This window comes from Streptomyces vulcanius, assembly GCF_042653945.1.
In the GTDB taxonomy this organism is placed as follows: domain Bacteria; phylum Actinomycetota; class Actinomycetes; order Streptomycetales; family Streptomycetaceae; genus Streptomyces; species Streptomyces mangrovi.
On record NZ_JBHSFK010000058.1, the window covers coordinates 1 to 54,027 of the forward strand.

At 71.4% G+C, this 54,027-nt stretch carries 58 protein-coding genes and 1 pseudogene (1 of these 59 only partly in view); 29 read left to right on the plus strand and 30 right to left on the minus strand.

Going from position 1 to position 54,027, the window contains the following annotated elements; all coding sequences use genetic code 11:
• Both ACFPIH_RS50480 and ACFPIH_RS50485 read left to right on the plus strand, forming a co-directional pair.
• Positions 1–114, plus strand: a pseudogene (locus ACFPIH_RS50480) (IS5/IS1182 family transposase); the annotation flags it as partial.
• A 239-nt stretch (positions 115–353) separates the two neighbouring features.
• Positions 354–1,082: a 5-formyltetrahydrofolate cyclo-ligase gene (locus ACFPIH_RS50485; protein ID WP_381186441.1), complete on the plus strand. Its 729-nt coding sequence runs from the start codon at positions 354–356 to the stop codon at positions 1,080–1,082.
• Positions 1,083–1,504: 422 nt separating this feature from the next.
• Here the strand turns inward: ACFPIH_RS50485 and ACFPIH_RS50490 are convergent, their stop codons facing one another.
• The 3 genes from ACFPIH_RS50490 to ACFPIH_RS50500 all read right to left on the minus strand — a co-directional run bounded on the left by ACFPIH_RS50490 (position 1,505) and on the right by ACFPIH_RS50500 (position 3,506).
• On the minus strand, positions 1,505–2,470 hold the full coding sequence (locus ACFPIH_RS50490; RefSeq protein WP_381186438.1) for a pirin family protein: 966 nt from the start codon (positions 2,468–2,470) through the stop codon (positions 1,505–1,507).
• Positions 2,471–2,545: 75 nt separating this feature from the next.
• Positions 2,546–3,034, minus strand: coding sequence for a hypothetical protein (locus tag ACFPIH_RS50495; RefSeq protein ID WP_381186435.1), 489 nt, complete (start codon positions 3,032–3,034; stop codon positions 2,546–2,548).
• A 1-nt stretch (position 3,035) separates the two neighbouring features.
• Entirely contained in the window at positions 3,036–3,506 is a 471-nt protein-coding gene (locus ACFPIH_RS50500; RefSeq protein WP_381186432.1) for an ATP-binding protein, read from the minus strand.
• A gap of 178 nt (positions 3,507–3,684) precedes the next feature.
• Here ACFPIH_RS50500 and ACFPIH_RS50505 point away from each other — a divergent pair, with 178 nt between their 5' ends.
• Both ACFPIH_RS50505 and ACFPIH_RS50510 read left to right on the plus strand, forming a co-directional pair.
• Positions 3,685–3,906, plus strand: coding sequence for a DUF397 domain-containing protein (locus tag ACFPIH_RS50505; RefSeq protein ID WP_381186429.1), 222 nt, complete (start codon positions 3,685–3,687; stop codon positions 3,904–3,906).
• A gap of 109 nt (positions 3,907–4,015) precedes the next feature.
• Positions 4,016–4,930: a helix-turn-helix domain-containing protein gene (locus ACFPIH_RS50510; protein ID WP_381186426.1), complete on the plus strand. Its 915-nt coding sequence runs from the start codon at positions 4,016–4,018 to the stop codon at positions 4,928–4,930.
• A gap of 7 nt (positions 4,931–4,937) precedes the next feature.
• On the opposite strand, the gene ACFPIH_RS50515 is transcribed toward ACFPIH_RS50510, so the two are convergent.
• Positions 4,938–5,765 (minus strand): SAM-dependent methyltransferase, encoded by an 828-nt coding sequence (locus tag ACFPIH_RS50515; protein WP_381186423.1) that lies wholly within the window; start codon positions 5,763–5,765, stop codon positions 4,938–4,940.
• Between the two features lie 180 nt (positions 5,766–5,945).
• Between ACFPIH_RS50515 and ACFPIH_RS50520 the strand changes: the two genes are divergently transcribed.
• The 3 genes from ACFPIH_RS50520 (at position 5,946) to ACFPIH_RS50530 (ending at position 8,063) form a co-directional block, all read left to right on the plus strand.
• Positions 5,946–6,638 (plus strand): helix-turn-helix transcriptional regulator, encoded by a 693-nt coding sequence (locus ACFPIH_RS50520; protein ID WP_381186420.1) that lies wholly within the window; start codon positions 5,946–5,948, stop codon positions 6,636–6,638.
• A complete protein-coding gene (locus ACFPIH_RS50525; protein ID WP_381186417.1) occupies positions 6,635–7,612 on the plus strand; it encodes a threo-3-hydroxy-L-aspartate ammonia-lyase in 978 nt (325 codons plus the stop codon). The genes ACFPIH_RS50520 and ACFPIH_RS50525 overlap by 4 nt, the downstream gene beginning before the upstream one ends.
• A gap of 85 nt (positions 7,613–7,697) precedes the next feature.
• Positions 7,698–8,063, plus strand: a complete 366-nt coding sequence (locus ACFPIH_RS50530) for a cupin domain-containing protein (RefSeq protein ID WP_381186414.1) — start codon at positions 7,698–7,700, stop codon at positions 8,061–8,063.
• Between the two features lie 29 nt (positions 8,064–8,092).
• Here the strand turns inward: ACFPIH_RS50530 and ACFPIH_RS50535 are convergent, their stop codons facing one another.
• Both ACFPIH_RS50535 and ACFPIH_RS50540 read right to left on the minus strand, forming a co-directional pair.
• The gene (locus tag ACFPIH_RS50535; protein WP_381186411.1) at positions 8,093–9,451 is read right to left on the minus strand and encodes a vWA domain-containing protein; all 1,359 of its coding nucleotides are present in this window, start codon (positions 9,449–9,451) and stop codon (positions 8,093–8,095) included.
• On the minus strand, positions 9,448–10,305 hold the full coding sequence (locus ACFPIH_RS50540; protein WP_381186408.1) for an AAA family ATPase: 858 nt from the start codon (positions 10,303–10,305) through the stop codon (positions 9,448–9,450). The genes ACFPIH_RS50535 and ACFPIH_RS50540 overlap by 4 nt, the downstream gene beginning before the upstream one ends.
• Positions 10,306–10,417: 112 nt before the next feature.
• Here ACFPIH_RS50540 and ACFPIH_RS50545 point away from each other — a divergent pair, with 112 nt between their 5' ends.
• Positions 10,418–10,990 (plus strand): hypothetical protein, encoded by a 573-nt coding sequence (locus ACFPIH_RS50545; RefSeq protein WP_381186405.1) that lies wholly within the window; start codon positions 10,418–10,420, stop codon positions 10,988–10,990.
• On the opposite strand, the gene ACFPIH_RS50550 is transcribed toward ACFPIH_RS50545, so the two are convergent.
• The 6 genes from ACFPIH_RS50550 to rhaI form a co-directional block, all read right to left on the minus strand.
• Positions 10,981–11,622 (minus strand): LutC/YkgG family protein, encoded by a 642-nt coding sequence (locus ACFPIH_RS50550; RefSeq protein ID WP_381186402.1) that lies wholly within the window; start codon positions 11,620–11,622, stop codon positions 10,981–10,983. The two genes, ACFPIH_RS50545 and ACFPIH_RS50550, sit on opposite strands and share 10 nt — an antisense overlap.
• Positions 11,619–13,097, minus strand: coding sequence for a LutB/LldF family L-lactate oxidation iron-sulfur protein (locus ACFPIH_RS50555; protein ID WP_381186400.1), 1,479 nt, complete (start codon positions 13,095–13,097; stop codon positions 11,619–11,621). The genes ACFPIH_RS50550 and ACFPIH_RS50555 overlap by 4 nt, the downstream gene beginning before the upstream one ends.
• A gap of 28 nt (positions 13,098–13,125) precedes the next feature.
• A complete protein-coding gene (locus tag ACFPIH_RS50560) occupies positions 13,126–13,881 on the minus strand; it encodes a (Fe-S)-binding protein (protein WP_381186397.1) in 756 nt (251 codons plus the stop codon).
• A 72-nt stretch (positions 13,882–13,953) separates the two neighbouring features.
• A complete protein-coding gene (locus ACFPIH_RS50565) occupies positions 13,954–15,390 on the minus strand; it encodes a rhamnulokinase (RefSeq protein WP_381186453.1) in 1,437 nt (478 codons plus the stop codon).
• Positions 15,391–15,395: 5 nt separating this feature from the next.
• The gene (locus ACFPIH_RS50570) at positions 15,396–17,435 is read right to left on the minus strand and encodes a bifunctional aldolase/short-chain dehydrogenase (RefSeq protein ID WP_381186394.1); all 2,040 of its coding nucleotides are present in this window, start codon (positions 17,433–17,435) and stop codon (positions 15,396–15,398) included.
• Positions 17,436–17,576: 141 nt separating this feature from the next.
• Complete coding sequence (rhaI, locus tag ACFPIH_RS50575; protein WP_381186391.1) at positions 17,577–18,737, minus strand: L-rhamnose isomerase; 1,161 nt, start codon at positions 18,735–18,737, stop codon at positions 17,577–17,579.
• A 272-nt stretch (positions 18,738–19,009) separates the two neighbouring features.
• On the opposite strand from rhaI, the gene ACFPIH_RS50580 reads away from it, so the two are divergent.
• The 10 genes from ACFPIH_RS50580 to ACFPIH_RS50625 all read left to right on the plus strand — a co-directional run bounded on the left by ACFPIH_RS50580 (position 19,010) and on the right by ACFPIH_RS50625 (position 29,689).
• Positions 19,010–20,527 (plus strand): sugar ABC transporter ATP-binding protein, encoded by a 1,518-nt coding sequence (locus ACFPIH_RS50580; protein WP_381186388.1) that lies wholly within the window; start codon positions 19,010–19,012, stop codon positions 20,525–20,527.
• Positions 20,524–21,594, plus strand: a complete 1,071-nt coding sequence (locus ACFPIH_RS50585; RefSeq protein WP_381186386.1) for an ABC transporter permease — start codon at positions 20,524–20,526, stop codon at positions 21,592–21,594. Before ACFPIH_RS50580 ends, ACFPIH_RS50585 begins: the two co-directional genes overlap by 4 nt.
• The gene (locus tag ACFPIH_RS50590; RefSeq protein WP_381186383.1) at positions 21,587–22,570 is read left to right on the plus strand and encodes an ABC transporter permease; all 984 of its coding nucleotides are present in this window, start codon (positions 21,587–21,589) and stop codon (positions 22,568–22,570) included. Before ACFPIH_RS50585 ends, ACFPIH_RS50590 begins: the two co-directional genes overlap by 8 nt.
• A gap of 94 nt (positions 22,571–22,664) precedes the next feature.
• Positions 22,665–23,750 carry a rhamnose ABC transporter substrate-binding protein gene (gene rhaS, locus ACFPIH_RS50595; RefSeq protein ID WP_381186380.1) on the plus strand — a complete coding sequence of 362 codons (1,086 nt, stop codon included), beginning with the start codon at positions 22,665–22,667 and terminating at the stop codon, positions 23,748–23,750.
• A gap of 17 nt (positions 23,751–23,767) precedes the next feature.
• Positions 23,768–24,088 (plus strand): L-rhamnose mutarotase, encoded by a 321-nt coding sequence (locus tag ACFPIH_RS50600; RefSeq protein ID WP_381186377.1) that lies wholly within the window; start codon positions 23,768–23,770, stop codon positions 24,086–24,088.
• 16 nt (positions 24,089–24,104) lie between these two features.
• Complete coding sequence (locus tag ACFPIH_RS50605) at positions 24,105–25,529, plus strand: BNR repeat-containing protein (RefSeq protein WP_381186374.1); 1,425 nt, start codon at positions 24,105–24,107, stop codon at positions 25,527–25,529.
• 88 nt (positions 25,530–25,617) lie between these two features.
• Complete coding sequence (locus tag ACFPIH_RS50610; RefSeq protein WP_381186370.1) at positions 25,618–26,640, plus strand: LacI family DNA-binding transcriptional regulator; 1,023 nt, start codon at positions 25,618–25,620, stop codon at positions 26,638–26,640.
• A gap of 104 nt (positions 26,641–26,744) precedes the next feature.
• On the plus strand, positions 26,745–28,046 hold the full coding sequence (locus ACFPIH_RS50615) for an alpha/beta fold hydrolase (protein WP_381186367.1): 1,302 nt from the start codon (positions 26,745–26,747) through the stop codon (positions 28,044–28,046).
• Positions 28,047–28,104: 58 nt separating this feature from the next.
• Positions 28,105–28,848, plus strand: a complete 744-nt coding sequence (locus tag ACFPIH_RS50620) for a PIG-L deacetylase family protein (RefSeq protein WP_381186364.1) — start codon at positions 28,105–28,107, stop codon at positions 28,846–28,848.
• 31 nt (positions 28,849–28,879) lie between these two features.
• Positions 28,880–29,689, plus strand: coding sequence for a pentapeptide repeat-containing protein (locus tag ACFPIH_RS50625; protein ID WP_381186361.1), 810 nt, complete (start codon positions 28,880–28,882; stop codon positions 29,687–29,689).
• On the opposite strand, the gene ACFPIH_RS50630 is transcribed toward ACFPIH_RS50625, so the two are convergent.
• The gene (locus tag ACFPIH_RS50630; protein ID WP_381186358.1) at positions 29,651–31,171 is read right to left on the minus strand and encodes a cytochrome P450; all 1,521 of its coding nucleotides are present in this window, start codon (positions 31,169–31,171) and stop codon (positions 29,651–29,653) included. The genes ACFPIH_RS50625 and ACFPIH_RS50630 overlap by 39 nt on opposite strands.
• A gap of 90 nt (positions 31,172–31,261) precedes the next feature.
• Here ACFPIH_RS50630 and ACFPIH_RS50635 point away from each other — a divergent pair, with 90 nt between their 5' ends.
• Positions 31,262–31,870, plus strand: a complete 609-nt coding sequence (locus tag ACFPIH_RS50635) for a TetR/AcrR family transcriptional regulator (RefSeq protein ID WP_381186355.1) — start codon at positions 31,262–31,264, stop codon at positions 31,868–31,870.
• Between the two features lie 151 nt (positions 31,871–32,021).
• On the plus strand, positions 32,022–32,750 hold the full coding sequence (locus ACFPIH_RS50640) for a DUF2470 domain-containing protein (RefSeq protein ID WP_381186450.1): 729 nt from the start codon (positions 32,022–32,024) through the stop codon (positions 32,748–32,750).
• On the opposite strand, the gene ACFPIH_RS50645 is transcribed toward ACFPIH_RS50640, so the two are convergent.
• From ACFPIH_RS50645 to ACFPIH_RS50660, 4 genes are all read right to left on the minus strand, one after another.
• Positions 32,718–33,941 carry a lactonase family protein gene (locus tag ACFPIH_RS50645; protein WP_381186447.1) on the minus strand — a complete coding sequence of 408 codons (1,224 nt, stop codon included), beginning with the start codon at positions 33,939–33,941 and terminating at the stop codon, positions 32,718–32,720. The genes ACFPIH_RS50640 and ACFPIH_RS50645 overlap by 33 nt on opposite strands.
• 80 nt (positions 33,942–34,021) lie before the next feature.
• Positions 34,022–35,086 (minus strand): hypothetical protein, encoded by a 1,065-nt coding sequence (locus ACFPIH_RS50650; protein WP_381186352.1) that lies wholly within the window; start codon positions 35,084–35,086, stop codon positions 34,022–34,024.
• 46 nt (positions 35,087–35,132) lie between these two features.
• Positions 35,133–36,377: an FUSC family protein gene (locus ACFPIH_RS50655; protein WP_381186349.1), complete on the minus strand. Its 1,245-nt coding sequence runs from the start codon at positions 36,375–36,377 to the stop codon at positions 35,133–35,135.
• A gap of 83 nt (positions 36,378–36,460) precedes the next feature.
• On the minus strand, positions 36,461–36,955 hold the full coding sequence (locus tag ACFPIH_RS50660; RefSeq protein WP_381186346.1) for an FBP domain-containing protein: 495 nt from the start codon (positions 36,953–36,955) through the stop codon (positions 36,461–36,463).
• A gap of 95 nt (positions 36,956–37,050) precedes the next feature.
• Between ACFPIH_RS50660 and ACFPIH_RS50665 the strand changes: the two genes are divergently transcribed.
• Positions 37,051–37,983, plus strand: coding sequence for a DUF3626 domain-containing protein (locus ACFPIH_RS50665; RefSeq protein WP_381186343.1), 933 nt, complete (start codon positions 37,051–37,053; stop codon positions 37,981–37,983).
• A 176-nt stretch (positions 37,984–38,159) separates the two neighbouring features.
• Here the strand turns inward: ACFPIH_RS50665 and ACFPIH_RS50670 are convergent, their stop codons facing one another.
• Positions 38,160–38,771, minus strand: a complete 612-nt coding sequence (locus ACFPIH_RS50670) for an HD domain-containing protein (RefSeq protein ID WP_381186340.1) — start codon at positions 38,769–38,771, stop codon at positions 38,160–38,162.
• A gap of 107 nt (positions 38,772–38,878) precedes the next feature.
• On the opposite strand from ACFPIH_RS50670, the gene ACFPIH_RS50675 reads away from it, so the two are divergent.
• Positions 38,879–39,109 carry a hypothetical protein gene (locus tag ACFPIH_RS50675; protein WP_381186337.1) on the plus strand — a complete coding sequence of 77 codons (231 nt, stop codon included), beginning with the start codon at positions 38,879–38,881 and terminating at the stop codon, positions 39,107–39,109.
• A 15-nt stretch (positions 39,110–39,124) separates the two neighbouring features.
• On the opposite strand, the gene ACFPIH_RS50680 is transcribed toward ACFPIH_RS50675, so the two are convergent.
• Both ACFPIH_RS50680 and ACFPIH_RS50685 read right to left on the minus strand, forming a co-directional pair.
• Positions 39,125–40,096: an SDR family NAD(P)-dependent oxidoreductase gene (locus tag ACFPIH_RS50680; protein WP_381186335.1), complete on the minus strand. Its 972-nt coding sequence runs from the start codon at positions 40,094–40,096 to the stop codon at positions 39,125–39,127.
• A gap of 34 nt (positions 40,097–40,130) precedes the next feature.
• A complete protein-coding gene (locus tag ACFPIH_RS50685) occupies positions 40,131–41,216 on the minus strand; it encodes a PHP domain-containing protein (RefSeq protein ID WP_381186444.1) in 1,086 nt (361 codons plus the stop codon).
• A 124-nt stretch (positions 41,217–41,340) separates the two neighbouring features.
• On the opposite strand from ACFPIH_RS50685, the gene ACFPIH_RS50690 reads away from it, so the two are divergent.
• Positions 41,341–41,577, plus strand: a complete 237-nt coding sequence (locus ACFPIH_RS50690) for a hypothetical protein (RefSeq protein ID WP_381186332.1) — start codon at positions 41,341–41,343, stop codon at positions 41,575–41,577.
• On the opposite strand, the gene ACFPIH_RS50695 is transcribed toward ACFPIH_RS50690, so the two are convergent.
• The 3 genes from ACFPIH_RS50695 to ACFPIH_RS50705 form a co-directional block, all read right to left on the minus strand.
• Positions 41,574–42,275: a VanZ family protein gene (locus ACFPIH_RS50695; RefSeq protein ID WP_417801388.1), complete on the minus strand. Its 702-nt coding sequence runs from the start codon at positions 42,273–42,275 to the stop codon at positions 41,574–41,576. The two genes, ACFPIH_RS50690 and ACFPIH_RS50695, sit on opposite strands and share 4 nt — an antisense overlap.
• Before the next feature lie 102 nt (positions 42,276–42,377).
• Positions 42,378–43,040, minus strand: coding sequence for a DUF4230 domain-containing protein (locus ACFPIH_RS50700; RefSeq protein WP_381186327.1), 663 nt, complete (start codon positions 43,038–43,040; stop codon positions 42,378–42,380).
• Between the two features lie 91 nt (positions 43,041–43,131).
• Positions 43,132–43,428: a response regulator transcription factor gene (locus tag ACFPIH_RS50705; RefSeq protein ID WP_381186325.1), complete on the minus strand. Its 297-nt coding sequence runs from the start codon at positions 43,426–43,428 to the stop codon at positions 43,132–43,134.
• A gap of 72 nt (positions 43,429–43,500) precedes the next feature.
• Between ACFPIH_RS50705 and ACFPIH_RS50710 the strand changes: the two genes are divergently transcribed.
• A complete protein-coding gene (locus ACFPIH_RS50710; RefSeq protein WP_381186322.1) occupies positions 43,501–44,469 on the plus strand; it encodes a ribose-phosphate diphosphokinase in 969 nt (322 codons plus the stop codon).
• Here ACFPIH_RS50710 and ACFPIH_RS50715 read toward each other — a convergent pair.
• On the minus strand, positions 44,464–44,844 hold the full coding sequence (locus tag ACFPIH_RS50715) for an anti-sigma factor antagonist (protein ID WP_381186319.1): 381 nt from the start codon (positions 44,842–44,844) through the stop codon (positions 44,464–44,466). The genes ACFPIH_RS50710 and ACFPIH_RS50715 overlap by 6 nt on opposite strands.
• A 181-nt stretch (positions 44,845–45,025) precedes the next feature.
• Positions 45,026–45,490, minus strand: coding sequence for a MarR family winged helix-turn-helix transcriptional regulator (locus ACFPIH_RS50720; RefSeq protein WP_381186316.1), 465 nt, complete (start codon positions 45,488–45,490; stop codon positions 45,026–45,028).
• A gap of 104 nt (positions 45,491–45,594) precedes the next feature.
• Here ACFPIH_RS50720 and ACFPIH_RS50725 point away from each other — a divergent pair, with 104 nt between their 5' ends.
• From ACFPIH_RS50725 to ACFPIH_RS50735, 3 genes are all read left to right on the plus strand, one after another.
• Entirely contained in the window at positions 45,595–47,049 is a 1,455-nt protein-coding gene (locus ACFPIH_RS50725) for an aldehyde dehydrogenase family protein (RefSeq protein WP_381186314.1), read from the plus strand.
• Positions 47,050–47,079: 30 nt separating this feature from the next.
• Positions 47,080–48,186: an NAD(P)-dependent alcohol dehydrogenase gene (locus ACFPIH_RS50730; protein ID WP_381186311.1), complete on the plus strand. Its 1,107-nt coding sequence runs from the start codon at positions 47,080–47,082 to the stop codon at positions 48,184–48,186.
• A 66-nt stretch (positions 48,187–48,252) separates the two neighbouring features.
• A complete protein-coding gene (locus tag ACFPIH_RS50735) occupies positions 48,253–49,107 on the plus strand; it encodes a hypothetical protein (protein WP_381186308.1) in 855 nt (284 codons plus the stop codon).
• 10 nt (positions 49,108–49,117) lie between these two features.
• Here ACFPIH_RS50735 and ACFPIH_RS50740 read toward each other — a convergent pair whose 3' ends face one another.
• From ACFPIH_RS50740 to ACFPIH_RS50750, 3 genes are all read right to left on the minus strand, one after another.
• Entirely contained in the window at positions 49,118–49,681 is a 564-nt protein-coding gene (locus ACFPIH_RS50740; protein WP_381186305.1) for a TetR/AcrR family transcriptional regulator, read from the minus strand.
• The gene (locus tag ACFPIH_RS50745) at positions 49,678–50,040 is read right to left on the minus strand and encodes a DUF1304 domain-containing protein (protein ID WP_381186302.1); all 363 of its coding nucleotides are present in this window, start codon (positions 50,038–50,040) and stop codon (positions 49,678–49,680) included. The genes ACFPIH_RS50740 and ACFPIH_RS50745 overlap by 4 nt, the downstream gene beginning before the upstream one ends.
• Positions 50,041–50,131: 91 nt before the next feature.
• Positions 50,132–50,428: a DUF4235 domain-containing protein gene (locus ACFPIH_RS50750; protein WP_381186299.1), complete on the minus strand. Its 297-nt coding sequence runs from the start codon at positions 50,426–50,428 to the stop codon at positions 50,132–50,134.
• Positions 50,429–50,563: 135 nt separating this feature from the next.
• On the opposite strand from ACFPIH_RS50750, the gene ACFPIH_RS50755 reads away from it, so the two are divergent.
• Positions 50,564–51,541: a cation diffusion facilitator family transporter gene (locus ACFPIH_RS50755; RefSeq protein ID WP_381186297.1), complete on the plus strand. Its 978-nt coding sequence runs from the start codon at positions 50,564–50,566 to the stop codon at positions 51,539–51,541.
• Between the two features lie 86 nt (positions 51,542–51,627).
• On the opposite strand, the gene ACFPIH_RS50760 is transcribed toward ACFPIH_RS50755, so the two are convergent.
• Positions 51,628–52,074 (minus strand): nitroreductase family deazaflavin-dependent oxidoreductase, encoded by a 447-nt coding sequence (locus ACFPIH_RS50760; protein WP_381186294.1) that lies wholly within the window; start codon positions 52,072–52,074, stop codon positions 51,628–51,630.
• Positions 52,075–52,161: 87 nt separating this feature from the next.
• Positions 52,162–52,785 (minus strand): LysE family transporter, encoded by a 624-nt coding sequence (locus ACFPIH_RS50765; RefSeq protein WP_381186290.1) that lies wholly within the window; start codon positions 52,783–52,785, stop codon positions 52,162–52,164.
• A gap of 277 nt (positions 52,786–53,062) precedes the next feature.
• On the opposite strand from ACFPIH_RS50765, the gene ACFPIH_RS50770 reads away from it, so the two are divergent.
• On the plus strand, positions 53,063–54,027 hold the 5' portion of the coding sequence (locus ACFPIH_RS50770) for a cytochrome P450 (RefSeq protein WP_381186287.1). Its footprint extends 259 nt past the window's final position; the window shows 965 of its 1,224 coding nt (coding positions 1–965); the start codon lies at positions 53,063–53,065; its stop codon lies beyond the right edge, outside the window.

The window sequence follows — 54,027 nt, forward strand, 5'->3', positions numbered from 1 at the left end:
TTCAACCGCCTCAAGGGCTTTCGTGGCATCGCCACCAGATACGACAAGACCGCCACCTCTTACGAGGCAGCGGTCAGTCTCGCGTCATTCCTGCTCTGGGCAAGATCCGTTTGAAGACGGACCCTAGTACTCCAGTCTGGTTTCGCGATCTTGCAGCGGACCCGGCTGGGAACGGGTACGGCCACCGCGTGATCATCGGGGGTTGTGTGGACGCCTCTTCGGCCGAGTTGAGCCACGGGCCACCGCCTGTGCCTATGTGCTCGGGCTGCTGTCGAGTGTCGAGCCGAGCGTCGCCGACGTCCATGACAGGCTGTTTGCTCTGATGGCGACGGCGTAAGTGTAAGGAGACCTGGGTGCACGCGAAGCACGACGACCCCAAGCAACTCGTACGGACCCAGGTCTGGGACGCTCTCGATGCTGCGGGCGCGGTGTACGACGAAACCGCCCATGGGCGCATCCCCAATTTCAGGGGTTCCGAGGCAGCTGCAGAGCTGCTCGCGGAGCTGGACGCGTGGAGGAGTGCCGAGGTCATCAAGGCGGTCCCGGACAAGGCTCAATTGCCAGTGAGGGCTCGCGCTCTGGCCGAGGGGAAGCTCGTCTACATGGCTGTGCCCAAGTTGGCCACGGCCAAGCCGTTCTATCTCCTGGATCCCGAAGCGCTTGACGTGCCATTTGTCGACGCTGCATCAAGCCGAGTCGCTTCCGAGATCGCGCCGACTGTTGAAGTCGACGCTCTACGCCCGGTGGACGTTGTGGTCCTCGGCAGCGTCGCGGTAAATCGCACCGGCGTGCGGATCGGGAAGGGTGCCGGGTACTCCGACATCGAGTTCGCCTTGCTCGCGGAGGCCGGCCTTGTCGGCCCCCAGACTCTTGTCGTCACGACAGTGCATCGCCTCCAAGTGGTTGACGACCCTATGCCTTCCTCCGAGCACGACGTGAATGTCGACCTCATTGTGACGCCAGAGGAGATCATCTCCTGCAGTACTCCACATCGGCCGTCCGGCATCATCTGGGACCGCCTTGAGCCGTCCAAGATTGCTGCCATCCCTGCGCTTCGTGCCCGGCAGGAGTGCGCAGATTAGTGGACTGTCCGTAGTGGGAGTTGGTCGCATAGGGGCGGGCTGCTTCTCCGCTGCATCTGAACCTGTTGGGTTCCTACAGTTACCCGAGTGACGGGCACGCGACGACTGCCCGCGTGAACCGATCGTCTTCGGAAGGCAGCTCCGGCTGATCACTCAATGCAGTCAATTGGTCCCTGAGTCTTACTCCCGGAGGCGAACCCATCGCTTCGCCTGGCCCTGACGTGCCGTCAGCAAAGTCAGCATCGGGTCAGCATCCGTCCTGCCAAGGCTGCCCGCAGATGCCCACACCTTGGAAACGCGGACTGCCTCGGAGGCGCCTGAGCGGCGGCATTCGAGGGCCTGCGCAACCAGAGATCATCATTGCAGGGCAGGCGGTGGGATGCTCTCGAACTCCCGGCGTCGGAGAACCAGCCCTTCCCAGGTCAGCGCACCCTTCCCCGCGGCTTCAGCGGCACCGGCGGCAGTTCCGGGGCGGGCAGCGGAGCCCCGTCGTAGCCCCGCACCTCGCCGAAACGGTTGCCCTTCATCCAGTCCTCGCGGGCCTGCACGATCTCCTCCTGGGACCGGCCGACGAAGTTCCACCACATGATCAGCTCCTCCTCGAACGGCTCGCCGCCGAGCAGCATCAGCCCCGCGTCGGACTCGGCGCGCAGCGGCAGTTCGGTCCGGCCGCAGCCGAGGTAGAGCATCGAACCCGGCAGCACCGGCACACCGTCGACGTGCACCTCCCCGGACATCGCCAGCACGCCGTACTCGAAGTCGGGCACGAGCGGCAGCCGTACGTCGGCCCCCTGCCCCAGCGCGAGGTCCGCGCCCACGATCGGGCTGTACGCCGTACCGGGCGAGACGGCGCCGTCGAGGTCGCCGAGGATCACGGTCGCGGTCAGGCCGGGAGCGGTGACCGTGGGCAGGCCGGCGTGGTGTTCGAAGCGGGGTTCGGTGTGGCGGTGGGCGTCGGGCAGGGCGACCCAGAGCTGGGCGCCGTGCAGGAGCCGGGCGTGGGACCTGGGGCTCTCCTCGGAGTGGCTGATCGCGCGCCCCGAGGTCATCAGGCCGAGTTCACGGGGCCGGATGGTCTGCAGGCTGCCCGTCGAGTCGCGGTGCAGCACCTCGCCCTCGTGCAGCCAGCTGACGGTCTGCAGCCCCATGTGCGGGTGCGGCGGCACCTGCATGCCCGGCTCGTCGGCGATGTCGTCGGGACCGTAGTGGTCGACGAAGGCCCAGGCGCCGATCATGCGCCGGCCGAGGTTCGGCAGCAGTCGGCGTACCTCGGTCGACTCGCCGAGCCGCACCTGCCGGGGGCTCAGCAGCTCGCGGACGGGTTCGGGGACGACGAATCCACGGCCGCCGCAGACACTCGGTACGGGCGCACGGTCAAGGTTGCTCATGCGGCCAACCTAGCGCTCGTGCGCGGGGGTCCGCAGAACCGCGGTGGCGATTCCGGGCCCCGGGCTCAGTGGGCCTCAGTCGTCGAGGGCCGCCGAGAGTTCCGCGCCGGCCTGGACGAGTGCGGCGTCCCGCTCGCAGAGCAGGTCACGCAGTACCGCGCGCTGGGCGCGGACGGCGCGCCGGGCCTCGCGCTCCCAGGCCACGTGGTCGCCGGGATGGCTCAGCAGCTTGGGGTAGGCGGCGGCCGTGGTCTCCCACTGGCGCGCGTCGGCGATGCTCTTCAGCAGACGCAGGATCTCCACCCGGCAGGTGACCTGGGGGAGCCGGACGAGTTCCCAGAGGAAGGGGACCGTGGCCGCCGTCGCCTGGTCGACGACGAAGCCGTACCGGCAGATACGGCGGCGCAGTTGGCCCAGCGCGCGCCCCGCGGTGTCGGCGTCGCCCCGGGCGACGGCGGTGAGCAGCGAGGGGATGGCCGCGGCGGACCCGGTGGTGTCCTGGATCTCGGGCCACGGCACATGTCCCAGGTCGTCGAGGAGTGCGGTGCGGACTATGTCAGTCATCTCAGCAGGGGGTGCGGGTCGGCAGCATGGCCCAGACGGTCTTGCCCACGGGGGAGCGGCGGGTCCAGCCCCAGTGCTCCGAGAGGGCTTCGACGATGTGCAGCCCGCGGCCGTGCTCCTGGAGGCCGTCTCCGAGGAGATCGTCTCCGGGCCGCAGGTAGACGGGCAGGGCGTCGCTCGGGTCGGTGACGGCGCACATCACGTGACGGCGGCGCAGGGTGAGTCTGAGCCGTACGTCGAAGTGCTCCGTCGAGGGGTACGGGAGTCCGTGCAGGACGGCGTTGGCGGCGAGTTCGGTGACGACGGTGGCCGTGTCGTCCGCGCAGTGGCCCAGGGACCAGCCGCCGAGGGTGCGGAGGGTGAAGTCCCGGGCCTCGGTGAAGCCCTTCCGGCTGCCCCTGAGGTGCAGCGCGGCAGTTGTGGACGAGTCGCGGACGGACTCGCGGCTCCGGAACTGCGCAGGTGATGACATGGTGCATCTCCCTGAGGCGAGGTCAGGACGGGCCGCCGGAACGGCACTTGACGGCATGGCTATTATCCACGCTGACGATGTCCGCGTGCAATTTCACGGGAAATTGCGCGTACGAGCGAGGAGAGTTGCCGTGTCGTCAGTACCGGAGCCGTCAGTACAGCCGTCAGTACAAGAGCCTGTGTCGAACGGAGTGCGGGCGAGTTCGCTGCACGTCCGCTGGGCCAAGAGCAGTCACAGCAACGCCGAGGGCAACTGCGTCGAGGTCGCCCCGCTGGACGGGGGCGGGGTCGCGCTGCGCAACTCCCGGGACCCCGACGGACCGGCGCTGGTCTACACGCCGGCCGAGATCGCGGCGTTCCTCGCCGGGGCGAAGGACGGGGAGTTCGACCACCTGCTCTGAGCAGCGCGTTGTGAACGGCGCGCGGTTCAATTCCCGTGCTCCATACGGTCGGAGGCCGTCGGATGCGATACTGGCGTCTGTCGTCCGCCGGTCCATGGGGAGTCACAGGATGTCTGCCGAGTCGCCTCGAGTCTCCCGCCTCGAACCGTATCTGAACCGGGCAGAGCCCGCCCCGACCTTGCTGAAAATGCTGGTCGGCGTTCAACTCGCGGGTATGCGGGAGGACGCCGGGATGGCCCAGGACCAGGCCGCGCGGGCCCTCGGGTTCAGCCCGGCGAAGCTGTCGCGCATAGAGGCGGGCAAAGGCCGTCGTCCGCCCACGGAGGGCGACATCCGCGCCCTCCTGACCCTCTACGAGGCGGACGAGCACGAGTCGTCCGTGCTGCTCCGGCTGCTGCGGCAGGCGGGGGAGCCGGGCTGGTGGCAGCGGTACGACAAGCGGCTGATGCCCGAGTGGTTCGACCGGCTGGTCGGACTGCAGGAGGCGGCCACCGCCATCCGTACCTTCGAGATCCAGTACGTGCCGGGCCTGTTGCAGACCCCCGCCTACACGCGTGCCGTGGTGGAGCGGGGGCTGCCCTCGGCGTCATCGCGGGAGGTGGAGCGCCGCGTGGAGCTGCGGACGCGGCGCACCGAACTGCTCGGCCGGGCCGACGCCCCACGGGTGTGGGCGATCCTCGACGAGTCGGTGCTGCTGCGCGTCCTGGGCAGCCGTGAGGTAATGCGCGACCAGCTCCGTCACCTGGTGCACATCGCGCGGCTGCCCCATGTCACCGTCCAGGTCGTCCCGTTGGACGTCACCCACGCCTCCGCGCCGTCCATACCGGTCACCTATCTGCGGTTCGCCGGCGCCGATCTGCCCGACATCGTGTACCTGGAGCAGATCAGGAGCGCCACCTTCCTGGAGGACCGGGACGAGACGGAGGAGTACCGGGTGGCCCTGGACCGGCTCGCCGACGAGGCCCTTCAGCCACGCGAGTCCCTGGCCCTGCTGGCGGACACGGCGGAGAGCCGCTACGCCTGACGGGCCGTCATCCGACTCGGCCCAGCCGGCCCACACCGCCGAACTCGATCCACTCCTGGGTGAGTTGGCGGTGTACCACCTCGGTGTCGGGGCGCCAGGTGGAGACCTCCACCAGTCCCGGCTCGAGGATCTCCAGCCCCTCGAACCACTGCGCGACGTCCTTCTCCTGTCGCACCCGGCCCCAATGGCCCTGCGTGGCCTGGTCCATGAAGTTCGTGACGAACTCCCGGACCTCGGCGTCCTCGCTGACCAGCTGACACATCACCAGACAGCTGCCGGGGGCGAGTCGTTCGCTCACCCGGCGGATCACATCGAGCGGGCCGTCGGTGTCACTGTCCGGGATGCAGTGGAAGACCGAGTTGAACAGCACGGCCACCGGCTGCGAGAAGTCGATCAGGCGCTCGGTGTCCGGGTGGGCGAAGATCGCCTCGGTCTCGCGCAGGTCGGCGTGGATGACCGTGGTGCGCTCGTCCTGCTCCAGCAGGGCGCGGCCGTGCACGAGGACCATCGGGTCGTTGTCCACGTAGACGACGTGAGCCGTCGGATCGACGCGCTGGGCGACCTGGTGGACGTTGTTCTGGGTGGGCAGGCCGGAGCCGTGGTCCAGGAACTGCCGGATGCCGTGGTCCTGCGTCAGCGTCTGCACCACCCGCTGCAGGAAACGGCGGTTGTTCAGCGCCAGGGCGCGGGTGCTCGGCACCACCTTGTCGAGTTCGGCGCAGGCGGTCCGGTCCGCCGCGTAGTTGTCCTTGCCGCCCAGATAGTGGTCGTACATGCGCGCTGCCGTCGGAACCGCGGCGTCGATCTTCGTGGACAGCGGCTTGCCAGGCTGCATCTCTTCCCCCAGTCCCCGCCGCGCCCCGGTCCGGCGCGGCCCACATCACATCCCAACCCATCCTAGGGAAAGGCCAATTGGCCACACCACCCCCTTGATCGACGGTTCCCCTGAAGGTGTCCGCGCTCCGGGCCTTCTTGGACTCCTGGTCCAGTGTCTGGACGTGTGGTCTAATCGAGTATGGATTCCAGGGAAGCCGAGCGGGACGCGATCCTGCGGGCGCTCGCCCCCGTCGTCGAAGGGATCGCGGCGACGTTCGGGCCGGTGTGCGAGGTGGTGCTGCACGACTACCGGCGGCCGGAGCGGTCGGTCCTCGCCGTCGCCGGAGCGGTCACCGGGCGGACGGTCGGCGGGGCGATGAGTGAGATCGGCATGCGCGTTCTGGCCAGGGGCGACGACGCCGAGGACGAGCTGAACTACGTCACCCGGACCGGCACCGGCAAGCTGTTGAAGTCGTCCACGATGGTGCTGCGCGACTCCGCGGGCGAGGTGTTCGGCGCCCTGTGCGTCAACGTGGACATCACCGCGATCGACCGGGCGCACAGTCTGCTCGGCGCCCTCGCCGGGATCGCCGTACCCGCCGCCGACGTACCGGTGACCACCTTCGGCGACGACATCGACTCCGTCGTCGACGCCCTCCTCGACGCACATCTGCGCCACCAGGACCAGACCTGGGCCGGACTCGACCGGACCAGGCGGCTCGCGATCTTCCGCGGCCTGGACGAGCGGGGCGTGTTCGCCGTGCGCCGGGCGATCGAACAGGTCGCCGCCCGGCTCGGCATCTCCCGCGCCTCCGCCTACAGCTACCTCTCCCAGGCGCGGGCCGGCGCCAGGGACACCACCACCGACTCTTCCGAGGGAGCCCACCCGTGACCACCGCACCCGCGCCGATCACCCTCGACGACGTACAGGACGCCGCCGCCCGTCTGAAGGGCGTCGCCCACCGCACCCCCGTGCTGCGCTCGCGCACCCTCGACGCGGCCGTCGGCGCCGAGATCCACCTCAAGTGCGAGAACTTCCAGCGCGTCGGCGCCTTCAAGTTCCGCGGCGCCTACAACGCGGTCTCCCGGCTGACCCCCGGACAGCTGGCCCGGGGCGTCGCCGCCTACTCCTCCGGCAACCACGCCCAGGCGGTCGCCCTGGCCGCACGGGAACTGGGCGCGACAGCGGTGATCGTCATGCCCGAGGACGCCCCCCGCTCCAAGCGGGCCGCCACCGAGGGCTACGGCGCCGAGATCGTCACCTACGACCGCTACGCCGGTGACCGGGTGGCCATCGCCGAGGCGCTGGCCGCCGAGCGGGGCCTGACCCTGATCCCGCCCTACGAGCACCCGCACGTCATGGCGGGACAGGGCACGGCCACCCTCGAACTCCTCGAAGAAGCAGGCGAGTTGGATGCGCTCCTTGCGCCCGTCGGCGGTGGCGGGCTGATCGCCGGGAGCGCCACGGCGGCCAAGGGACTGCACCCCGGCATCCGGATCGTCGGCGTCGAGCCGGAGACCGGGGACGACACCAAACGGTCCCTGGAGGCCGGCCGGCGCGTCGAGATCCCGGTGCCGCGCACCATCGCCGACGGCCAGGCCCTGCACACGCCCGGCGAGCTGACGTTCTCGGTCAACCAGCGGCTCGTCGACGAGATCGCCCTGGTCTCCGACGACGAGATCCGCGCGGCCATGCGGTTCGCCTTCGAACGACTGAAGATCGTCGTGGAGCCCAGCGGCGCCACCCCGCTGGCCGCGCTGCTCGCCGGACGGGTGCCGTCCCTGCCCCGGCGCGTGGGAGTGATCGTCTCCGGCGGCAACATCGACGCCCGCCGCTTCGCCGAACTCTGCGGCGGCGGCGCCTGAGACCCCGAATGGCGGCTCCCCGTGCTCCGGCGGAGGATGGAACAGGTGGGGCGTTGGCCCCACCCGTCCAGAAGGAGGGCGCGTCATGATGGAAGTGAAGACGCTCGACAAGCCGGACGAGCGGCGTGATTTCCCCCGCGGACACCTCGAGGCCGTCCATATGACGGGGCTCGACTTCGCCATAGGGACCTTCGAGCCGGGCTGGCGGTGGTCCGAGTCCGTGGCACCGATCGCCGGCACCGAGAGCTGCTTGGTCCACCACAACGGTTATGTCGTCTCCGGCCGGATGCACATCCGCATGGACGACGGCGGCGAGGCCGAACTGGGCCCCGGCGACGTCTTCGTCGTCCCGCCCGGGCACGACGCCTGGACCGTGGGCGACGAACAGTGCGTGGTGCACGACTTCGCCGGTGCGATGGCCAAGGACTACGCGAAGGCCAAGAAGGGTTAGGAGATTCCAGGGAGTTCGGAAGAGTTCTGTCAGACGGGCAGCAACCGGCCGACCAGCAGGCCGAGTTGGTGGGCGTTGCGGCACTCGTGCATCGCGACCAGCTCGGCGTAGTCCGGCGCTGCCGAGTCGCCCGTGCCCCACTGGGAGCGCGGCTCCGGGTTCAACCAGTAGACGCGCCGGGCCCGTTCGGCGATCTCACGGACGGCCGAAGGGTTCGGATCGCTCATGTTCGTGCGCGCGTCGCCCAGCACGAACACCGTCGTCCGAGGGCCCACGGCGGCGCCGTACCGCTCCGCGAACTCGCCCAGCGCGGTGCCGTAGTCACTGCTGCCGTGATACGCCGTCAGCCGCGCCTCGGCCCGGATCCGGGCGCCAAGGCCCTCCGGGTCCGCCGCGCCGTGTTCGAGCAGCCCGGTCACCTCGTCGATCCGGTTGACGAAGGCGAACACCCGCACCTTGCTGAACTGGTCGTGCAGCGCCTGCACCAGCAGCATCGTGAAGTCGGAGAAGCCTGACACCGAGCCCGACACATCGCACAGCAGCACCAGTTCGGGCCGGGCCGGGCGCCGGCGGCGCAGCACGGGCCGCATCGGCACCCCGCCCGTGGAGAGCGAACCGCGCAGGGTGCGCCGCAGATCGATCGTGCCGCGCGCGGCACGCCGTCGGCGCGCTGCCAGCCGGGTGGCGAGTTTACGGGCCAACGGCTGCACCGTGCGCCGGAGTTCGGCCAGCCGGTCGCGCCCCGCGTAGAGGAAGTCGACCCGGTCCGCGGTCGGCGCCACCGCCCGCCGCGCGATCTCGTCCCGCCCCCGCAGCTCCGCCACCCGGCGCCGCGCCTCCACCGCCACCAGCGTGCGGAACTCCTCGATGCGCCGCCGGATCTCGTCCTCCAGCAGCCGGTCCGCGAACCCCGCCCCCGAACCACCGCCACTCCGCCGGATCTCGTCCCGCACCCGCGCCAACAGCGTCTGCGGACGCAGCCGTTCCAGCGTCTGGTACGACGACCAGCCGTCCGACCCCGGTGAACTCCCGTACCCGCCCAGGCTGTCCACGGCCTCGATCGCCAACCGCGCCAGCAGCGCACGGTCGTCGGCGGCCAGCGCCTGGGCGAGCCGTTCGCGCAGCGAGTCCCGGTCGCCCGGTTCACCCGGCGGCGCGCCGACGCCGTACGGGAAGTACAGGTCGAAGACGGTGTCGAACAGCCGCCGCTGGTCCGTGCTGTGCAGCAGCGTCGCCGCGAGCCCCTCGCGCAGCAGCCCCCGGTCCGCGAGCCCGAGCACCGCCACCGCCTCGGCCGCGTCCACCGTCTCGCCGGTGCCGATCCGCACGCCGTGGGCGCGCAGCGCGGCGACGAAGGACGTCAGCCGCTCGGCCGCGTCCGCGCTCACACGGCGTCCAGGTCGAGCTTGGCACCGGCCTTCACGACGTCGTCCTGGTGCTTGAGGATCACGCCCAGGGTGTCCCGTACGACACTCTCGTCGAGGGTGGCGGCACCCAGCGCGAGCAGGGTGCGCGCCCAGTCGATGGTCTCGGCGACCGAGGGCACCTTGCGCAGGTCCATCGCCCGCAGCGCGCCCACCACCCGGACCACCGAGTCGGCAAGGGCGGCGTCCAGTCCGGGAACCTTCAGCCGGACGATCCGCCGCTCCGACTCGGCGTCGGGGAAGCCGATGTGGAGGAAGAGACAGCGGCGGCGCAGCGCCTCCGACAGCTCACGGCTCGCGTTCGAGGTGAGGACCACGAAGGGGCGGCGGGTCGCGGTGATCGTGCCCAGCTCGGGGACGGTCACCTGGAAGTCGCTCAGCACTTCGAGCAGCAGGCCCTCCACCTCGACGTCGGCCTTGTCGGTCTCGTCGATCAGCAGGACCGTGGGCTCGTCGCCGCGGATCGCGGTCAGCAGCGGACGCGGGAGCAGGAACTCCTCGCTGAAGATGTCCGTGCGGGTCTCGTCCCAGGACTCGCCGCGCCCGGCGCTGATCCGCAGCAGCTGCTTGGCGTGGTTCCACTCGTACAGCGCCCGGGACTCGTCGACCCCCTCGTAGCACTGCAGCCGCACAAGCCGGGCCTGCGTCATCTGCGCCACGGCCTTGGCGAGCTCCGTCTTGCCGACCCCGGCGGGCCCCTCCACGAGCAGCGGCTTGCCCAGCCGGCCGGCGAGGAAGACGCTGGTGGCGACGGCCGGCGAGGCCAGATAGCCGGTCTCGGCGAGACGCGTGGAGACATCGTCGACGGATGTGAACAACGGGGCCTCCGGAAGTCGATCGCGGCCGGACAGATCCGATCACCGAGCACATATCTAAGCGCTTGTTCAGCGCCTTGTCGATGTTGTCAGTGGCGCCGGGTACCTTGCGCTCATGGGCGTGTATCTCGTGAGTGTGGCTGCGCAGGACTGGTCGGTGGCGGGGGAGGACGGCTACGGAGACGTCGCCTCCGCCCTGAACACGGAGCTGGAGCGGCGCGGGCTGCCGCCGTACACACCGAAAACCCCCGAGGATCCGGGATGGTTCGAGGAGAAGATGAGCCCGCCGATGGACGGCTTCGCCGCGCTGTGCCGGGCGCGGCTGAGCCCCGAGGAGGAGCACACCCTGCTCAGCTGGTCGCTCCTGGTCCCGTTCGCGCTGGAGGAGGGCATCGAGCTGCCCGTCGGCTCCGCGTACACCGACGAGACGCTGGTCGTCGGGGCGCCCTGCGTCCTCGCCCTCGCCGAACGGCTCGCCGGGACCCTCGGCCTGCCGCTGGACCTGATACCGGCGGCCTTCGGCAACCTCGAACTGACCCTGTGGTTCCTGGAGGGCGAGGCGGAGCAGGCCGCGGCGGCCCGGCCGGGCCCCTGGGCCGACGACCTGACCACCGCGTTCTACACGGCCGTGTACCTGCGCGCCGCCCAGTACTCCCTGCGGTACGGCCGCGCGCTGACCTACTCCTGAACCGGCTCCACCAGGATCACCTCGAGGGTGCGCGGACCGTGCACCCCCTCCACCCGGTCCAGCTCGATGTCGCTGGTCGCGGAGGGGCCCGAGATCCAGGTCAACGGGCGGCCGGGATCGATCCGTTCGAGCGCCTGGGGGACGGACGACACGACCTGGTCCGGCACCCGCACCACACAGATGTGGTGGTCGGGGACCAGGGTGATCCGGCGCCGGCCCTGGTCCGGCCCGCCGTCCAGCACGATCGTCCCCGTCTCCGCGATCGCCACCGCGCACGCGGTGACCACGCTGTCGACACGGTCGAGTTCGTGCGCGGTGCTCCCGGCGAGATCCTCGACCCGCTCCGCGTCGGTCTCCGAGAGCCAGCGCGGATCCAGCCCCGACGGCGCGACCACCGAACCCGACCCCCGCTCGGCGAGCAACCGGCCCACCACGGAGGCCAGTTCGGCCTCCCCGCACCGGTGCACCAGCGCCCGGTAGTCCGCCAGGTTCTCCGCGAGCAGATCCACCGTCGCCTCGACCCCGCGGTCACCGTGCACCCGCAGATACGCGCGCTCGACCGGCGCGTCCTCACCCCGTACATCGGCCAGTGCGCGCCGCACCCGGCCCAGGATCAGCTCCCTGCTGCTCACTTCGTCCCGCCCTTCCCGCCCTGCGTACGCTGCCACCAGTCGCGGAACGGCTCGGCGGGGACGGCGGGCAGGTCTCGTGTGCCGCTCCAGGCCCGGCCCGGTCCGGGCAGGGTACGGGGGTGCACACGGCGCGTCCGGGACGCCAGCCGCTGCCCCGTGCGCAGAGCGCCGGGGTGCGCGAACGCCCAGCGTGCCGCGCGCATCGCCGCCCGCTCGGCGGCGTGTCCCTTGGCGGGCTTCAGCACCACCCTGTTGCCCTCCCGGACCACCGGCCCGCCCTCGACGACCCGTTCCCGCAGATGCACCAGCACCTCCGGGATGTCGATGGCGACCGGGCACACCTCGTAGCAGGCGCCGCACAGCGACGACGCGTACGGCAGGGAGGCGTCGATCTCGCTGGCGGTGCCCCGGAGCTGGGGGCTGAGGATCGCGCCGATCGGCCCGGGGTAGACGGAGCCGTAGGCGTGCCCGCCGGCCCGCTCGTAGACGGGGCAGACGTTCAGACAGGCCGAGCAGCGGATGCAGCGCAGGGCCTGCCGGCCGACCTCGTCGGCGAGGGTGTCGGAGCGCCCGTTGTCGAGGAGCACCAGATGGAAGGTCGACGGCCCGTCGCCGTCCGTCGTGCCGGTCCACGTCGACGTGTACGGGTTCATGCGCTCGGCCGTCGAGGAGCGCGGCAGCGTCTGCAGGAACACCTCCAGGTCCCGCCAGGTCGGCACGATCTTCTCGATCCCGACGACCGAGATCAGCGTCTCGGGGAGCGTGAGGCACATCCGCCCGTTCCCCTCGGACTCGACGACGACCAGGGTGCCGGTCTCGGCGACCATGAAGTTGGCACCGGAGACGCCGACCTTGGCCCGCAGGAACTTCTCGCGCAGATGCAGCCGGGCCGCCTCGGCCAGCTCGGCGGGCTTGTCGGTGAGACCTTCTGGGGCCGGACGCCCCCACTCGCTCATCTCGCTCGCGAAGATGTCCCGGATCTCACCCCGGTTGCGGTGGATGGCCGGGACGAGGATGTGGGAGGGCCGGTCGTCGCCCAACTGCACGATCAGCTCGGCGAGATCGGTCTCGTACGCCCGGATCCCCTCGGCCTCCAGAGCCTCGTTGAGCCCGATCTCCTGCGTGGCCATGGACTTGACCTTGACGACCTCCGACTCGCCGGTCGCCTTGACCAGGTAGGTCACGATCCGGTTGGCCTCGTCGGCGTCGGCTGCCCAGTGGACGGTGCCGCCCGCCGCCACGACCGCCTCCTCCAACTGCACCAGATAGCGGTCGAGATGACGGAGCGTAAGGTCCTTGATCTGCTTCCCGGCCTCCCGCAGCTCCGCCCAGTCGTCGAGTTCGGCGACCGCCTTCGCCCGCTTCGTACGGATCGTGTGGGTGGCGTGGCGGAGGTTGCCGCGCAGGATCGGATTGTTGACCGCTTCGTGCGCGGCCTCGGGGAAGGACGGCATTCCTACGAATGTGCCGCTCATGCGTCGCCCTCCCGCCCACTGTGCCCGCTCATGCCGCCGGTTCCTCCTCCGTGCTCGCCAGGATCTCCGCGATGTGCACCGGCCGCAGGCCCGCCTTGAGCCGGGTCATGGTCCCGCCGATGTGCATCAGACAGGAGTTGTCGGCGGCGCACAGCACCTCGGCGCCCGTCGACTCGGCGTTGCGCACCTTGTCCGTGCCCATCGCCGCGGAGACGTCCGCGTTCTTCAGTGCGAAGGTCCCGCCGAAGCCGCAGCACTCGTCCGCACCCGGCAGCTCCACCAGCTCCAGCCCCTTGACCGCCCGCAGCAGCCGCAGGGGCCGGTCCCCGAGCCCCAGCCCGCGCAGCCCGTGACAGGTCGGGTGGTAGGTGACGGTGTGCGGGTAGTACGCGCCGACGTCCGTCACCCCCAGCACATCCACCAGGAACTCGGTCAGCTCGTACGTCTTGGGCACCACCGGCGCCAGGGTCGCGGCGAGGGTGTCCCCGCGCCCCTCGGCCCGGGCCCGCTCACCCATCCGCGGATACAGCTCGCGCACCATCGCCCCGCACGACCCGGAGGGCGTGACGATCGCCTCGTACTCCCCGAAGACATCGGAGAAATGCCGGGCGAGCGGCTCGGCCTCATGACGGTAGCCGGTGTTGTAGTGCGCCTGCCCGCAGCAGGTCTGCGCCATCGGGAAGTCGACCTCGACACCCAGCTTGGTCAGGAGTTTCACCACGGCACGGCCGGTATCGGGATAGAGCGTGTCGTTGACACAGGTCAGGAACAGGGCGACACGCATCGCGGCTCCTAGTGATCGGTCATCGGATGAGTGCAGCGTAGTCGGGGCGGAGTCGCACGGGGAGCCCCCGGCTCACCGCGTGGCGATCCGGGCCTCCGCCTCCCGCCAGCGGCCGGTGCCGCCCTGCGGTTCGTAGCGGGTCAGGGGCTGCGTCCGGGCGAGCAGCCGGCGCATGGCGGCACGGTCGCCGACCATCCCGTGCGCCCGGGCCTGTACGAGGACGTTGCCGAGTGCGGCGGCCTCGGTCGGCCCGGCCACCACGGGCAGCCCGCAGGCGTCGGCGGTGAGCTGGCACAGCAACGCGTTGCGGGTGCCGCCCCCGACGACATGGACGACGTCGACGGGATGGTCCGCGAGCCGCTGGGCCTCCTCGACCGCCCGCCGGTGGGCCAGCGCCAGGGAGTCGAGGATGCAGCGCGTGATCTCGGCGGGCGTCCGCGGCACCGGCTGCCCCGAAGCGCGGCACGCCTCGGCGATCCGCTCCGGCATCCGCCCCGGTGCGAGGAACGCGGCGTCCCCCGCGTCCACGACCGACCGCAGCGCCGGTACGGCCGCCGCCTCCCGCAGCAGCCCGCCCAACTCCGGTTCGCCCCAGGCCCGTACGCACTCCTGGAGCAGCCAGAGCCCCATGATGTTGCGCAGATAGCGGACCGTGCCGTCCAGGCCCAGCTCGTTGGTGAAGTTGGCGGCGCGGCTGTCCTCGGTCAGCACGGGCGCCTCCAGCTCCAGCCCGGCGAGGGACCAGGTGCCGGTACAGATGTAGGCGAACCGCTCCCCGGTGGCCGGGACGGCGGCCACGGCGGAGGCGGTGTCGTGCGAGCCGACGGCCGTCACCGGCACCGGTCCCGTGAGCCCGGTCTCCTCCAGCACCCCGGGCCTGAGCACCCCGGCCGGATCGCCGGGCTGCCGCAGCGGCGCGAACAGGCCGAGGTCGATCCCGAGCCGGTCGGCGACGTCGTACGACCACTCGCGCGTCCGGGGATCGACGAGCTGGGTGGTGGAGGCGTTGGTCAGCTCGGTGCCCTGCTCCCCGGTCAGCCAGTACGACAGCAGGTCGGGGATGAGCAACAGCCGCTCGGCATTCGCCAGTTGGCTTGTCCCACGCGCCGCCGTCAACTGGTACAGGGTGTTGAAGGGCGCGTACTGCAGCCCGGTCGCCGCGTACAGCTCGGCGGCCGGCACGGTCGCCCACACCTTCTCCGCGACCCCGTCCGTACGGGCGTCGCGGTAGTGCACGGGGTTGCCCAGCAGGACCCCGTCGCCGTCCAGCAGCCCGTAGTCCACGGCCCAGCTGTCGATACCGACGGAGTCGACCTGCCCGGCCGCCCGCAGCCCGTCCAGGACACCGGCGTACAGCGACAGCACATCCCAGCGCAGCCCCTCCGGCACCCGCACCGGCCGGTTCACGAACCGGTGCGCCTCCGCCAGCTCCAGCGAGTGAGGGCTCACCCGCCCGACCATCACCCGCCCGCTGGAGGCGCCGAGGTCGACAGCGGCGTACGACCGCACGGCGGTCACCGGAGGAACGCGGCCGCCACACCCGCGTCGACGGGGATGTGCAGCCCGGTGGTGTGGGTCAGCTCCCCGCCGGTCAGCGCGAACACGGCGTTCGCGACATGCTCGGGCAGGACCTCCCGCTTGAGGATGGTCCGCTGCGCGTAGAACTCGCCCAGCTTCGCCTCCTCCACCCCGTACACGGCGGCCCGCTGAGCCCCCCACCCCCCGGCGAAGATGCCCGACCCGCGCACGACCCCGTCCGGGTTGACGCCGTTGACGCGGATCCCGTGCTCGCCCAGCTCGGCGGCGAGCAGCCGCACCTGGTGGGCCTGGTCGGCCTTGGTGGCGGAGTAGGCGATGTTGTTCGGCCCGGCGAAGACGGCGTTCTTCGAGGCGATGTAGACGATGTCCCCGCCCAGCCCCTGCGCGGTCATCACCCGGGCGGCCTCGCGGGAGACGAGGAAGGATCCCCGGGCCATGATGTCGTGCTGGAGGTCCCAGTCCTTGGCGGAGGTCTCAAGGAGCGGCTTGGAGATCGAGATCCCGGCGTTGTTGACGACGAGGTCGACCCCGCCGAAGGCGAGCACCGCGGCACGGAAGGCGTCGGCGATCTGCTCCTCGGAGGTCACGTCGACGGTGACGGCGACGGCCTTGTCCGCCCCGCCCAGCTCCTCCGCGACAGCCTGGGCGTTGTCGGCGTCGAGATCGGCGACGACGACACACGCGCCCTCGGCGACCAGCCGCCCGGCGATGGCCTTCCCGATCCCGCTGCCGGCCCCGGTCACCAGCGCCACCCGTGTGGCCAGCGCCTTCGGCCTGGGCATCCGCTGGAGCTTGGCCTCCTCCAGCGCCCAGTACTCGATGCGGAACTTCTCCGACTCCTCGATCGGCGCGTACGACGACACCGACTCCGCGCCCCGCATGACGTTGACGGCGTTGACGTAGAACTCGCCGGCGACCCGGGCGGTCTGCTTGTCCTTGCCGAAGGAGAACATGCCGACCCCGGGGACGAGGACGATGGCCGGGTCGGCGCCGCGCATGGCGGGGGAGTCGGGCTCGGCGTGCCGCTGGTAGTAGGCGGCATACTCCTCGCGGTAGCCGGCGTGCAGCTCCTTCAGCCGCGCGACCGCGTCCTCCAGGGGGGCGCTCGGCGGCAGGTCGAGCACGAGGGGCCGTACCTTGGTGCGCAGGAAGTGGTCCGGACACGACGTACCGAGCGCGGCGAGGCGCGGGTGCTCGGCGCGGGCGAGGAAGTCGAGGACGACGTCGGAGTCGTCGAAGTGCCCGACCTGCGGCCGGTCCTGGGAGGCGACGGCGCGTACGTACGGCGCGAGCGCGGCGGCCCGCTCCCGCCGCTCACCCTCGGGCAGCGCGCCGTACCCGTCGATGACGGACCCGAACGGCTCGGCCCTGCCCTTCTCCGCCAGGAACGCCTCCGCCGTGCGGATGATGTGGAGGGAGTTGCGCTCGCACTCCTCGGCGCTGTCGCCCCAGGCGGTGATGCCGTGTCCGCCGAGGATCACGCCGATGGCCTGCGGGTTGGCGGCCTTGACGGCGGCGATGTCCAGCCCCAGCTGGAACCCGGGCCTGCGCCAGGGCACCCAGGCCACGGTGTCCCCGAAGCACTCGGCGGTCAGCTTCTCCCCGTCGGCGGCGCAGGCGAGCGCGATCCCGGAGTCGGGGTGCAGATGATCCACGTGGGCGGCGTCGACGAGGCCGTGCATGGCGGTGTCGATGGACGGCGCCGCCCCGCCCTTGCCGTGCAGGCAGTAGTCGAACGCGGCGACCATCTCGTCCTCACGCCCGACCCCCGGATAGACCTCGACAAGCCCCCGCAGCCGGTCCAGCCGCAACACGGCAAGCCCCGCCTCGGTGAGCGTCCCGAGATCCCCACCGGACCCCTTCACCCACATCAACTCGACATCCCCACCGGTGACGGGATCGACATCGGTGCCCTTGGCCGAGGCATTGCCACCGGCGTAGTTGGTGTTACGAGGATCAGCGCCAAGCCGACGGGACCGGGCAAGCAGAGCGGCGGCTTCGGGATGGGTGGACATGGAGATTCCTTACTTTTCGAACACGGGTGAGTGGAGCGCCCCAAAGGGGCGCGGGGCTGCATCGATATGCGGCTCCGCCGCGTGGGCGCGACCAGCCACAACCGGCCCGCACCCCGCAATGAAACAGATCCAGGCAGACGCTCACGCGCCCCAACCGGCCTGCTCCCCTCCAACCCGCTCGGCAACGATCTTCTCGGCCCACCCGGACCGCCGATAAGCCCCCATAGGATCCGGGTCCAGCCCCATCTCCTCCCGCACCTCACGAAGAAGCGGACGCACGTCCGAGTTGTACGCGTCCATCAGCACCGCATTCGCTTCGAGCACATCCCCGGACGCCTGTGCCGCGGCCAGCGCCGAGCGATCCACCAGCAAAGACTTGGCCGTGGCCTCCTGCACATTCATCACGGACCGGATGATCGCCGGAATCTTCGCCTCGATGTTGTGGCACTGGTCCAGCATGAACGCCACCTCGGAGGTGAACCCACCCCCGCGCACCACCTCGTACATGATCCGGAACAACTGGAACGGATCGGCGGAGCCCACCATGAGGTCGTCGTCGGCGTAGAACCGCGAGTTGAAGTCGAACGCCCCGAGCTTCCCCTCCCGCAGCAGCGTGGCGACGATGAACTCGATGTTGGTCCCCGGCGCGTGATGCCCGGTGTCCACCACGACCTGCGCCTTGTCGCCGAGCTTGAGGCAGTGGGCGTAGGCGGTCCCCCAGTCCGGCACATCGGTCGTGTAGAAGGCCGGCTCGAACAGCTTGTACTCCAGCAGCATCCGCTGCCCGTCCCCGAGCCGTGCGTACACCTCGGCCAGCCCCTCCGCCAGCCGGTCCTGCCGCTCGCGGATGTCGTCCTGACCGGGATAGTTCGTACCGTCGGCGAACCACAGCTTGAGGTCGGCGGAGCCCGTCGCGTCCATGATGTCGATGCACTCCAGCAGATGATCGACGGCCTTCCTGCGCACCGCCGCGTCGGGGTGACAGATGCTCCCCAACCGGTACGCGTCGTCCTGGAAGGTGTTGGAGTTGATCGCCCCGAGCCGCACACCCCGGTCCTCGGCGTGCTTCGCGAGTGCGGAGTAGTCCTCCACCTTGTCCCACGGGATGTGCAGCGCCACGGTCGGGGCCACGCCGGTGACCGCGTGCACCTGCGCCGCGTCGTCGAGCTTCTCCTGCGGGGTGCGCGGGACGCCCTCCTGGGCGAACACCTTGAAGCGGGTCCCCGAGTTCCCGTACGCCCACGACGGCGTCTCGACGGCCTGGGTCTTCAGCGCGGCTTTCACCGCGGCGAGGTCGGTCACTTCGGGCTCCTGTGACATCGGTCCGGAACAGCTGCCGGATGAAACGATTCAGAACGGGAAGCTATGAGGCTGCCGAAGCAGTGTCAACCCCTTCGTCCAGGGCTGTTGTCCGTGACCGCCGCGTGACCTTCGGCTATCGAAAACTTTTCGAGACGGACCCATTGACGTGACATGCCCTGCGTGCCTAACGTCCCGGCAATCCAGTTGAAACCTTTCACGACGCCGTGACAGCCCCTCAGGGCCTCGTTCCGGGCGTTGTTGAGGAGCCACTCATGACCCACCCGTCCGACGCGGGTCCGCCCCCGGTGCTGGCGCTGCGGGACGTCGTCAAGTCCTTCGGCGCCGTGCGTGCGCTGCGGGGCGTCTCCATGGAGCTGTTCCCCGGTGAGGTGCACGCGCTCGCCGGGGAGAACGGCGCGGGCAAGTCGACCCTGATCAAGGCGCTCGCCGGGGTGCACCGACCGGATGCCGGTCAGGTGCTGCTCGACGGCGAGCCCGTCGTCTTCCACGGACCCGGCGACGCCCGCGACGCCGGCATCGCCGTGATCTACCAGGAACCGACTCTCTTCCCCGACCTTTCGATCGCGGAGAACATCTTCATGGGCCGCCGGCCCCGGCGCTCTCTGGGCCGGATCGACCACAGGGCCACCCGTGCGGCCACCGCCGCGCTGATGGCGCGTCTGGGTGTCGATCTCGACCCCGACCGTCCGGCGCGCGGGCTGTCCATCGCCGACCAGCAGATCGTCGAGATCGCCAAGGCGCTCTCCTTCGACGCCCGTGTCCTGATCATGGACGAGCCCACCGCGGCCCTCACCGGCAGCGAGGTCGCCCGTCTCTTCGGAGTCGTGCGCACCCTGCGTGACCAGGGCGCGGCCGTGCTGTTCATCTCCCACCGCCTGGAGGAGATCTTCGAGATCTGCCGGCGGGTGACGACCCTGCGCGACGGCGCCTGGATCGCCAGCGAGCCGATCGAGGGCATGACCGAGGACGACCTGGTCCGGCGGATGGTCGGCCGCGACCTCGACGAGCTCTACCCCAAGCAGGACGTCACCCCCGGCGAGGTGGCCCTCAGCGTGCGCCGCCTGACCCGGGAGGGCGTCTTCACCGACGTCTCCTTCGAGGTCCGGCGCGGCGAGATCGTCGGCCTGGCCGGACTCGTCGGCGCCGGACGCACCGAGGTCGCCCGGGCGGTGTTCGGCATCGACCGCTGGGACGCCGGCGAGGTCACGGTCGACGGCCGTCCGCTCACCAACGGCGCACCCTCCACCGCGATGGCCGCCGGCCTCGCCCTGGTCCCGGAGGACCGGCGCGCCCAGGGCCTGGTGATGGACATGTCCATCGAACGCAACATCGGCCTGACCGGCCTGCGTACGACCGTGAGGGCCGGGCTGATGGACCGGGGCGCCGAGCGCAGCCGCTCGCTGGACTGGGCGGTGAAGCTCCAGGTGAAGTACGCCCGGCTCGCCGACACCGTCAACACGCTGTCCGGCGGCAACCAGCAGAAGGTCGTCCTGGCCAAGTGGCTCGCGACGAGCCCCAAGGTGCTGATCGTGGACGAGCCCACGCGCGGAATCGACGTCGGGACCAAGGCCGAGGTGCACCGGCTGCTGAGCGAGCTGGCCGCCGACGGCGTCGCCGTCCTGATGATCTCTTCCGATCTGCCCGAGATCCTCGGCATGGCCGACCGCGTGCTGGTGATGCACGAGGGCCGGCTGGCCGCGGAGATCTCCCGCACCGACGCCACCGAGGAGACCGTGATGGCCGCAGCCACCGGGAGGGCCGCCGCATGACGGTGACCACTCCCGACAAGGCCCCCGTCGCCGAGGCATCCAAGTCCGGTGGCACCCGCCTCGTCGACCGGGTGTTCAGGATGCGGGAACTCGCCATCCTGGCCGTGTTCCTGGTGATGATCGCCGTCACCCAGGCCGGCAACAGCGAGTTCCTGTCCGAGCAGGGCATCAAGGACCTGCTGCTGAACGCGACGATCCTGGTGCTGGTCGCCACCGGCCAGTCCCTGGTGGTGATCACGAGGAACGTCGACCTCTCGGTCGGCTCCACCCTCGGCATCAGCGCCTTCGCCGCCGGCACCTATCTGCACGGCGGCGGCAACCCGGTGATCGCGATCGTCCTGGCGGTACTGCTGGGCATCGGCTTCGGCCTGCTGAACGGTCTGCTCGTCAGCCTCGGCCAGGTGCCCGCCCTCGTCGTCACCCTCGGCACCCTCTACATCATCCGCGGCATCGACTCGATCTGGGTCGGCTCCCGCCAGATCACCGCGGCCGACCTGCCCGACTCCTTCGTGGACTTCGGCTCCGGCGGCCTCTCCGCGGTGCCGTATCTCGCGCTGATCGCGCTCGTCGTACTGGTCGCGACGGCCTACTACCTCAAGCACTACGGCAGCGGGCGCGAACTGTACGCGCTGGGCTCCAACCCCGAGGCCGCACGGCTCGCCGGTATCCCGGTGCGCAAGCGGATCCTCGCCGCGTACACCTTCTGCGGCGGCCTCGCCGGCCTCGCCGGGGCGATGTACCTCGCCCGGTTCGGCAACGTCGACTCCGGGACCGGCAACGGCTACGAACTCACCGTCGTCAGCGCGGTCGTGGTCGGTGGTGTCGTCTTCACCGGCGGCTCCGGCAGCGTCTACGGCGCCGCCCTCGGCGCACTGCTGCTGACCTCCATCAACAGCGTCCTGCCCGCCCTCGGCGTCAGCTCGGTGTGGGTGCTCGCCATCAACGGCGTCCTGCTCCTGCTCGCCATCGCCGTCGACCGGGTCGTGGCACTGCGGGTGGCGACCGCCCTGAAGAAGAAGTCGGCCTCCGCACGGCCGGCCGTAGCGAAGGGGGAGGCCCGTGCCTGAGTCCGGATTCCTCGCGCATCGCGCGATCCGCTGGGACACCGTCGTCGGGGCCCTGCTGATCGTCCTGCTCCTGCTGTCCTTCTCCTTCGTGGACGGCTTCGGGAACTCGCTCAATCTGTCGTTCCTGATCGGCAACACCCTGCCCATCGCGCTGATCGCGCTGCCGATGACGCTGCTGGTGGTCTCCGGGGAGATCGACCTGTCCGTCGCCTCCACGGCGGGCCTGTCCGGCTCGGTGATGGGCGCCCTGTGGAACCAGGGCATGACCATCGAGGCGATCATCCCGATCTGTCTGCTGCTCGGCGTGGTGTGCGGGCTGGTCAACGGCCTGCTCGTGACCCGCCTCGGGCTGCCGTCCCTCGCCGTCACCATCGGCACCCTGGCCGCCTACCGGGGCATCGCACAGATCGTGCTCGGCTCCGACGCGGTCACCGACTTCCCCACCCAGTACCTCGACTTCGCCTCGGGACGCATCGGCGACAGCTTCCTCCCGCAGGCGTTCCTGCCCTTCCTCGTCCTGCTCGCCATCGCGGTCGTCGTCCTGCACGCCACCCCGTTCGGCCGCTCGCTGTTCGCGACCGGCGCCAGCGAGGAGGCGGCACGGTTCTCCGGCGTCCGCGTCAAGCGGCAGAAACTGATCCTCTTCACGGTGACCGGCCTGCTGGCCTCCCTCACCGGGATCTTCTGGGCCCTGCACTACGCCAGCGCCCGCTACGACAACGCCACCGGGCTCGAACTCTCCGTCGTCGCCGCCGTGTTGCTCGGCGGGATCGACTTCGACGGCGGCAAGGGCACGCTGGGTGGCGCCATCGCCGGGGTGTTTCTGCTCGGGGCGCTGCAGAACGTGATGAGTCTGCTGAACGTCTCCGCGCAGTCGCAGATCGTTGTGACCGGTGTGTTGCTGGTCGTCTCGGTGCTTGGGCCTCGGGTCGCTCGTCAGGTTTCCGTTGCCCGGGCGGCACGCGCCGCTGGATAGGCCAGATCGAAGCTGCGGGTCCGTTATGGCTGGTCCCGCAGTTCCCCGCGCCCCTTGGGGCGCTTCACCTGAACCTCTCTCGAGAAGGACTGCCATGTCCAAGTCGTCGCTCCGTCGTGCCTGTGTGGCACTGGCCGCTGTTTCCTCCCTTGCCCTCGCCGCCACCGCGTGTGGCGGTACCACCAAGGAGGACGTGAAGAACGAGAGCACCGGGTCGGCCGTCTCCTCCGGGAAGGCCGATCCGAACGCCGAGTTGAAGAAGGGACTCACCGTCGGCTTCCTGCCCAAGGCGGTCAACAACCCCTACTTCACGTCCGCCGACAAGGGCGGCGAGACGGCCGTCAAGGAGCTGGGGTCCAGCTACAAGGAGGTCGGGCCGTCCAGCGCGACCGACACCGCCGGGCAGGTGTCGTACGTCAACACCCTCACCCAGCAGCAGGTGAACGCGATGGCCGTGTCCGCACAGGACCCGGGCGCGCTGTGCACGGCGCTGAAGCAGGCCATGAGCAACGGCATCAAGGTCGTCACCTACGACTCCGACACCAACGTCGGCTGCCGCAACGCCTTCGTGTCGCAGGCCTCGGCCGAGGACCTGGGCCGTACCGAGGTGCAGCTGCTGGCCGAGCAGATCGGCTACAAGGGCGAGATCGCGATCCTGTCCGCCGCGCAGACCGCGACCAACCAGAACACCTGGATCGAGTTCATGAAGGACGAACTCAAGAACCCGAAGTACAAGGACGTCAAGCTGGTCAAGGTCGCCTACGGCAATGACGACGCCCAGCAGTCCTTCCAGCAGACCCAGGGCCTGCTCCAGCAGTACCCGAACCTGAAGGGGATCATCTCCCCGACCACCGTCGGCATCAAGGCCGCCGCCCAGTACCTGTCCGGCTCCAAGTACAAGGGCAAGGTCAAGCTGACCGGCCTCGGCACCCCCAACGACATGCGTACGTACGTCAAGAACGGCACCGTCGAGGCGTTCGAGCTGTGGGACCCGGCGAAGCTGGGCGAGCTGGCCGCCCGTACCGCGGTCGCGATGGTGTCGGGACAGATCACCGGCAAGGAGGGCGAGACCTTCACGGCCGGCGACATGGGCTCGTACACCATCGGCAAGGACGGCGTGATCAGCCTCGGCAAGCCCACCGTCTTCAACGCCAAGAACATCGACCAGTTCAACTTCTAGCACGGGAGCGGTACTTCATGCAGCGCGTGTGCTTCCTGCTCAAGGTCCGCCAGGACCGCCTCGCCGAGTACCGCGAACGACACGCCGCCGTGTGGCCCGAGATGCTCGAAGCGCTCTCGGCCACCGGCTGGCACAACTACTCCCTCTTCCTCCGGGACGACGGGCTGCTCGTCGGCTACCTGGAGACCGAGGACTTCGACGCCGCCCTCGCCGGCATGGAGGCCACGGACGTCAACGCCCGCTGGCAGGCGGAGATGTCCCCCTACTTCGAGTCCCTCGACGGGGCCCGCCCCGACGAAACGATGAAACCGCTCACCGAAGTGTTCCACCTCGCCTGACGACGGAGTCCTCGAGATGAACAGACGTACGCTGCTCGGCGCGGCCCTCGCCGGTGCCGTGGTGACCCCCACCCTGGCCGCAGGCACCGCACGCGCCGCCGACCCCGGCCCCTCGGTCACCCGCACCGGCACCACACAACTCGACGCCACAGCCGTCTTCTTCGTCTCCTACGACGGCCTGGTCAACAACAACTCGTTCCAGAAGAACGGCCTGTTGACCTACAAGGGCTACCAGTACGCCGCCTGGTACACCTCCACCGGATATGCCGTGGTGGCCAGACGGGTGCTGGGCGGGGCCACCTGGTCGACCGTCACCCTCACCCACAAACTCAAGGCGAGCGACTCCCACAACGTCATCTCCATGGGCGTCTCCAGGACCGACGGCCGGCTCCACCTCAACATGGACTCCCACAGCGACGGCTTCTTCTACGTGAAGTCGGTCGCCGGACTCCTCGACAGCCCGGCGGCGACCTCCTGGACGTCCGCCGTCTTCGGGGCCGTACAGACCACACTTGACGGACTGTCACTCACCTCGCAGTTCACCTACCCCCAGTTCGTCTCCACGCCGGAGGGCAGGCTCCAGCTGAGCTACCGGGTCGGGATCTCCGGCAACGGGCGCAACGCCCTTGCCGAGTACGACGGTTCGGCGTGGACCGCGCTGGGGGAGTGGTCCAGCTCCACCGGGACGTACACCAGCGAGCACGGCTCCTCGACCGTCCGCAACATGTACCTCCACGGCATCGACTACGACGTCAACGGCCGGCTGCACTCCTTCTTCACCTGGCGTGAGCAGAACGGCGCCGTGATGTGCTCCAGCGGCGGGATCACCAACCACGACACCGGTTACGTCTACTCCGACGACCGGGGCCGGACCTGGCGCAACAACGCGGGCACGCTCGTCGGCACGACCGGCACCTCCGACACGGTCGCCGTCACCGACTCCGGACTCGTCGTCGACTCCCTCAACCCCGACCACTCGCTGATGAACCAGGAGAGCCAGTCCACCGACGCGGCCGGCCGCCCGCACGCGATCATCAGCTACGTCCCCGGCCGCTTCGGCCAGTGCACCACGAACTACGTCAGCGACCGCACCGCCAACGGCCGAGCCTTCCACGTCCGCAGGAACTCCTCCGGCACCTGGCAGAAGACGGAGATCCCCGTCGTCCTCGGCTCCAGCCAGCGCACCAAGCTGATCCTGGACAAGTACGACAACGCCTACGCGATCTTCCCCTTCGGGCGGATCGCCGGCGCGTCGAAGGCCTCCGGGTACACCGACTGGACGGTGCTCTTCGACGGGAGCGGGCTGAACGCCTTCGGGGAGGTCGTCATCGACGAGCTGCGGGTCAAGGCCGACAACACGCTGTCGTTCATGTACCAGGAGAAGTCGAACGGGACGACCCCCTCGGCGCTCCACGTCGTCGACTTCGCGCTGCCCGCATGACCCGTACCACCCGCACGGCCCGGGCGCGGCGTGACGGTAATGTGAAGGCCGTCCCGCCGTGCCCCGTTCACCTGGAGGTTCCCGCCTGATGGCCCATTCGGTGGGTATCAAGGACGTCGCCCGTGCCGCCGGAGTCTCCGTCGGCACGGTGTCCAACGTCATCAACCGCCCGGACACCGTCGCCACGGAGACCCGGGCCCGGGTGCTGTCCGCGATAGACCGGCTCGGCTACGTCCGCAGCGAGTCCGCGCGCCAGCTGCGCGCCGGCCGCTCCCGGATCATGGGGCTGCTCGTCCTCGACATGGGCAACCCCTTCTTCGTGGACGTCGCGCGCGGCGCCGAGCGGGCCGCCCGGGACGCCGGGCTCGGCGTGATGGTCTGCAACAGCGCCGAGAGCTCCGGCGAGGAGGCCGAGTACCTCTCCCTCTTCGCCGAACAGCGGGTGCGGGGCGTGCTGCTCACCCCGGCCGACGCCACCGGCCGCAACATCGAGTCCTTCCGCCGCCACGGCATCCCGTTCGTGCTGGTCGACCGGGTCTCCGAGGGCACCACCGAGTGCTCGGTCTCCGTGGACGACGTCGCGGGCGGGGCGCTCGCCGTACGGCATCTGATCGACGCCGGACACCGCTCCATCGCGTACGTCAGCGGGCCGCCCGGCTTCACCCAGGTCCGCGACCGCCGCACCGGCGCTCTCAACGCGCTCGCCGAGGCGGGCCTGGGCCCGGAACACCTGCGCGAACTGCCCACCGAGCGGCTCGACGTCGCCGCGGGGCGGGACGCCGGCGCCCGCCTCCTCGGCCTGGCCGACCGCCCGACCGCCGTGTTCTGCGCCAACGACCTGCTCGCCCTCGGCGTCCTCCAGGCCATGTACGCGGCCGGTGTCGGAGTGCCGGACGACCTGGCCATCGTCGGCTACGACGACATCGAGTTCGCCGCCGCCGCGGCCGTCCCCCTCACCTCGGTCCGCCAGCCCGCCGTCACCATGGGCGCCCTGGCCGCCGAGCTGCTCCTCGAGGAGACGGAGGAGGGCGGGTCCCGCCCGCACGAGCACCGGCGTGTGGTGCTCCAGCCCGAACTGGTGGTGCGCCGCTCCAGTCTCTCCGCGCGCTGAGCCGCCGTTCAGTAACCGTTCATGATCCCCCGGGCTCCGCTGCCGCCCGGGCATGTGCTGAACTGGGTCGCGGCCCGTACATCGAGCGTCCCAGGAGACCCCTGTTGTCCCTCAGCTACCGCCAGCCCGGCGTCGTACTCACCGACCGCCGCTTCACCGTGCCCCTCGACCACACCGACCCGGCGGGGGAGACGATCGGCGTCTACGCCCGTGAGGTCGTCGCGAGCGAGAAGGCGGGGCAGGGTCTGCCCTGGCTGCTCTTCCTCCAGGGCGGCCCCGGATTCGGCGCCCACCGCTTCGTCGGCAGACCGGCCTGGCTGGGGCGCGCGCTCCAGGAGTTCCGTGTCCTGCTCCTCGACCAGCGCGGCACCGGCCACTCCACGCCCGCCAACCGCCAGACGCTCCCGCTGCGCGGCGGCCCGGCCGAACAGGCCGACTACCTCACGCACTTCCGCGCCGACTCCATCGTCCGGGACTGCGAGCTGATCCGCCGCGAGGTCACCGGCGGCGCCCCCTGGACCGTCCTCGGCCAGAGCTTCGGCGGCTTCTGCGCGGTCAGCTATCTCTCCACCGCCCCCGAGGGCCTGGCCGCCGCCCTGATCACCGGCGGACTGCCGTCCCTCGACGCCCACGCAGACGACGTCTACCGCGCCGCCTACCCGCGCATGGAGCGCAAGGCCGCCGCGCACTACGCCCGCTACCCGCAGGACGTCGAACGGGCCCGTGCGATCGCCGACCATCTGCTCCAGCACGAGGTCACCCTCCCGGGCGGTTACCGGCTCACCGTCGAGGCCTTCCAGACCGTCGGCATCATGCTCGGCTCCGGCGACGGCAGCCACCGGCTGCACCACCTCCTCGAACACGCCTTCGTCCCCACCACGGACGGCCCCCGGCTCTCCGACGCCTTCCAGGAGGAGATCCGGGGCCTGCTGTCGTTCGCCGGCCACCCCCTGTACGCCGTCCTCCACGAGGCGACCTACGGCCAGGACGCCCGGCCCACCGCCTGGGCGGCCGAGCGGGTGCGTGCCGAGTTCCCGCAGTTCGACGCGGGCAAGACCCTCGCGGGCGACGGACCGCTGCCGCTCACAGGCGAAACGATCCACCCCTGGATGTTCGACACCGACCCCGCGCTGCGGCCCCTGCGCGAGACCGCCCACCTGCTCGCCGACCGCACCGACTGGACGCCCCTGTACGACCCCGCGCGCCTCGCCGCCAACGAGGTCCCGGTCGCCGCCGCCGTCTACCACGACGACCTCTACGTCGACACCGCGCACTCCCTGCGCACCGCGCGAGCCGTCCGGGGCCTGCGCACCTGGGTCACCGACGAGTTCGAACACGACGGCGTCCGGGCCGGCGGGCCCCGCGTCCTGGACCGGCTGCTCGCCCTCGCCCGCGATGAGGTGTGACGACGCGTGAAGACGCGTGACGCGGTGTGATGTCAGTGTCACGGATTAGTCTTCAGGCATGACCGAGCCGACGATCTCCCAGCTCCGGCCCATGCCGGAGGACTGGCAGCGTGCCCTCGCCGTGGTGGCCCACCCCGACGACCTGGAGTACGGCTGCTCGGCGGCGGTCGCCGCCTGGACCGACGCCGGCCGCGAGGTCTCCTATGTCCTGGCGACCCGCGGCGAGGCGGGCATCGACACCGTCCCGCCCGCCGAGTGCGGCCCGCTGCGGGAGCGGGAACAGCGGGCGAGCGCGGCCGTCGTGGGCGTGTCCTCGGTCGAGTTCCTCGATCACCGGGACGGGGTCGTCGAGTACGGCCCCGCCCTGCGCCGGGACATCGCCGCCGCCATCCGGCGTCACCGTCCCGAACTCGTCATCACCCTCAACCACCGCGACACGTGGGGCGGCGTCGCCTGGAACACCCCGGACCATGTCGCCGTCGGCCGTGCCACCCTCGACGCCGCGGGGGACGCGGGAAACCGCTGGATCTTCCCGGAACTCGCGGAGCGGGGGCTCCAGCCGTGGGACGGGGTGCGGTGGGTTGCCGTCGCGGGGTCTGCCACGCCCACGCACGCGGTCGAGGCGGCGTCGGGCCTGGAGCGGGCGGTGGGGTCGTTGCTGGAGCATCGTGCGTATATCGCGGCGCTGACGGACGAGGAGCCTGAGGCGTATGTACGCGGCTTCCTGACCGAGGTGGCGAATTCGGTGGGGGAGCGCTTCGGCGGTAGACCGGCGGTGGCGTTCGAGTTGTTCAGTCGTTGAGTCTGCGGGCCGATGGGGGATCAGAACGGTGTTGAGTGAACTGCGCGGCGACTGCGCGAACTGTTTCGGGCTGTGCTGTGTCGCGCTGGCCTTCGCCCGGTCGGCGGACTTCGCGCTCGACAAGCCCGCGGGCCGGCCCTGCCCCAACCTGGCGTCGGACCATCGCTGCGGTATCCACGACCGGCTCCGGCCGCAGGGCTTCACCGGCTGTACGGTCTACGACTGTTTCGGCGCGGGCCAGCACGTCTCGCAGGTCACCTTCGGCGGCCGGGACTGGCGCACCGCACCGCCCGCCGAGTCCCGCCGTATGTTCGAGGTGTTCCCGGTCGTCCGGCAACTCCACGAGCTGCTCCGCTACCTCACCGAGGCCCTCACCCTCCCCGCCGCCCGTTCGATACACCGGGATCTGCGCGCGGCCCTGGAGCGCACCGAGGAGCTGACCCGGCTGCCGGCACCGGAACTGGCCGTGCTCGACGTGCCGGCCCACCGCGCCGACCTCAACGCCCTGCTGCTCAGGACGAGCGAACTGGTCCGCGCCGGCATACCCGGCCGTAGGAAGAACCACCGGGGCGCCGACCTGATGGGCGCCCGCCTCCAGAAGGCCGACCTGCGGGGCGCGAACCTGCGCGGCGCCTGCCTGATAGCCGCCGACCTCGCGGGGGCCGACCTGCGCACGGCGGACCTGATAGGCGCCGACCTGCGCGACGCCGACCTCACGGACGCCGACCTGACCGGCGCGCTCTTCCTGACCCAGCCGCAGGTGAACGCGGCCCGGGGGAGCGCCGGCACCGGGCTGCCGGGCTCAGTCACCCGCCCGGTGCACTGGACAGCCGGAGTCTGACGGAACCTCGTCAGGCACGGGCACCCTGGACGCCGTAGGAGCCGGGTGCCGTCGGTCGAGGTACAGCCGCAGCCCCTCCGGCATCAGCGTCAGCCGCTCGGTGACCCGCAGCCGGTATGCCGGGTCGGGCCGTAGCTCGTAGCGGCGCAGCAGCAGCCCCAGCACCAGCGTGGCCTCGTGCAGGGCGAACTGGCGTCCGATGCAGGCCCGTGCCCCGGTGCCGAACGGCTTGAAGGTGTGCGGGGCACGCGCACGGACGGCCGCCGCGTCGAAGCGGTCCGGATCGAACCGTTCGGCGTCCGGGCCCCACACCTCCCGGTCGCGGTGCAGCATCGAGATCAGCACCAGCGCCCAGGCTCCGCGCCGCATCGGATGCTCCCCGCCCAGCACCGTGTCCTCGCGGGCCTCCCGGGCGAACGCGGGCGCCGTGGGCCACAGCCGCAGCGCCTCGTCGAGCACCTTGCGCACATAGCGAAGCCTGGCCACCTGGTCGTAACCGGGTACGGCCGTGTCACCCCACACCCGGTCCACCTCGTCCCGGGCGCGGGCCGCGATCCGCGGGTCGAGGGAGAGGTAGTGCAGAGCGAAGGAGAGCGCACCGGAGGTGGTCTCGTGTCCGGCGACCAGAAAGGTGATCACCTGCCGGCGCACGTTCTCCGCGGACAGCCGCTCGCCCGTCTCGGGATGGGCCGTGTCGAGCATCCGGTCGAGCAGATCACCGTCCCCGCCGCCCCCGCTGCGACGGGCCTGGACGAGTTCGCCGACCGTGTCGTGGAGATGGGCGATGTCGGCCTCGTTGCGCCGGGTGGCGTCCCTCAACAGCGCCGGATGCGGAACGGTGTTGAGGCGCTGGGCGTAGGTGAGGGTGCCCACCATGGCGGTCACGAAGGGGTGCGGCCGGGCGCGTTCGAAGGAGCCGAAGTCATGACCGAAGCCGGTGCGGGCGATGGTCTCCAGGGTCAGCTTGGTCATGTCCCCGGGCACGTCCACGGCCCGCCCCGCCGTCAGCTCCCGGTCCCAGTGCCCGGTCAGCCGTTCCGCCACGTCCAGCATCATCGGGTGGTAGGCCGCCATGGCCTCCCGGCTGAAACCCGGCGCGAGGACGTCGTGCGCCAGCTGCCAGTTGGGCTCGTGGTTGTACGCCGTGAACAGCGCGTCCCCGACCACCGGCCGCAGATTGGCGATGCCCAGCCCCACATGCTTCGCGAACCGTGTCTCGTCCGCCATGTCCGCGGCAAGTCCCGCGCCCCCCACGAACACGAACTCCCGGCCGAACACCTTGCGCCGGAAGATCGGCCCCAACTGCTCCGCGTACTTCAGGGAGTCCTGCACGGGAGTGCGCCGGCTCGCGCCGAGGAGGTCGCCGAGCAGGGGTATCCGGTACGGCGGATGCGGGATGCGGCGCAGTTCGGGCCAGCCCTGCTCCGCGCTGCGGAACCCCTTGGGCAGAGCGTCCTGTGTCGTGGTCCCCGGCTCCGCCATGACGCCATCTCCCTGTACTTGTTGTACGTGGGTTCAATAACGCGCCCAGTTTCGTCCCGCCGCTGAACCGGAGTCAAGTAAAGTGCGGGCATGGCCGCGAACCAGGGTGAACGCACCCGGCGCCGACTCAGCACCGAGGAGCGCAGGGAGCAGCTTCTGACGGTGGGCGCGCGGCTGTTCTCGGAGAGTCCGTACGACGACGTGTGGATCGAGCAGGTCGCCGAGATCGCCGGGGTCTCGCGCGGGCTGCTCTACCACTACTTCCCGACCAAGCGGGAGTTCTTCGCCGCGGTCGTCGAGCGGGAGAGCGAGCGGATGCTGCGGATGACGGCCGCCGTGCCGGGCGTCCCCGTCCGCGAACAGCTCGCGGCGGGCCTCGACATCTATCTGGAGTACGTGGAGACCCACGCCCACGGCTACCGCGCCTTCCATCGCGCGGACGCGGCCGGCGACCAGTCCGTGCGTCGCGTCTACCAGCGCGCGCTGGCCGCACAGGAGGGCCAGATCCTCGCCGCCCTGGCCGCCGACCCGGAGTTCGGCCCCCTCTTCGAGCACCGCCCCGACGTACGCCTCGCGGTACGCGGCTGGCTGGCGTTCACGACAGCCGTCTGTCTGGAGTGGCTGCGCGGCCCGGACCTGACCCGGGAGCAGGTGCGGGAGCTGTGCGCGCGGGCGCTGCTGGGGGTCATCGCACGCTGACCTGTCCGGTCGCGTGTCCCACAGGATCGGCTCCGATGGTTGGCGCGAGCCCGGATCTTCGATAGGTTAGGCAAGGCTTACCTAAGGAGGTTCTGGGATGGGTGACAGCCAAGGTATGGGCGACAGCCGGGGAAACGGTGACAGCCGGGGCATGGATGACGGCCCAAGCTGGACGGCCGCGCCCGGCGCGGGCGAGCGGGCCCGGTCGATTCTGGCCGCCGCGTGGTCCTGCGCGGTGACCGCGGACGGCGGACGCGAGGAGTTCGTCGGCGCGCACACCGTCGACGACAACGGCCGGGTGATCATCGACGTGCCCGAGGACAGCGCCCTGCTCACGGCCGCGATCTGCGCGCCCCGGGGCGAGCCGTCCGCCGTGCTGGAGTTCGCCGACGTCGCGCCCGTCCCGGTACGAAGCCGCATCCGCGCCCGGCTCTGGCTCGCCGGCTGGTTCTCCCCCGAGGACGGCGGACTCGCCTTCCACGCCACCCGCGTGGTGCTGAAACAGCCCACCGGCGCGGTCGTCGTCCCCCTCGACGAGTTCGCCTCCGCCGAGCCCGACCCGCTCGCGACCGCCGAGGCCCACCTGCTCACCCACCTCGCCGACGCCCATCCCGACGCCGTCGAGCAGCTCACCCGGCTGGTCCGGCGCGACAGCCTGCACGGCGCCGTCAAGGTCCAGCCGCTCGCCGTCGACCGGCACGGACTGACGCTGCGCATCGAGCGCGCCCGCGCCCACGGCGACGTACGCCTGCCCTTCCACGCGCCCGCCGGCGACGTCGGACAGCTCACCGAGCGCATGCACGTCCTGCTCACCCAGGCCGCCACCGCCTCCTGCGCCCGCGCCGCCCTACTGCGGCAGCGCACAGACGGCGACGGGTGAGGCGAACGGCTCGCCCGCGAGCCGCAGTTCACCGCTCGCGCCGTCCACCCGGAAGACACTGACCGTGCCGGAGCGCTGGTTCGCCGCGAACAGCAGACCGCCGTCCGGCGACAGCCCGATCTGCCGGGGAAAGTCCCCCTCCACCGGCACCGTGCCCAGCAGCCGCAGCCGCGCCCCGTCCGCCTCCACCGCGTACCGGGCGAGCGTGTTGTCCCCCCGGTTGGCCAGGAACGCGTACGCGCCGTCCGGAGTGACCGCCACCTGCGCCGGGTAGTTGGGGTCCGCCTTCGCGCCCGTGGACTGCGGGGTGCCGATCGTGAGCCCGCCGGTGGCGGCGTCGTAGGCGCAGACCGTGACCGTGTCGTCCGCCTCGTCGGCGAGGTAGGCGTACCGCCCACCGGGATGGAACGTGAGGTGGCGCGGACCGGCGCCCGCCCGGGTGTGCGCCTGAGCGACCTCGGCGAGCGTGCCCGCCTTCTCGTCCAGCCGGTAGCTGTACACCGTGTCCGTGCCCAGGTCGACCGCGAGGACGTGCCCGCCGTCCGGCGCGGTGACGAACTGGTGCGCGTGCGGGCCCTGCTGACCCGGCCCGGGCGCCGGACTGCGGTGCGTCACCATGTCCGTGCGCTCGCCGAGCGCCCCCGACGCGCCGATCGGGTGCACCGCCACACTCCCCGAGCCGTAGTCGGCGCTCAGCAGCCACCGCCCGCCCGGGTGCACGGAGAGCTGGCAGGTCGCCGACCCGCCGGTCGCCCGGCTGCCGAGCACCTTCCGGTCCGACAGCCGTACGGCGGTCACGGCGCCCTGCTCCCGCTCGTTCACCGCGTACAGCGTCTTCCCGTCCGGGTGCACCGCCAGATACGACGGGTCCGGGACGCCGGTGATCGTGCCCCGCCGGGTGATCCGCCCGGAAGAGGGGTCGTACGACGCGACGGTGATCCCTTTCCCGCCGCCCTCGGCGGAGGTGTAGGTGCCGACGTACAGGGGCCGGGGGCCGGAAGCGCTCTCACCGGTGCGCGCCGAGGCGGACGGGGACGCCTGCGGGGGCGGCGCGGCCTCCTGGACGTCCTCCCGCGCATCCGGCGACCCACTGCCGCAGCCCGCCAGGGCCGAGGCCGCCGCCGCACCTCCCAGCACCCCGACGAAGCGGCGCCTGCTCCAGCCGCCCGCCGAATCCGTCCCGCCGGTCATCGCCCGCACCTCGTCGTCCACCACAGCACCTTGACCCGGAAGTGCCGTCGAACGCAAAACCTGGGGAGAGGGGCCAGGGGCTACCAGTCGCCGTCCTCCACCGGCTCTCCCGGCGTGTCCTTGAGGTGGTGCACCTGGCCGGGCGCGGGCTGCTCCCACGGCTCCAGGTCGGTGCCGAGCCACTCGCCGACCGGCTGCACGGCGGCCAGGGTGTCGCTCGGGGCGACATCGGCCGCGTCGTTGTCGTAGTAGTCGTACCAGGGCAGGCCCGCCTTGGTGTACGCGGCGCGGTCCACCGGGCTCGGCGGCGGCGCCTCGCCGGTGATGCGGCGCCACTCCGGCGGCGTCACCAGGTGGACGAAGACCCGGCCGGCCGGTTCCGCCGCGTAGTCCGCGACCGCGCGGACGTCGTCGTAGACCTCCTGCCGCATCGATCCGCCCACGCCGAGCCCCATCGCCGCGGCGGCCCGGGGCGCACCGCCCGGCGCGGCGCCGGCAGCGGCGGGCATGGCCGGCATGGCGGGCATCGCACCGGGCGCGGCGGGCCCGCCGTAGCCGCGGGCCCGCACCGACTTCACGCTCCGTGTCTCCAGCAGGCGCCGGCGCTCCGCCTCCCGCCACTCCGCACGCCTGGTCTCGTTCAGCGGGAAGGACTGCAGCTGGACGCCGCCCCACACCTCCTCGCCGGTGACCTGGCCCTCCACGGTCGCGCCCATGCCCAGCGGCACCGCCACGAACTGGCGCACCGTGCCCCTGCCGGAGTTGATGCCGTCCAGCCAGGGCTGCCGGGGCAGTGCCACATAGTTCTGCGGATCGCGGGAGAGCCGGTCGCTCCAGGGCTTCCCGGAGACCGCGCACACCTTGCCCGCGCCGATCTGTAGCGCGGCCGGCTCGGTCGAACCCCCGAAGCCCAGCCACATGGCCTCGCGCAGGTACACCGGCAGCATCACCCCGCCGCGCGCCAGCCAATCGGCGGGCACGGTGTCCGCGTGGTCGGAGACCCGGCGGACGGGGAACGTGCCGAGGCCGGGCGGCAGGTCGTGCGTGCCCTTCTCCGGCAGCCGCAGTGTCCGCATGAACCGCACCGCCACCCCGCCCGGCAGCCTCAGCGTGTCCCCGTCGATCCGTACGCCGGCGTCGGTCATCGGCCCGCTCCCTCGCGTCCCGCGCCGGCCCCGCCCCGGCGCTCCCTCAGAGGTAACGCGTGCCGATCCCCGTCCGGTTCCGCCACAGCTGCTCCTGAATGCCCAGGCGCTCGCGCAGCCGGGTCAGCCGCGGCATCCGGTCGCGCTGTTCCCGTGACACCCGGTCCAGCTCCTCCAGGAGCCGGCGGGTGCGGTGCTCGGTGTCGAGCTCGTCGAGGATGCGGTTGACCTCGGTCAGCACCGCGCCGTGCAGCTGCCACTGCCGGGCGTCGTGCTGGAGCTGCTCCAGCAGGAGCTGGGCCAGCTTGTCGCGGGTGGCGGAGGCCTGCCGCAGCTCGGCGGTGAGCCGGGCCTCGGCCGCGTCCGCGCTGAGAGTGACCGGGGTGGTCACCAGCACCGCGAAGCTGACCACCGCGTCGGCGATCTCCGACAGCAGCCGCTCCACCACCTCGCCGGTCCCGGCCGCGAACAGCGGCTCCGGCTCGCGCTCCTTGGCGAGGTCGGTGAAGGTACGCGCAAGCACCCGCAGCACGACCGTGCAGATCTCCAGGGTGTCCAGGCCGGTACGCAGCACCACCCGGCGCAGCAGCCCTTCCCGCACCCGCGGATTCAGCCGCAGACTGTCCTCGGCCTGCCGCAGCGCCGCGTCCACCCCCACGATGTCGTGGTCGAGCCGGCGCGCCTCGTGCAGGCTCGCCGTCGCCTCCTCGACCGCCGGACGGCCCGCGGCCTCCTCGCCGACCCGCAGCATCAGCTGCCGCACCCGCCGGGCCAGCCCCTCGATCGACTCGCCCGCCTCCTCGATCCACACCGGGGGAGGCAGCAGCAGATTGCAGCCGAGGCCGACGACCGCGCCGATCAGCGTCTCCACCACCCGCGCCCACGCCGTGTCCCCGACGGTGGTCACCCCGAGCACCAGCATGGCGCTGATCGCCACCTCGGGCACGTACTCGTCGACCCGCACCAGGTGCCCGACCGCCAGCGCGGCCAGGATCAGCAGCGCCAGACTCCACCAGGTCAGCCCCACCAGCAGACTGAACGCGATGGCGACCAGAACACCGGCGACGACCGCGTTGACCCGCCGGATGCTGTTGGTGAGGGTGGCGTACAGGGTGACCTGGACGACGAGCAGCGCGGTCAGCGGTGAGGTGAGGGGCGCCGGCTCGGGGCTCAGGCGCAGCGCGACGACGTACGCGACCGTCGCCGCCGCGGTGGACCGCAGGGCCTGGACGACCACGGGTTCCCTGCTGCGCCGTACGAACCGCGCCGCCTGCTCACGTACCTCTGCCATCCCGGACCAATTCCCCTTCCCCGTGGCGCCCGAACGTTTCCGCTGCCACCAGGGTGCACACGCCGACCGCCGGGGTCCTCCGCTCAGGCGTACAGCTTCTCCAGGAAGGCGGAGAGGTTGCCCGTCGTACGGGCGATCTGCTCCTCCACCGTCAGGCTCTCCTCGATACGGCTGCCTCCGTCGGGGACCTTGCGCCCGCGTACGTACAGCGAACAGGCCAGGTCGGTGCACATGTACAGGCCGACCGAGTTGCCCTCGCGGCCCGGCGCGCCCGCCTTGCGGGCCGTCATCAGCGAGACCCCGCCGCTCGGGTGGGTGGTGAGGCAGAGCGAGCACATGCTGCGGTGCGAGGACCCGCGCCGCGCCGACGCCAGCCGCAGGGTCACCCCCACGAGCCGCCCCTCCCGCTCGACGACCAGATACCCCCGGTCGGGCGCCCCGGGATCGCGCCACCCCAGGAAGTCCAGGTCGCCCCAGGGCAGTTGGTCGAGCTCCCGGGGCACCGACAGCCGGGCCGCCTCGCCCTTCGAGCAGTTGACGAACGAGGTGCGGATGTCGCGCTCGGCGAGTGACTTCATGGGAGCCTCCTGGGGTGCCTGCGAGGGGTGAACCTAGTGAACCTAGTACCTCTAGCTTTGCACCTAGGGTAAATAGCGAGAGTGGGGGAGAGCCAGTGATTTCCGACGCCGGCGCTGACAACGTGTCGCCGCCACCACGGGCCCGGGCCGCCTTGCGCCACGTCGCCACCCGCTCCTCGGGCCCCGCCCTCGACCCGGACCTGCGGATCACCCTCAACTTCCACCCGGACCGCGACTCCGGCGGAACCCCGATCCTGCGGGCGCTCGCCCGCGACGGCGCCTACCACTCGCAGTTCGTCACCGGCACCAGCAACGGCGGCCTCACCGCCCACCCCGGCGGCGACCGCTGGCGCTGGGAGAGCCGGATCTTCGGCGGTGCGTACGACGACGCCGACGCGCGCGAGCGGCCCGTGTACGGCGCGCTCGACTTCCGCCGCCAGGTTGTGGGCGCCGCCCCGAGGTTCGGCTCGGCCCACTTCCGGCTGACGCCCGCCGCTCTCGACCGGTCGACCTTCTGCTACCCCGACAGCGCGGCCGAGCCCGCCGAGTTCGGTGTCGCGGCCGGCATGTCCCTGCTCGCCCTGGCCGAGTCGGACCAGCGGGACGCCCTCAACGACTACATCGAGGCCCATGTCCACGGCGGAGTCGACCTCGCCCGGGACGTGACGGCGCTGGTCCTGGACACCAGCCACCGCGACACCCCCGTCGAGGCCGCCGCCCGCGCGCTGCCCTGCCCCGTCGAGTGGCACCCCGGCTACCGGATCACCGTCGCGGAGCTGTACCGGCACGCCGAGTACCGGGGCCGGGAGTACGCCGACCTGGGCGCCCGCATCGCCGAGGACGGTGTCGTCACCCCGCGCGTGATCGGCGACGCGGCACGCGGCGGACGGTACGCGCTCCAGGACCTCAAGATGGTCTGGCACACCCTGGCCCGCTTCGGGGCACCGCGAGGGGCCGGCACGGCCGAGTCGACGGAGGGCGCGATCGAGCGATCCCACGCCGACACGGGCGCGGTCCGCGTGCGCTAGGCGAGTTCGCGTGGCTTGGACGGGCTTGGGTGCGTTGTCGGGTGCGGGTGGGTGGGGGCTGGTCGCGCAGTTCCCCGCGCCCCTTGAAGGACACGTGAGTGCAGCCCACCCAGGGGCGCGGGGCTCCGCCGCGTGGGCGCGACCGGCCACAGCTCACCCGCCCCCGGCGTACAAGGTCAGCCCCGCAGGACCGGAGTCAGCGGGTGCGTCGCCTGCCAGGCCAGGCGGCGGTCCGCGTGGTCGCCGACTGCCGTCAGGAACTCGTCCAGGGCGAGGAACTCCTGCCAGGCCGGCCGCGCGGACGCCCGCGACAGCTCCGCCACCACCAGGTCCTCCAGATCGGCGACGCGCTTGTTCTTCCACACCTTGTCGGCGAGGCTCACCAGCAGGTCCTCGACGCCGACGCCCGGCCCGTCCCAGGAGGCGTGGCCGCCGGCGAAGCGGGCCAGCTCCGGGGGCACCCCGCGCGCCAGCAGCAGCTCCCGTCCGGCCTCCTCGTGCCGGGCGCCCGGACCGGACAGCTCCCCGGTGTGCAGCACCTTGCCGATGTCGTGCGTGGCCGCGCCGAACAGGACCGCCGCCCGGTCCACGGTCAGTCCGGGACAGTGCCGCCCCAGCCACTCCAGGAGCTGCGCGGCGACATCGTGCACGGCCCGCAGATGGGCGACGAGCCGGGGCGGCGCCCCGACGTCGGCGAGCAGCGCGGCGACATCCGCGGGCAGCGGCAGCAACGGGGGATCGGACGTCTCGGCCAGGGCGATGGACAGTGTGTCGAAGACGGCGGTCATCCGAGCAGCCTAGTGACGCGGAGTCGCGGAGTCTCGGCGCCGAGGTTTCACCGCCCGCGCCGGAGGTACTCGCAAGGACCGCACCGGACGAACGAAGGAAGCGCGCCGTGACCGACCCCCGCCATAGCGAGCCCGAGGAGAAGCCCCGACCGACTCCCCGGGACCCACAGGACCAGCAGGCAGGGGCGGGCGACGACCCCTGGGACGTACCGGACTCGGACCGCGCCCCCGACGACGACGTCCCCGACACCGACGAGGCCGGCACCGGCCGTCGCGGCACCGTGCACGCGTCCGGCACCCACCCGGACCAGCCGGTCCCGGACGAACCGTCCGCCTGAGCCCGAGCGCGGACGCTAGCGGGCGAAGGCGTTCACGCCCGTCAGTTCCGCCGACAGGTCCCACAGGCGGGACGCCTGGTCGCGTTCCGTGGCCCAGGGCTTGACGCCGGTACGGTCGCCGTTCTCGGGCGCCGGTTCGGCGATGTCGCAGTCCTCCAGGTAGACGCCTCCCATGCCGTCGAGCTGGGGGGAGGTCGCCGCCCAGAGCTGGGTGGCCGCGCCCTGCTCGGGGGTCTTGAGGCCAGGCTGCGGGATCGGGTTGCCGTCCTCGTCGATCCAGCCGTTCGCCATCATCTCCTCCCTGGGCAGATGCCGCTGGAGGGGCGTGAGGATGCCGCCGGGGTGCAGGGCGAAGGCCCGTACGCCGCGGTCACGGGCGAGCGCGTCCAGGTGGACGGCGAACAGGACGTTCGCGGTCTTCGCCTGCCCGTACGCCTGCCACTTGTCGTATCCCTGGCGCCAGTGCACGTCGTCCCAGCGGATGCCGGAGAAGTGGTGGCCGCGCGAGGAGACGGAGACGACCCGGGCGCCGCCGGGCTCGATCGCCGGCCACAGACGGTTGACGAGGGCGAAGTGGCCGAGGTGGTTCGTGGCGAACTGGGCCTCCCAGCCGGGCCCGACGCGGGTCTCGGGGCAGGCCATGATCCCCGCGTTGTCGAGGACGAGGTCGAGGGTGCGGCCGGTCGCGAGGAAGCCGTCCGTGAAGGCGGCCACGCTGTTCAGGTCGCCGAGGTCGAGTTCGGCCACCTCGACGCCGTCGAGGCCGGCCAGCGCCTCCCGTGCGGCGTCAGGGCGGCGGGCGGGGACCACGACCCGGGCGCCGGCCCTGGTGAGGGCCCGGGTGGTCTCCAGGCCGATGCCGGAGTAGCCGCCCGTGACGATCGCCAGGTTCCCGGTCAGGTCGATGCCCCGCAGGACGTCCTCGGCGGTGCTCGTGGCACCGAATCCCGAGCCGATCTTGTGCTGTGCCGTGTCGCTGTTGCTCATGTCCGGAACGCTACGAATTGGAGTGCACTCGAAGTCAAGTGACGGGCGCCCGTCCCCGGGTCCACTCCAGCAGGCGGTCCACCGGCCAGGTCGTCACCACCCGGTCCGCCGGCACCCCGCACTCCTCCGCCCGTGCGCAGCCGAGGATCTGCCAGTCCAGCTGCCCGGGCGCGTGCGCGTCGGTGTCGACCGAGAACAGCGTCCCCGCCGCCACGGCCCGGCGCAGCAGCCGCCGCGGCGGGTCGAGCCGCTCGGGCCGGCTGTTGATCTCCACGGCCGTACCCGACTCCGCGCACGCCGCGAACACCTCGTCCGCGTCGAACTGCGACTCCGGCCGCCCGTGCGACTCCGCCCGTCTCCGCCCCGGCTCCCGGCCTGTCCGTACCGCCTCCGGGTCTCCCCGCCGCGTCCGCAGCCGTCCGGTGCAGTGTCCGAGGACGTTCGCGTGCGGATCGCGGACGGCCTTCACCATACGGCGGGTCATCGCGCGGGCGTCCATCCGCAGCTTGGAGTGGACCGACACGACGACCACGTCCAGCCGGTCCAGCAGCTCGGGGTCCTGGTCCAGGGTGCCGTCGTCGAGGATGTCGCACTCGATGCCGGTCAGCAGCCGGAACGGCGCCCAGGTCGCGTTCAGCTCCTCGACGATCTCCAACTGCCGGCGCAACCGCTCCGGCGACAGCCCGCGCGCCACCGTCAGCCGCGGCGAGTGGTCGGTCAGCGCGGCCCACTCATGGCCGAGGGCAGCCGCCGTACGGCCCATCTCCTCGATCGGGCTGCCTCCGTCGGACCAGTCGGAGTGCAGATGGCAGTCGCCGCGCAGCAGCGCCCGCAGCCCCGCCCCGGCCCCGTCCGTGAGCGGCGACCCCGCATCCTCCTCCAGCGTCCGCAGATACGCCGGTACCTCCCCGGCCAGCGCCTCCGTCGCCACCTTCGCGGTCTTGGGGCCCACGCCCTTCAGCGACTCCAGCGTCCCGGCCCGCGCCCGCTCCCCGGCCTCCCCCTCGGGCAGCGCCGCGAGCACCCGGGCCGCGGTGCGGAAGGCCTGTACGCGATAGGTCGGCGCCAGGGAACGCTCCAGCAGGAAGGCGATCCGCTCCAGGGCCTCCACGGGATCCATCGCCACCTCGCCACCTCCTGGATCCAGGGTTCCCCGGTTCGGCCCGCCCCGCACGACGGGCGATCTCGGGCCGGGGCCCGGGCCCGGGGAGGTCGGGGCGCCGGTTGCGTTCTACGCTCGTTCCATGACCGAAGTCGCGAGCCCCTACATCTCCCATCCACGGATCATGGTGCTCGGGGTGCAGCCGGGCACGCCTCCGTTCCGGATCGTGGAGATCGACGGCGAAGTGGTCGGTGCGGCGCGTGTCGTCACCGACGTCCTGGAGACGGCCGCCGCGTTCGGCATCACCGTCCACGACCTCGACGACCCGGACGTGGTGCGCTGGGTGGGCGGCGACCGCTACACCTGGAAGCCCCGCTAGCGGGTACGGGAACGGGAACGGGTCCGCTCGCCGCGCGCGTGAACCGCTCGGCTCACCCGGCGGCCGAGCAGCAGATAGCCGATCAGGGCGCCCACGGTGTTGAGGATGACGTCGTCGATGTCGAAGGCGCGGCCCGTGACGAGCGCGCCCTGCGCGAACTCCACCAGCAGCATGACCGACGCGGTCAGCAGCACGATCTGCAACAGCCCGCGTGTCCGGGGCGCGACGATCGGTGCGAGGACGCCGAACGGCACACCGAGCAGCAGGTTCCCGCCGATCTGTTTCACCGCGTCGCGCAGCGCGGGCTGGTCCAGGTAGGCCCGCAGCGAGTCGCCCGGCCGCAGGTTGGTGTGGATGAGCGCCTCGGAGGCGGGCGACGGCTCCAGCGTCAGCCGGGCCAGCACGATCGCGAACCCGACCATGAAGACGAACGCGCACAGCATCGCGAGCAGGCGGAGGGGGAACGGCAGCGGCCGGGGGCCGGAGCGGGCCGCGGTGCGCGAGGCTTTCCCACGGCCCTTCCCCGTGCCCTCCGGAGCGCCCTTCTTCGCGTCCGCCCTCTTCAGGCTCGGCCTCTTGAAGTTCAGCCCCGGCTTCTTGGGCCCCGCCTCCTTCGGGCTCGCCTTCTTCGGGCTCGCCTTCTTCTCGGGTGGGGCGGGGGGCGGTGTCTCGGCCTTGGTGGTGCGCAGGCGGAACATGGAGCGGGGGCGTAGGGCTGCACGGGCCATGCGATCCTCCAGTATTCAACTTACCTGCGTCCCAGGGCGGTTACCCGCTCAAGGCCGGACGATGCGGCGCCCTCAGGTGCCGTAGGACACCGTCACCTCCTTGAAGCCGAGGGAGTGCAGCAGCCCTTCGAGCATGTCGGTGGTGTTCTTCTCGGCGCGCGCGGTCAGTTCGCTGTCCTTCGCCGCCTCGCCGATGTGCTTGACCGCGAGTTTCTGCACGGCCTGCTCGCCGTTGGGGTTGTCCGAGAAGAGGTCGCCCAGCCGGTCGAGGAGCCCGCGTTGCTTGGAGACCGCGTAGGAGCGGTCCGGGTCGAGGGCCGGAGTGCCGAGCTTGGCGTGGGGCAGCTTGAGCGTGGCCGTGGTGCGGTCGCCGTTGACCGTCACGTCCTTGTCGCCGACCTTGCCGAGGTCGACGTAGGCGTCGACCGTGCCCGCCCCGACGTACAGGGTGCGGGTGCCGCGGAGCGCGTCCGGGAGGTACTTCGCGTCCTTCTCCAGGTCCACGACGACCTGGAAGTTGCCGGACGCGGCGTCGTAACGGCTCATGTCCTGGATGGACTCGAGCAGAGCGGGGCCCGAACGGTCGTGGGTCTCCGTGCCGAAGAACTCGCGCAGGCCCGGCAGCAGACTGAGCCGGATCCCGGCGAACATCACGACGAGCACGACCACGACGGCGGTGAGCACCTTGGCCCAGACGGGCATCCGCCGGTTGAGGCGCTTGATGGGAGTCGTCATCGACGGCCCTCCTTCCTACCGACCGGATGCCCCCCAATCCCTGTGGCAGACCGCCCTGTTGACAATCTGTGACACAACAGCGGCCCGCGAGTCACTCGCCCCCCGGCCGTACCGGCCCGTGGCCGAAGGCGAAGACGACGGCGTGTACGCGGTCGCGCAGGTCCAGCTTCTCCAGGACGCGTCCCACAGGGGTCTTCACGGTGGCCCCGCCGATGTGCAGGCGTCCCGCGATCTCCGCGCTGGACAGAACCCGGCCGAGCAGAAGCTGCCCGGCGTGCTCGTGCTCGGTCGGCCGGGAGAGCCGCCGGGCCGTCTCCGGTGCCGGTGCGGCGGGCGTGGCGCGGGCGAACCCGTCGAGCGGCCGCCGGGTGACGGACGGCCCGAGCATCCCCGGGGACGGCCGGAAGGGGCGCCGTCCGTAGCATGAGAGACCTGTGCCCTGATCAGCGAGGAGCCGATCGTGCGAGACATCTCCGTGTTCAGCGGCACCGCCCACCCCGAGCTGGCCGCCGAGGTCTGCTCACACCTGGGCGTGCCGTTGAGCCCGACCCGGGTGAGCAGATTCGCCAACGACTGCCTGGAGGTCCAGCTCCAGGCGAACTGCCGGGAACGGGACGTCTTCCTGGTCCAGCCCCTGGTGAAGCCCGTGCAGGAGCACCTCGTCGAGCTGCTGCTGATGTGCGACGCGGCCCGTGGGGCCTCCGCGGGCCGGATCACGGTCGTCATGCCGCACTACTCCTACGCCCGCTCCGACAAGAAGGACGCGCCCCGTATCTCGCTGGGCGGACGCCTGGTCGCCGACCTGATGGCGGCGGCAGGCGTCCACCGCGTCCTCACCATGACGCTGCACTCGCCCCAGGTGCACGGCTTCTTCTCGATGCCGGTGGACCATCTCCACGCCCGCCGCGAGCTGGCCGCCCACTTCCGCCGCCACGATCTCACCCGCACCACCGTCGTCTCGCCCGACCTCGGCAACGCCAAGGAGGCCGCAGCCTTCGCCCGGATGCTCGGCGCCCAGGTCGCGGCCGGCGCCAAACAGCGCTACGCCGACGACCGGGTGAGCATCAACACCGTGATCGGCGAGGTCACCGGGCGGGACGTCATCGTCCTCGACGACGAGATCGCCAAGGGCAGCACGGTCCTCGAACTCCTCGACCGGCTGCGGGAGTTGGGGCCGAGTTCGATCCGGATCGCCTGTACCCACGGTCTGTTCGCGGACGGGGCCCTCAAACGGCTCAGCGAACAGCCCGACGTCCTGGAGATCGTCTGCACCAACACGGTGCCGGTGCCCGCGGAGGAGCACACCGACAAGCTGAGGGTGCTGTCCATCGCGCCCGCCCTCGCCGAGGCCGTGCGCCGTATTCACAACGGTGAGTCCGTCAGCGCCCTGTTCGACGCGGCACGCGACGAAGAGGAAGCCGGGTCATAACGTGCCGGACGCGGCCTCGGGCAGGCCCAGGGCCGCGTCCAGCGTCGTCACGGGCGGCAGCACCCGGTGCAGTCCGGTGACCCGCAGAACACGCAGGGTCAGCGGATGGCTGCACACCAGATGCAGCTGCCCGCCGTGGTCGAGAACCCGGGCGCGCGCCCGGTACAGCAGGCGCAGCCCGGAGCAGTCGAAGAACTCGATCCGGGTCAGGTCGATGACGACCCTCGGCGCGGGACCGGTGGTCACCTCGTCGAGCCGCGGGCCGATCTCCGTGGCCGCGACGAGGTCGATCTCGCCGCGGAACTCCAGCACCGTGTACCCCCGTGCCCGCAGGACACGCAGATGAGGGGTGTCCGCGGCGGGTTCCTGCTGCACGACGACATCGCCTCCAACCCGCTCCACCGGTCGGGAGCCTCCAACGGCGGGGCAGCGCACAGCAGTTCCCCGCCCCAGCAAGGTACCCCCGATAGGGTGAATCTCAGCATGTTCGATTGACATATGTCTTCGAAACTCGGCTGCGTTTTTGAGACGTCGCTGGGGCGGTCCTCGGCCTGCGCTAGGACAGTGCCTGCCACGCCTTGGAGAGGGCTGTGCGGAACTGCTCCGTCTGGTGCGCCGTGAGCTCCCGCATCATCCGTTTCTCCAGCTCCCGCACCGGCTCGGCGCACTGTTCGAGCAGTGCGCGCCCGTCGTCGGTCAGCAGGATCAGCAGCTCGCGCCGGTTGCGCGGATTTCGCTCCCGGCGGATCAGCCCGCGCCCCTCCAGGGAGCGCACCAGGTCGGCGATGGACTGGGCGGTGACGAAGGAGTCTCTGGCCAGCTGGGCGGCGGACAGCCCGTCGTGCCGCTCCAGGACGGTGAGCGCCGTGTACTGCAGGGCCGTGATCCCGGACGGTTTGACGAGCTCGTCCAGCCGGGATCGCACGACCAGCTCCACCTGCTTCACCATGTAGAGCAGGGACGGAGGTGCCCTGTGGGACGCGGGAGTGGGTACCGCATCGGAAATCTTGGTGCCGGCCATGAGTCCGAGCGTAGACCATTGACAGGAAACCTGTCTGTAAAGAGACTGCGCACCAACAGGAATCCTGTTGGTTGAAATCTTAGCGACGATGCTGAGGAGTGGCGATGACCACCTTCGAGATCGACCCCGGTCGACTGTTCATCGGGGGACAGTGGCGCGAGGCCGCGGACGGAGCGCGGACCGAGGTGGTCGACCCCTCCCGGGGCACGGTTCTCACCACGGTCGCGGAGGCGGGCGCCGCCGACGTCGACGCGGCGGTACGGGCCGCGCGCGAGGCCTTCGACTCCGGACGCTGGTCCGGGCTCAGCGGCCGGGAACGCGGCCGGATCCTGCTCAGAGTCGCGGAGCTGATCCGCGCCGAGGCCGACGAGATCGCCCGCCTGGAGAGCCTCGACGTCGGCAAGCCGATCACCCTGGCCCAGGCGGTCGACGTGACGAACGCGGCCAACGACTACGAGTACTACGCCACCCTCGCCTTCTCCCTTGAGGGCGGCAACCGGGACACCCCGATGAACGCCCTCGCCTACACCAAGCGCGGGCCGATCGGTGTCGTCGCCGCGATCACCCCCTTCAACTTCCCGCTGATCCTGGCGGGTTCCAAGATCGCCCCGGCCCTCGCCACCGGCAACACGGTCGTCCACAAGCCCGCCGACGAGACCCCGCTGAGCGCCCTCTACATGGCCGGCCTCCTCCAGCGGGCCGGGGTGCCCGACGGCGTCGTCAACGTCGTCACCGGCAGCGGCCCGGTGGCCGGCGAGGCCCTGCTGCGCCACCCCGGCGTCGACAAGATCGCCTTCACCGGGTCCACCGCGATCGGCCGGCACGCCGCGAGCGTCGCCGGCGAGAACCTCAAGTCCGTCACCATGGAGCTCGGCGGCAACGCGGCGCACATCGTGTTCGAGGACGCCGACCTGGAGAAGGCCGTCGGCGCGGTGATCAAGGGCTTCGTCTTCAACACCGGCCAGTTCTGCATGGGCGGCCCGCGGCTGCTGGTGGCCCGCCCGGTCTACAGCACCCTGCTGAACATCCTCGCCGACGCCGTCCCCGGCGTGCCCGTCGGCGACCCGCGCGCGGTGGAGACCGTCGTCGGCCCGATGGCGGGGGAGAAGCACCTGCGCAAGGTCGAGGAGTACGTCGACCTCGCCCGCAAGGAGGGCGCCCGTATCGTCTGCGGCGGTGAGCGCCTGGACCTCGACGGCGGCTACTACTACAAGCCCACCGTCATCGCCGACCTCGCCAACGACTCCCGGGTGATCCAGGAGGAGATCTTCGGCCCGGTCCTCACCGTCCAGCCCTTCGACACCGAGGACGAGGCGGTCGCCCTCGCCAACTCCACGCCGTACGGCCTGGCTTCGGGCGTCCAGACCGGCAACCTCGCCCGCGCCCACCGCGTCGCCGACCGGCTCCAGGCCGGCATCGTCTGGGTCAACGACTGGGCGATGCTCGACCCGGCGGTCCCCTTCGGCGGCGTCAAGGACTCCGGTTTCGGCCGCGAGTACGGCCCCGAGGCGCTCGCCTCGTACACCAAGGTCAAGTCCGTCGTCGTCTCGCTCGACTGAACGCGCCGCAACACAAGAGGAGTTCATCCGATGTCGATCACCACTCGCGCCGCTGTCATCGAGTCCGGCGGAGCGCCCTTCACCCTCTCCGAGGTCGTCCTGGACGACCCCGGCCCGCACGAGGCCGTCGTCCGGCTGGTGGCGGCCGGCCTGTGTCACACCGACCTCGGCGTGGCGAGCGGCGGACTGCCCTTCCCGCTGCCCGGAGTCCTCGGCCACGAGGGCGCGGGCGTCGTGGAGTCGGTCGGGTCCGCCGTCACCGGCGTGGCCCCCGGCGACCACGTCGTGCTGTCCTTCACCTCCTGTGGCGAGTGCCGCAACTGTCACGGCGGCCACCCGGCCTACTGCGCGACCTGGCTCCCCATGAACCTCATCGGGGGCCGCCGCGCCGACGGCACCAGCACGATCAGCCGGGACGGCGAGCCCCTCGGCGGCCACTTCTTCGGCCAGTCCTCCTTCGCCGAGCGGGCCCTGGTCGACGAGCGCAGCCTGGTCAAGGTCGACCCGCGCGTACCGCTGACGTCGATCGCCCCGCTGGGCTGTGGAGTCCAGACCGGCGTCGGCGCCGTCTGGAACGTACTGAAGCCGACGACGGGCAGCGCGGTCGTCGTCCTCGGCGCCGGCGCCGTGGGCCTGTCGGCGGTCATGGCCGCCGCGCTGACCCCCGCCACCACGATCATCGCCGTCGACCGGGTCGCCGAACGCCTCGAACTCGCCCAGGAGTTGGGCGCCACCCATGTCGTGGACACCGGTGAGGTCGCGCTCGGCGAGGCGATCGCCGAGATCACCGGCGGCCAGGGCGCCGACGGCATCGTGGAGACCACGGGCAGTACGGCCGTCCTGCGCCAGGGCGTGGACGCGCTGGGTGCCCGCGGCACGCTGGTCGTCGTCGGCGCACCGCCGTTCGGCACTGAAGTCTCCCTGGACGTCAACGGGTTGCTCGGCGGCAAGCGGATCGTCGGCCTCACCCTCGGCGACAGCGAGACGCAGACCTTCATCCCGGCGCTGGTCGAACTGGTCAAGGCGGGACGCCTCCCGCTGGACCGTCTGATCGCCACGTACGCCTTCGCGGACATCGACCAGGCCGTCCAGGACATGACCTCGGGCAAGACCATCAAGCCTGTCCTGACGTTCTGAGCGCAACGCCGAACGTTCTGCCCCCTTCCCACGTCACAGGAGCGGACGAGGGAACGGGGGCGGGACATGCGCAGAGCGGCGGTGCTGTTCGCACTGGTGGCGGCCGTCGGATGCGGCGCCGAGAACACCGGGAACACGGCGGACGTGGTCGTCACGGGCACGCCCCCGCCGACGCCGTACGACGGCCCGCTCCATCTCGCCACCAAAGAGACGGACGAGAGCACCTCCGGGGCCCTGCTGGCCGCGTCCGGCGCGGCGGGCCGGGCCCTTGAGTGCGACGGCGAGATCTCCTCGGGCGGCGGCCCCGACGGCTGGAGCAGACGCGACGGCGGTGACTCGCCGGAGGACGGACTGCGGCTCTACTTCGAGATGTTCACCCCGGACGTCCCGCGCTCCGGTTACCGCGTCGAGCGCGAGGAGACCGACCGCGTCCTGTACTCCTTCGACGTGCGCGGCAGGACGAAGGTCGCGGTCGTGGTCGCCAAGGACCAGAAGGAGCGGCCGGGTTGGGGCCCCGAGACCAACGCCTCCTGCGATCCGGCCGAACTCCCCGCGAGCCTCACGGACTCCGACGACCGCGAGATCTGGACCGACCGCACCGGCAGACGCGTGCCGACCACCACGGTCACCGGCTACTCCGGCGCCGAGCACTGCGACTGGCAGAGCGCGCACTTCCTGAGCATGGGCCGGGGCGCGCGGGAGCGGCAGTACGTCCGCGATCCCGACGGCGTGATCTCCGAGACGCTGCTCACCGCCCCGTACGACGGCGACGCCCGGATGCCCGCGGCCGCCCACGACACCGGATACCGGTACGGGGACTGGCAGTTGTGGCTGACGGACGACCGTGCGACGGCCTACGTCCGCACCTCCGACGGGGTGGAGGCCTGGCCGATGGCGAAGGAGCCGGTCGCCTGCCTGTGAGGTGGACCGCTCACCGGCTCGCGTGCAGGGCGACCAGCAACTGCCAGACCTGGTCGGCGATTTCGGCGGGCGTGCCGTCAAGATCTCCATGGAGCCAGTCCGCCAGCACGCCGGCGAAGGTGGCGGCGACGGCGGAGGCGACCAGCGGGGCGTCCGCCGCGCCCGCGCGCTGCCGCTCCCGCAGGCTGTAGGCCCGCAGGTCCCGGTGGAGCACCCGGCCGAGCGGTCCGCCGCCGCCCGGCGCGAGCAGGGTGCGGTACAGGGCGGCGTGCGGGGTGAGCGAGGCGAAGAACTCCGGCAGCGCGGCGGGAGCCCGCACCGGGTCGGGCCGCCCCTGCCAGGCGTGCAGCGCCTCGACGGCCTCGCGTACGACGTCCGCGCAGGCGTCGACCGCGAGGGCCTCCAGGTCGGGATAGTGCACGTAGAACGTGGCCCGGCCGACACCCGCCCGGCGCACCAGCGCGGCCACACCGACCTCCTCCAACGGCCGCTCGGCGCACTCCGCGAGCAGCGCGGCCCGCAGCCTGGCCCGGGTTCGGGCCGCCCTCGGGTCCTCGAACTCCCCCCGGGTCACTGCGCGATCAGCACGGCGGCCAGGGCGAGGGCGCCGGGCAGCGCCTGGGCGAAGAGGATCCGCCGGTTCGCGGTCACCGCGCCGTACACCCCCGCGACGATCACACAGCTCAGGAAGAACACCTGCGCCCGAAACCCGGTCGGGTCCCCGGCGACCAGCCCCCACACCAGCCCGGCCGCGAGGAACCCGTTGTAGAGCCCCTGGTTGGCGGCCATCGGGGCGGTCCGCTTCGCCATCTCCGCATCGAACCCGTGGAACGACATCCCCGGCTTCTTCTGCCACAGGAACATCTCCATCACCAGGATGTAGAAGTGCAGCGCAGCGACCAGCGCCACCAGAACGTTCGCCAGGATCCCCATGATCCCCCCAACTTCTTGGACAGGCGTCCACTATAACGGGACACCTGTCCAAGAAGTCCAGTCGCACGCCCCAAGGTCCGAGCGCCGCCCGTCAGTTCCGGCCGCCCTTGTGCTTGGCCGGCCATACCCCCGTCGACCGTTCGATCGCCTTCGCGCCTGTGCGGTCGGCGGCGCTGCGGGCCGCGGCGAACAGGGCGCCCTGGAGTGCCGACGCCAGCAGGATCTCGGTCCAGCCGCGGTCGCGGTCCAGTGGATCGGGGGCGTCGTCCTCGTGCCGTATCGCCTTCCACGCCTTGCGGAAGGCGAGCCCCGCGAGTGCTCCGCCCGTCCAGCCGAGGACAAGGCCGACGGGCTGGTAGACGAGAGGCAGCTTGATTTTTCTGGCCATGGGTCCTCCCCCGGGTAGTGGTGCCGTTCGACATGGCGAGGTCGACGGTGTCACCGAAGCCGGGTATCCGGTAGAGGGAGTGGGTTTCCGCCGGAGCCGCGGTGTGAGTCCCCGCGCCCGGGGCAGTCGGCCCGGATGAGCGACTCGTCGAACCCGTCGGAGCACGGGCAGTCCGACCGCAGGACACGTCTCACCGTCCTGGTGGCGCTGGCCGCCAACCTGGTCATCGCCGTCGCCAAGACGGTCGGCGGCCTGCTGGCCGGCTCGCCCGCGCTGCTGTCGGAGGCCGCGCACTCCGTGGCCGACAGCCTGAACGAGGTCTTCCTGCTGGCCGCGCTGCGCCGCAGCCGCCGTCCTGCCGACCGCCGGCACCCCTTCGGCTACGGCAAGGAACGCTTCTTCTGGTCGCTCCTCGCCGCCGTGGGGATCTTCGTCATGGGCGGCTGCTTCTCCTTCCTCCAGGGCGTCGAGGCCCTGCGGACCGGCGCCGACGAGAAGCACAGCGGCTATGTCGCGGGCCTGATCGTCCTCGGCTTCGCCTTCGTCGCCGAGGGCGCCTCCCTGGTCCGCGCCCTGCACCAGGTGCGCCGCCAGGGCGGCCGGGCGGGGCTGCGCGACCCGGCCCTGCGCACGGTCGTCGCCGAGGACGGCACGGCCGTGCTCGGTGTCACGCTGGCCGCGGCCGGCATGGCGCTGCACATGGTCACCGGGAACGTGGTGTGGGAGGCGTCCGCCTCGCTGGCGATCGGCGCACTGCTGGTGTACGTCGCCTACACGCTCGGCCGGGAGGCCCGCGACCAGCTCATCGGCGAGGCCGCCGACCCCGCGACCGCCGAGCGGATCCGGACCCTGCTGACCGCGGAGCCGGAGATCGACAGCGTGGAGGCGGTGTTCACGATGAAGACGGGCCTGGAATCGATCCTCGTCGCGGCCCGCGTGGACCTGACGCCGGGTCTGGACAGCGAGCGCGTCGAGGAGGCCGCCGTCCGCATCAAGCGCAGCCTCGCCGACACGGTCCCCGACGCCGGCGAGATCTTCCTCGACGTGACCGACCGCCCCGCGCGCGAGGCACGGAAAAGCCCCGCCGCGACGGGGGAGCGCGGCGGGGCCTGACTTTCGGGTGCCCGGTGGGATCCGGTTCATGCACCGCCCCGGCAGATTTTTCTACGAGCCCGCCGGGGCGACGGCATCGGTCCAGGTCAGCCCTTGGCCGGCCCGACGATGAAAACGGGAATCTGCCGGTCCGTCTTCTCCTGGTACTCGGCGTACGGCGGGTAGGCGGCGACGGCGCGCTCCCACCACTCGGCCTTCTCCGCGCCGGTGATCTCACGGGCCGTCATGTCCTGCTTCTCGGGACCGTCCTGGAGCTCCACCAGCGGGTCGGCCTTGATGTTGTGGTACCAGACGGGGTGGGCGGGTGCCCCGCCCTGGGAAGCGACCAGGGCGTACTCCCCGTCGTGCTCGACGCGCATCAGCGGAGTCTTGCGGATCTTCCCGCTCTTCGCGCCCCGGGTGGTCAGCAGGATGACCGGCATCCCGGTGTCCATGAGCGTCGTCCCCTCGGTGCCGCCGGAGCTCTCGTAGAGCTCCACCTGGTCGCGCACCCACTGGGTCGGGCTCGGTTCGTATTCACCCTCAAGAGGCATGGTTCGCTTCCCCTTTCGTCGCGTCGTCGGTCCGATCGGCTTCATGATTCAACACCGGACCGCCCTTCATTTCATCCGCCCCGCGCTTCACAGCAGCATCCGCACGGCCAGCACGGTCATCACCGCGCTCGACACGAGCGCCGTCACCAGCCGGCCCCGGTGACCGGTCAGCGCCCGGCCGAGCAGCGCCCCGCCGCCGGCCAGCAGCAGCTGCCAGCTCGCGGACGCGGCGAAGGCCGCCAGCACGAACACGCCCTGTTCCAGCGGCCGTACGGAGTCGGCGGCGCCGGCGCCGAGGACCAGCGCGGCGAAGTAGACGACGGTGGTCGGGTTGAGCAACGTGAGGCCCAGCAGGCTCACGTACGCCCGGCCGGGAGAGGGCGGCGGGGGTGCGGCGCGGGTGGTCAGCCGGTGCGCCCGGTACTGGCGTACGGCAGCCGTCGCGCCCCGGACCGCGAGGGCCAGCAGCACCACGGCCGAGGCCCAGCGCAGCGGCGTCATCAGCGGCCGCAGCGCGCCGGCCACGGCGGAACCGCCGACCGTGGCCAGCAGGGCGTACAGCCCGTCGGCGGTGGCGACCCCGAGTGCGGCGCACGCGCCGGTGCGCAGGGAGCTGCGGGCGGTGAGGGAGACCAGGTAGGTGCCGACGGCGCCGACGGGCACGGCGATGCCGTAGCCCGCGACCAGCCCCGCGACGAGCGCGGCCGTCACGGACGTACGGGATCGGGCCTCCGGGGACGGCCGGGCTGCTGCTGGAACCGCGCCGGACGGTCGGCGTCGGACATCAGCGGCAGCGGGGCGTCGAAGGTGAGCATGGCCGGATCCTGCGGGCCGCCCGGCCCCGACGGCAAGCGAATTTCCCGGCTCGTGCCGCCGCGCCCCCTCGCCACACCCCACCGGAGCGGTCGGTTCCGGCCAGATTGCCCCATTGGCTGATCTGGCCGAACTCCATGTCGCCCTATAGGTGCCTGGGGCATCCAATGAAGAAATGAAGCCCGCACCGAACCCCGCAGTGGACCTTGACGTGAAGCCTGTCGACTTCCCTCAGGACCGCACCTGCCCCTACCACCCCCCGACCGGCTACGACTCCCTCCGCGCCGCCCGCCCGCTGTCCCGCGTCACCCTCTACGACGGCCGCACCGCCTGGCTCGTCTCGGCACGCGACACGGCCCGCACCCTGCTCTCCGACCCCCGGCTGTCCAGCGACCGCACCAAGCCCGGCTACCCCGCGACCGCACCGCGGTTCCTCGCCCTGCGCGACCGCCGGGCCGCCCTGCTCAACGTCGACGACCCCGAACACCACACCCAGCGCCGGATGCTGGTGCCGAAGTTCACCCTGAAACGCGCCACCGCGCTGCGGCCCGCCATCCGGCGGATCGTCGACGAGCGGATCGACGCCATGCTCGCCCAGGGCCCGCCCGCCGAACTCGTCTCCGCCTTCGCGCTGCCCGTGCCCTCGACGGTGATCTGCGAACTGCTCGGCGTCCCCTACGCCGACCACGAGTTCTTCGAGGAACAGTCCCGCCTGCTGCTGCGCAGCCGGGACCCGCTGGAGGTGCGCGCGGCCCGCGACCGCCTCGACGACTACCTCGGCGAGCTGATCGACCGCAAGCTCACCGGGCCGCCCGGCGACGCCGTCCTCGACGGCCTCGTCCACGAGCAGCTCCGCGACGGCACACTGGACCGCGACGGAGCCGTCGCCCTCGCCACCATCCTGCTGGTCGCCGGCCACGAGACGACCGCCAACATGATCTCCCTCGGCACGTACACCCTGCTCCAGCACCCCGAGCGGCTGGCCGAACTGCGCGCCGACCCGGCACTGTGGCCGGCGGCCGTCGAGGAACTGCTGCGGATGCTGTCCATCGCCGACGGACTGCTGCGGCAGGCCACCGAGGACATCGAGGTGGGCGCCACGACCATCCGGGCCGGCGAGGGCGTGGTCTTCTCGACCTC

What these genes read in the sequence shown, in the direction of transcription:
- ACFPIH_RS50670 (WP_381186340.1), bottom strand. Translation starts at nt 38,771, where the DNA reads ATGACCGCCGTCTTCGACACACTGTCCATCGCCCTGGCCGAGACGTCC.
- ACFPIH_RS50755 (WP_381186297.1), top strand. Translation starts at nt 50,564, where the DNA reads ATGAGCGACTCGTCGAACCCGTCGGAGCACGGGCAGTCCGACCGCAGG.
- ACFPIH_RS50705 (WP_381186325.1), bottom strand. Translation starts at nt 43,428, where the DNA reads ATGCTCGGGCCGTCCGTCACCCGGCGGCCGCTCGACGGGTTCGCCCGC.
- ACFPIH_RS50545 (WP_381186405.1), top strand. Translation starts at nt 10,418, where the DNA reads ATGGGCGTGTATCTCGTGAGTGTGGCTGCGCAGGACTGGTCGGTGGCG.
- ACFPIH_RS50685 (WP_381186444.1), bottom strand. Translation starts at nt 41,216, where the DNA reads ATGGATCCCGTGGAGGCCCTGGAGCGGATCGCCTTCCTGCTGGAGCGT.
- ACFPIH_RS50640 (WP_381186450.1), top strand. Translation starts at nt 32,022, where the DNA reads ATGGATGACGGCCCAAGCTGGACGGCCGCGCCCGGCGCGGGCGAGCGG.
- ACFPIH_RS50490 (WP_381186438.1), bottom strand. Translation starts at nt 2,470, where the DNA reads ATGAGCAACCTTGACCGTGCGCCCGTACCGAGTGTCTGCGGCGGCCGT.
- ACFPIH_RS50520 (WP_381186420.1), top strand. Translation starts at nt 5,946, where the DNA reads ATGGATTCCAGGGAAGCCGAGCGGGACGCGATCCTGCGGGCGCTCGCC.
- ACFPIH_RS50635 (WP_381186355.1), top strand. Translation starts at nt 31,262, where the DNA reads ATGGCCGCGAACCAGGGTGAACGCACCCGGCGCCGACTCAGCACCGAG.
- ACFPIH_RS50560 (WP_381186397.1), bottom strand. Translation starts at nt 13,881, where the DNA reads ATGCGTGTCGCCCTGTTCCTGACCTGTGTCAACGACACGCTCTATCCC.
- ACFPIH_RS50515 (WP_381186423.1), bottom strand. Translation starts at nt 5,765, where the DNA reads ATGCAGCCTGGCAAGCCGCTGTCCACGAAGATCGACGCCGCGGTTCCG.
- ACFPIH_RS50605 (WP_381186374.1), top strand. Translation starts at nt 24,105, where the DNA reads ATGAACAGACGTACGCTGCTCGGCGCGGCCCTCGCCGGTGCCGTGGTG.
- ACFPIH_RS50700 (WP_381186327.1), bottom strand. Translation starts at nt 43,040, where the DNA reads ATGACGACTCCCATCAAGCGCCTCAACCGGCGGATGCCCGTCTGGGCC.
- ACFPIH_RS50555 (WP_381186400.1), bottom strand. Translation starts at nt 13,097, where the DNA reads ATGAGCGGCACATTCGTAGGAATGCCGTCCTTCCCCGAGGCCGCGCAC.
- ACFPIH_RS50585 (WP_381186386.1), top strand. Translation starts at nt 20,524, where the DNA reads ATGACGGTGACCACTCCCGACAAGGCCCCCGTCGCCGAGGCATCCAAG.
- ACFPIH_RS50760 (WP_381186294.1), bottom strand. Translation starts at nt 52,074, where the DNA reads ATGCCTCTTGAGGGTGAATACGAACCGAGCCCGACCCAGTGGGTGCGC.
- ACFPIH_RS50735 (WP_381186308.1), top strand. Translation starts at nt 48,253, where the DNA reads ATGCGCAGAGCGGCGGTGCTGTTCGCACTGGTGGCGGCCGTCGGATGC.
- ACFPIH_RS50690 (WP_381186332.1), top strand. Translation starts at nt 41,341, where the DNA reads ATGACCGAAGTCGCGAGCCCCTACATCTCCCATCCACGGATCATGGTG.
- ACFPIH_RS50660 (WP_381186346.1), bottom strand. Translation starts at nt 36,955, where the DNA reads ATGAAGTCACTCGCCGAGCGCGACATCCGCACCTCGTTCGTCAACTGC.
- ACFPIH_RS50680 (WP_381186335.1), bottom strand. Translation starts at nt 40,096, where the DNA reads ATGAGCAACAGCGACACGGCACAGCACAAGATCGGCTCGGGATTCGGT.
- ACFPIH_RS50500 (WP_381186432.1), bottom strand. Translation starts at nt 3,506, where the DNA reads ATGTCATCACCTGCGCAGTTCCGGAGCCGCGAGTCCGTCCGCGACTCG.
- ACFPIH_RS50630 (WP_381186358.1), bottom strand. Translation starts at nt 31,171, where the DNA reads ATGGCGGAGCCGGGGACCACGACACAGGACGCTCTGCCCAAGGGGTTC.
- ACFPIH_RS50720 (WP_381186316.1), bottom strand. Translation starts at nt 45,490, where the DNA reads ATGGCCGGCACCAAGATTTCCGATGCGGTACCCACTCCCGCGTCCCAC.
- ACFPIH_RS50580 (WP_381186388.1), top strand. Translation starts at nt 19,010, where the DNA reads ATGACCCACCCGTCCGACGCGGGTCCGCCCCCGGTGCTGGCGCTGCGG.
- ACFPIH_RS50745 (WP_381186302.1), bottom strand. Translation starts at nt 50,040, where the DNA reads ATGGGGATCCTGGCGAACGTTCTGGTGGCGCTGGTCGCTGCGCTGCAC.
- ACFPIH_RS50695 (WP_417801388.1), bottom strand. Translation starts at nt 42,275, where the DNA reads ATGTTCCGCCTGCGCACCACCAAGGCCGAGACACCGCCCCCCGCCCCA.
- ACFPIH_RS50620 (WP_381186364.1), top strand. Translation starts at nt 28,105, where the DNA reads ATGACCGAGCCGACGATCTCCCAGCTCCGGCCCATGCCGGAGGACTGG.
- ACFPIH_RS50750 (WP_381186299.1), bottom strand. Translation starts at nt 50,428, where the DNA reads ATGGCCAGAAAAATCAAGCTGCCTCTCGTCTACCAGCCCGTCGGCCTT.
- ACFPIH_RS50530 (WP_381186414.1), top strand. Translation starts at nt 7,698, where the DNA reads ATGATGGAAGTGAAGACGCTCGACAAGCCGGACGAGCGGCGTGATTTC.
- ACFPIH_RS50725 (WP_381186314.1), top strand. Translation starts at nt 45,595, where the DNA reads ATGACCACCTTCGAGATCGACCCCGGTCGACTGTTCATCGGGGGACAG.
- ACFPIH_RS50600 (WP_381186377.1), top strand. Translation starts at nt 23,768, where the DNA reads ATGCAGCGCGTGTGCTTCCTGCTCAAGGTCCGCCAGGACCGCCTCGCC.
- ACFPIH_RS50610 (WP_381186370.1), top strand. Translation starts at nt 25,618, where the DNA reads ATGGCCCATTCGGTGGGTATCAAGGACGTCGCCCGTGCCGCCGGAGTC.
- rhaS (WP_381186380.1), top strand. Translation starts at nt 22,665, where the DNA reads ATGTCCAAGTCGTCGCTCCGTCGTGCCTGTGTGGCACTGGCCGCTGTT.
- ACFPIH_RS50655 (WP_381186349.1), bottom strand. Translation starts at nt 36,377, where the DNA reads ATGGCAGAGGTACGTGAGCAGGCGGCGCGGTTCGTACGGCGCAGCAGG.
- ACFPIH_RS50495 (WP_381186435.1), bottom strand. Translation starts at nt 3,034, where the DNA reads ATGACTGACATAGTCCGCACCGCACTCCTCGACGACCTGGGACATGTG.
- ACFPIH_RS50650 (WP_381186352.1), bottom strand. Translation starts at nt 35,086, where the DNA reads ATGACCGACGCCGGCGTACGGATCGACGGGGACACGCTGAGGCTGCCG.
- ACFPIH_RS50730 (WP_381186311.1), top strand. Translation starts at nt 47,080, where the DNA reads ATGTCGATCACCACTCGCGCCGCTGTCATCGAGTCCGGCGGAGCGCCC.
- ACFPIH_RS50570 (WP_381186394.1), bottom strand. Translation starts at nt 17,435, where the DNA reads ATGTCCACCCATCCCGAAGCCGCCGCTCTGCTTGCCCGGTCCCGTCGG.
- ACFPIH_RS50510 (WP_381186426.1), top strand. Translation starts at nt 4,016, where the DNA reads ATGTCTGCCGAGTCGCCTCGAGTCTCCCGCCTCGAACCGTATCTGAAC.
- ACFPIH_RS50645 (WP_381186447.1), bottom strand. Translation starts at nt 33,941, where the DNA reads ATGACCGGCGGGACGGATTCGGCGGGCGGCTGGAGCAGGCGCCGCTTC.